Here is a 57671-nt window from a genome sequence, read left to right on the forward strand (position 1 = left end):
AACGGTCATCATCACGACGAGAACGATCACCCGGACGAGTGCGTCCGTTCATCAAATCGAAACCTTCAGGCGGCATTGAGCGAGGGTAAACACCATCATTCATACCTAACAAACAGACGGTTTTGAACGGAATAGAACGCATCGGCATCAGGGTACAAAAGTTAACTTGCCCCGCTAAGAAACGCTGACTGATACGCGCACCCGACAGTTTATTATTCAAATACTGATAGATAATGCTTGGCGATAGCTTTTGTTCGTACAAGGCATCATCAAGCTGTTCATTCAGTTGCGAAAGCGCGTCGCGAATCGACTTAAGCACCACCTCACCTTCCAGCTCAACCGCAAAGAAATCATCAATTATTTGCAGCAAGGTTTCACGCCACATATCGATTGATTGTGTTTCAGTCAGACGCTGGCGGTAATGGGCAATACGATCGATAAAGTGCGCTAATTTACCCGCAAGTTCGGCGTTAATACCCTGAACTTCGTTATAAGCGGCAATTGGAAAGTGTTCAGTTTCAAACAAGCCCGCAGAGTCCGACATCGCATAACCCAATAACATGCGCTGAATACCAAATAGCCAGGTATTTTGCTCGGTTGCAGGTAGATCAAATTCCGTTGCGGTAGAAGAGTCGACACCCCAACGGATGCCCGCTTCTTCAACCCACTGCTTGGCTTGCTCGAATTGAAACTCATCAATACCAAAGCGCGCCATCATTGCAGGGATTTCTAACAACTCTAATAACTCAGACGCTAAACAACGCGTATTCGGTAGCGCGACCAGCTGCATGAAGGCGGTTAAAATTGGGCTTTCTTGATCAGCGGTTCTATCTGAGATCGAGTAAGGGATATAGCGCTCACCCGGGGCATTACCAAATACTGCCTGAATCGCTGGGCTATAAGCATTAATGTCAGATACCATTACGATGATATCGCGCGGTTTCAGTGTCGGGTCAGCATCAAACATTGCCAACAGCTGATCATGAAGGACTTCAACCTCGCGCATAGGGCTGTGACACGCGTGCACGGTCAGAGAGCGATCGCCCAGTTCAACCACCTGTTTATGGTGGCTGGAATCTAAGATGTGGTCGTCTTGATGTTCTTCTAACTGGAGAATATCGGCTTGCAGTTGATGAAGGAGGCTGTCTCTCTCAACATCAATGAAAAACTCGTGCTCTTCACTGTCTGACTGAGATAACAAGAACAGGTTATCTCTGCCTAATTTACCCATAGACGCCAGCAAGCTATTACCGACAGCTTGGCTGGTGTGTAGTTCGTCTTCAACGTTGGCTTCAATGCCATCTTTCAATGGTGAGGCTTCGCCTTCAAGCTGAGGTAAACCATCAATCAAAGCAAACTGTTTACGACGCTGCGCTTCAACTCTTGCCAAATATTTACGATCGCGAATTTCGCCCCAGTAATGTTGGCAAGGGTTAGTAAACATCAAGTGCACATCAATCTGCTCACCAAGTGCTTTCAATGCATCCATGTAGCGAGGAGGCAGCGAAGAAATACCAAACACAAATAAGCGCTTAGGTAGATGCTGCAGTTGGCCTTGTTGCTTGGCTAGCGCTTCAATGAAGTCGTGATACAAGTTGCCACGGTGGTATTTTGATTGGCCTTGAGACAGGGTTTGCTCATAGAGTGCTTGCCACAAAATCGGTTGCCAAGGGTGCTCTTGTTGTCCCCCATCATCGATAAGTTCTGCAACGGGCTCTCCCGCTTCCCACATCGCCATCCATTCAGGTCTATACACCAAGTAGCCATCGAATATATCGGCAATTTTCTCCGCCAATTGGTACAACTTCGAATCATCTTCGTCGTTTTCAAGATAGCGCTGTAAAGGAAGAAAATCAGGGTGATCAAGCTTAGCGGGTAGCAAACTCATCAGCTTCCACGTCATCGCTTCTTTGTTAAAAGCACTGCGTTTAGGAACATCAGGAAGCACTTGGGTAAACATATCCCAAATGAAGGTTGCTGGAAGTGGGAAATCGATATTTGCTGCTACGCCAAACTCTTTGGCGAGTTCCATCTTAAGCCATTGAGACATACCTGGGCTCTGAACCAAGATCTGCTCTTTTTCGAAGGGATTGGCTAAAGAATCACTTTTAATTAAGTGAACGAGAAGGATTTTTAAAGTATCAACTTTATTGGAATGGTAAACAGTAAACAAAGTGCACTCACGCTAATCTTGCCACAATATACTGCCAGATTAGCATAAGTGCCGAGTTTGGATGAGGAATATAAGCTTATGAAATACTGAAAACTTAAGCTCCGTTTATCTTTTGAACTATTGCCCTTTACAACCTACCTGCTACCGCACTTAAAACACGATGAGGTTTGTAGTTAATACAATAGCGAACGGCGACATAACCGACGACTAAAGTTGCCACGATCAGTTCAAGATACGCTAGGCCGAACACTTGGTTGATGTAATGCGCTTCAATACCTTGAGTTTGCATCCACGCTGCCAATTTAAACAGTGCCGTTGCACCAATCACAATAGGGAAGGTAAATGCGGCATAGCCTGGGCTAAACGGTAGACGAAGTAGTTTGAAGAACGCTGCGTAAATGATGAACGTCATTAGCACTGCAATACCAAACAACATACCAATGATAACTGGCGATGGATCTGCTGAAACCGTTAGGTATCCTGCTAGAGATAGGCTTGCAGGTGCAGCCATAATCGCAATGGTTGGTTTCGCTGCGTCAGGCACTTCGTGAGAGAAGATCAGACGGTAAACCATTATTGGTAGCATTACTGCGTAAACCAATAAGCCGAATACCAAGGTCGCGTTCGCTACAGGCTCTAAAACAGGATTACCAGAGAAAGAAACGTCTGCCACGATAATACCAATTGGTGGCACAAACCAGCTTGGTACCATATGGTGAATCTCAAACTGTTTTGCTCTGTGGTACAAAAAGCTCACTAGAAACACGACGTGCAAAGCTACAGATGCCAGCCACATCGCTTCTTGTAAGAATTGAGAGATTGGCGCCAAAGACGCTGACACTACCATGCATCCCATCGCAAATGTTGGTACCACACTGCCGACAACAGGGTGAGCAAGATCTTCACGCAATAGGTGACCATGAATCAAAAATTTCACAGCTAAAACAAGAAGCAATACCGCCGCAATACCTGCACTGATCCACTGCACTAAGCCTGGAGTGTGCAAAATACCTTGTGCGACTAAAACGCCATCCCAGCACCAGCCTAAACTTGCGATTGCTAGTGCTAACCCTGCCATGGGTGTTGGAGCTCCTGTTAATCTATATTTAATGCGTTGAATCATGTCAGCCTCTCTTAAACTTAATTCACTAAACTTGTGAACTCATCAGCTTGTTGAAGCCATAATACGCTTGCGATTCGTTAAACAATATCCAATTATATATAACAAGTGTTCATTTATACTGAACAAGAATTTCCACTAGCAGCGTAAAACTAGGAATCTGATGGCTAATATTTCAATAAAACAGCTCAAAGTGTTTGTCACCATTACCCAGCATTCGACGCTTACCGCCGCATCAGAAGCGCTGTTTTTGTCTAAAGCTGCGGTCAGCATGGCACTAGGCGAAATGGAGAAACAACTCGGCCACTCTCTATTTGACCGGGTCAACAACCGATTGATTCTCAACCAAGAAGGACATAAGTTGCTCCCATTGGCGGATGAGATATTACATCGTGCTGCTGGTATTGATGTTTTGTTCCGTGATGACCAGCCATTAAGTGGCAATCTCAAGGTTGGCGCGAGTGACACGATTGGTAATCAGGTCGCCCCCTTTATTCTGTCAGGCTTTCGCGAACGAACTCAGCATCAAGACCAGAGCTTGTTCATTTCAAACAGTGCGCTGATCTGCCAAAAGTTGGTGGATTATGAACTGGATATCGCGCTAATTGAAGGAAAAACACTCCACCCTGAGTTGATATCAAGCCAGTTCAGTAACGATGAGATGTGTATTATTGTTAGTAATCAACATCCTCTCGTTTCAAAAGAAAAAGTGACTTTAAGCGATTTGGAAGATAGTCACTGGATTCTACGAGAATCAGGCTCAGGGACCCGCGAGTTTTTCCTTCGTGCCGTCGCGCCTCGCATCGAACATTGGTATGAATCCTTTGAACTCAACACTACTGAAGCGATCATCAATTCGGTTTCGGCCAATCTTGGGTTCGCGTGTTTATCACGACTGGCGGCGCAACGCGCGATTGACTCAGGCCGAGTGAAAGCGCTTGATGTGCCACTCGACATGAAACGACGTTTCTGGATGCTGGTACACAAAGACAAATACCAGAGCCCACTGCTGAAATCTTTCATGAGTTATTGTGAAGACTGGACTACACATCAAGATTGAGGCCGCATTGTTAGGGCTCCAACTGGACTTTTAACATCAAAAACTGTATAAAAAGCCAGTAAATTTTATCAAACTTAGAGGATTAACCATGGCTGTTATCGTCAAGTACGTGGTCGAACGCAACGGAGAAGAGAAAATGACTTTTACCTCTAAAGCCGAAGCTGACGCATACGACAAAATGCTGGATATGGCTGATGAGCTTTTTGAACTGTTAGGCAAAAGCGATTTAGTTGAAGATGAAGGCAAGCAAGAAGAACTTGCAATGTACCTAGCGAAGAACAAAGAAGAAGTTCTTTACGCATTAGGTGCTAAGCGTAAACCAGCTCCGAAAAAAGCTAAGAAGCTTGAAGCTGTTGAAGACGCAGAAGAAGATGCAGCATAACTAGCTGATCGCTTTCTAAAAAACGTCAATGAGGCCTCGAATTAGAGTTCGTTATTGGCGTTTTTTGATTTGAGAAACTCGCAATACTGCACGACCAAAACTCTACACCTATCACTAAAACCAAACAGCCAGTCTTCCGTTGGCTGTTTTTCATTCACACTTGCTCTACTATCTATTTCTAATAATTATTTGTATCTAAGATTAAATACACCAACCATTGGTATTTAACTGCATATTTTCAAAGGAATAATATGAAAGAGCTCATCATTCATACCATTACCGTGTTCATGGGCTTTTTCGCCATTATGAACCCTATCGCTAATACGCCAATCTTTCTTGGACTAACCAGTGACAATGACAGGGAAACGGTCAAATCCATCGCCTTCCGTTCAGTGTTTATCGCATTCGTCATCGTCACTACTTTTGCGCTCTCTGGCAAACTGATCTTTGACCTGTTTGGTATCACACTGTACGCACTGCGCATCACGGGCGGCATTCTGGTCTTTTTGATTGGCTTTCACATGCTACAAGGCGACTCAACACACGCCAAAGCAAAAGAGAAGGTCAATTCAGACGCGCAGCAAGATGCAGCATTGAGTATCGCAGTATCACCTTTAGCCATGCCAATACTGGCAGGCCCCGGCACCATAGCCACCGCGATGAACTTTGCCAGCACAGAAGGAATTTACGAGACCATAATCACCATCGTCGCGTTTGGTCTACTGTGTACCTTAACCTACATATTATTTGTATTCGGCGAACGCTTCGTGAAAGCCGTAGGGCCAAGCGCATTGAACGTGATTACTCGAATGATGGGGTTAATACTCGCAGTTATCGGTATACAAATGTTGATTGAAGGGATTGAACAGGCTTATAAGGCGCTGTTTATCTAGCGTTTGATTTCACTAAATTTTATAAAAAAATAGCCAGCGATTCGCTGGCTATTTCTTTATTGCTTAATTGAAAATCAGTTCGCAGGGCAACCTTTCACGTCTACGCCATTGCTCATATAGATTAGGTCGCCATCCGCGGGGGCGTAATTTGCAGCGGTTACATTCGGATTCTTGACAAAAAACTCTCGCAGTACGGAGGCGTCTGTCATTTGAGTCGATTCAACATCAATTACAGGATAATCATCACCACCAGCCGCGCTGAAACTGATCACAGAGAAGGTGTAAGTATCTGCCAAGTCAAAACCTTTGCCATTGATATCTCGAATGGTTACATCACCCAAGTCACAGTCAACGGTTAAACTAATGTTGTCGAGTTGAGCGTAAGCGCCTGAACCCGCAGTCATCGTCGCAACCACATCTAAATACGCTTTCACCTCAGCCCCTGTCATCGTTGCTTTGGTCACGAAGTTTCCGAAAGGTTGCACCGTCAACACATCGCGATACGTCACCTCTCCCTTTGCAATTGAATCACGTACACCACCGGAATTCATCACACCAAAGTCAGCATTCACTAAGTCATAAGTGCGGTATGCTTCCCCTAACAAGTGCCCAAGATTAGTTTGCTCAGTTCGAACCACATTACGATCACCTTCAAGCTTCGCATCTGTGTTCGAGATAACCTCATCAAGCAACTCTTGTCCTTGCTGTTGATATGCAGAAAGCGTCGCAATCACAGTTGAATCAGGTTCAATTTCAGCTTGGATAAACTGATAATCACCATTTTCATCCTTCTCTTTTAAGTTCACCGGAACCAGATCGTATTTCGCTAAATGTAATTTACCGTCATAGAATTCAAAGTCAGCTCGACCTACATACTTACCCCACTCATGAGCTTGCATGATGTAGGTACCATTTTGCTGATCCGGTTTACAATCATCGCCAGGGTTGAAATCAGCATATTCATTGCTTTCCATACAAACTGGATTTTGAGAGTGCCCTCCGATAATGGCATCCAACTGACCTTCTTCTAGAGATCGAGCAAGCAACACATCGCCAGGCGCTTCGCTGCCGTGTTGACCATCTGCGTAGTGCCCCATATGAGTGGTAGCAAAAATCAGATCAACCGTTTCATTTTCCTCGATTTCTTGTATGGCTTTTTTGATTTCGACTTGTGGATCGGCAAAGTGGATCGTCGCGACATTATCAGGGTTAACAAGTTTTGCTGTATCTTTGGTCGTTAAGCCAATAACTGCAATTTTTAACCCATTAATGGTGAATACTTTATATGGAGAGAAAAGGCGTTCATCAGTAACTGTGTCTCCATCTTTTATATAAATATTCGCCGCTAGCATAGGGAAGTCAGCCAGCTCAGCCTGCATGTCTAGTACATCTAAGCTGTTGTCGAATTCATGGTTGCCTAATGCCATCGCATCGTAACCAAGAAGGTTCATACCAACAAAATCAGGGACGGCATCCTGCATATCAGACTCAGGCACACCGGTATTAATATCACCGCCAGACAATAGGATCGTTTCACCACCATTTTGAGTAACTTCTTCACGAATACTATCAATCAGCGTCTTACGAGCCGCCATCCCATACTCACCCTTACTATTCTCCCAAAAACGACCATGGTTATCGTTAGTATGCAAAACCGTAAATTTGGTACAAGAATCCGCGGTATCACATGTCACCGTGATATCGTCACTATCCGAGCCACAACCAACCATCGCCATGCCGATAGAGAGCACCAGTAAAGACTTAGTAAAATTCATAGAAGATCCTTTATTCATCGTTTTAATGTCGTTATTGCAGGCAATATACTAATATTTTTTTAAGTTTTAGTGATTTTCATCTTAGTTAGTTGGTTGAAAGTTTGAGTATTTACTCAGATTGTAAGCACAAACGATAAATCAACAGAACTCGATTAATTTTCATAATAAACATATATTTATGAAGGAAGTGTGACTAATCCTATTGATACTGATAACAAAGAGATCACTTAACATAAGTATCAGATATGGAATAGAGGTTGTTACGTGCAACTAAAGTGAGTGCGACTCGTTAAGCTATTAGGTTAGTATCCGGATAATAAAAACTATCGCTAAAAAGACAAGCAGTATCATTTTACAGACTTTATCCCAATGCGGCCTTTCATAACGAGGGCGCTCTCTTTATGATGAACGCAATTAAATTAACTTTGCTAACGGCAGCGCTTGTTATTCGAACCGCTGTTATTGAATAGCAAAATCAAGACTCAACACATGGAGATTCAACATGGCTTACTTTTCACTAGCCTTCGGTACGGCAACCAAAAATCGCGACAATAAAATCATTGAAGCGTTCTTCCCTAACCCACTTCTAAACCCAAGCGATGCTCTTGTAGCAGCTGTTGGTGAGGTTGCAGGTTACACTGAAGGCAACCAAGCTATCGAAATCTCTGCTGCACAAAGCGCAGAACTAGCGAAAGCATTCGCAGCAAACGACGATGCAGCAAACGCATCTTTTGCAGAAAAAGCAGCAGCATCTGAGCAACCACTTGTTCTTGTTGTTCTTGCGGCTGACGAGAAGCCAGCATCAGTTGCTGAAGGCTTCCTTAAGCTACAACTTATCTCTAACCGCCTAGTACAACCACACGGTACAGTACTGGACGGCATCTTCGGTCTACTGCACAACATCGCATGGACTAACGAAGGCCCTATCGATCTTCCAGAGCTTGCTGAGCGTCAAATCGAAGCTCGCCTTGCTGGTCGCGCTCTGTCTGTAGATTGCGTAGACAAGTTCCCTAAAATGGTGGATTACGTGGTACCAACAGGTATTCGTATTGCTGACACTTCTCGTGTTCGTCTTGGCGCACATGTGGGTGAAGGTACAACGGTTATGCACGAAGGTTTCATCAACTTCAATGCGGGTACAACTGGCGTAAGCATGGTTGAAGGTCGTATCTCTGCAGGTGTTGTTGTGGGTAACGGTTCAGACATCGGCGGTGGCGCTTCTATCATGGGTACGCTATCTGGTGGCGGTACTATGGTTATCTCTATCGGCGAAAACTGCCTACTAGGCGCAAACGCGGGTCTTGGCTTCCCAATGGGTGACCGTTGTACGGTTGAGTCTGGTCTTTACGTAACTGCGGGTACTAAGGTTCGTATGCTAGATAAAGAAGGCAACGAAGTAGAAATCATTAAAGCTCGCGACCTAGCTGGTGTTTCTGATCTTCTGTTCCGTCGTAACTCGATCACCGGTCAAATCGAATGTCTAGCGAACAAGTCTGCTGTTGAACTGAACAGCGAGCTACACAGCAACAACTAATCTAAATGCTAGATGCATTTTGTTATAAATCAGAAAGCCGCTGGGGTTAAATCCAGCGGCTTTTCTTTTATCAAAATGTCCGCTAAAAGCGCAGTAAACAATAAAAAGCGCAGATCTTTCGATCTGCGCTTTTAACTTTTGCTTAATCCAATCTAGATTAACGCGGCATGTAGGTAAGTGATTAATTAACCCACATTCTTACGTGCGTTTTGGAACATACGCATCCAAGCACCATTCTCGCCCCAACCTTCTGGAGACCAAGAGTTAGCAACCGTACGGAATACACGCTCTGGGTGAGGCATCATGATAGTCACGCGGCCGTCCGTCGTTGTTAGACCTGTGATAGCGTTTGGCGAACCATTCGGGTTGTTCGGATATTGCTGCGTTTGGTTACCGTTGTTATCAACGTAACGTAGAGCAACTGTACCTGAGCTCTCAATCGCGTTTAGGTGGTCGTTGTCACGTACTTCTACACGGCCTTCACCGTGAGAAACTGCGATTGGCATACGAGAACCTTCCATGCCGTTGAAGAATACAGAATCAGACTTCTGAACCTCAACTAGGCTGAAACGAGCTTCAAAACGCTCTGATTCGTTGCGAACGAAACGTGGCCAGTACTCAGCACCCGGGATAAGTTCACGTAGGTTAGACAGCATCTGACAACCGTTACACACACCTAGAGAGAAGGTATCTTCACGCTTGAAGAAGTTTTCAAATTGGTCACGCGTAGAGTCGTTAAACAGAACCGACTTAGCCCAACCTTCACCAGCGCCTAGTACGTCACCGTAAGAGAAGCCGCCACATGCCACAAGACCGTTGTACTCTTCTAGAACCGCTTGACCCGTTAGGATGTCACTCATGTGAATATCAGTTGCTTCGAAGCCTGCACGGTCGAATGCTGCTGCCATTTCAACGTGAGAGTTAACACCCTGCTCACGTAGAATCGCCATCTTAGGCTTAGCGCCCTTATTTATCATAGGAGCATTGATGAATGGCGCTGCTATGTCTTCATTTACGTCGAAGCTCAGTTTCACGTTTAGACCCGGATCTGAGTTGTCTTTCTTCGCTTCGTGCTCTTGGTCGGCACATGCTGGGTTGTCACGTAGACCTTGCATCTTGTGCGTTGTCTCAGCCCAGATAGTACGTAGTTCAGTACGGTTACGTTCAATTACTACAGACTCGCCAGACTTAATCACTAGCTCATCAGATGCTTCAACGCTGCCGATTACGTGCGAGCACGCTTCTAGACCGTTTGCTGCAAGTGTAGAAAGAACCGCGTCTAGGTCATCGTTGCGAACTTGGATTACCGCACCTAGTTCTTCGTTGAATAGTGCCGCAAGCGTATCTTCGCCTAGCGCTGCAATATCAGCATTAACACCACAGTGACCTGCGAACGCCATCTCTGCAAGAGTAACGAATAGACCACCGTCGCCTTTGTCGTGGTAAGCGACAACTTGGTCGTTAGCAACCAGAGCTTGAACACCTTCGTAGAAACCTTTTAGCTGTGCTGCGTTGTCTACGTCTGCTGGTTTATCACCAAGCTGCTTGTATACCTGTGCAAGTGCTGTCGCACCCATACGGTTCTTGCCGTTACCTAGGTCGATAAGAACTAGGCTTGTATTACCTTTGTCAGTGCGCAATTGAGGAGTGATTGTCTTACGAACATCTTCAACACGTGCGAACGCAGTGATAACAAGAGATAGCGGAGACGTTACTTCTTTCTGCTCGCCGTTCTCTTCCCACTTAGTCTTCATCGACATTGAGTCTTTACCCACTGGGATAGTTAGACCCAATGCTGGACATAGTTCTTCACCAACCGCTTTAACCGCTTCGTAAAGACCTGCATCTTCACCTGGGTGACCTGCTGGAGACATCCAGTTAGCCGATAGTTTAATGTGTTTGATATCGCCGATGTTGGTCGCTGCGATGTTAGTAATTGCTTCACCAACCGCTAGACGAGCCGATGCACCGAAGTCTAGAAGTGCCACTGGTGTACGCTCACCAAGAGACATTGCCTCACCGTGGTAAGAGTCGTAACTTGCTGCTGTTACAGCACAGTTAGCAACAGGAACCTGCCATGGGCCAACCATTTGGTCACGAGCAACAAGGCCAGTTACCGAGCGGTCACCGATAGTGATAAGGAATGTTTTCTCAGCGACTGTTGGCAAACGAAGAACACGGTCAACCGCTTCGTTCATCTCGATACCAGAGCGGTCAATCGCAGGGTTGTTCGCTTTTAGCGTCTTAGCGTCACGGTGCATCTTAGGTGTTTTACCTAATAAGATGTCCATTGGCATGTCGATTGGCGTGTTGTCGAAGTGTGAATCTTCAAGTTTAAGCTCACGCTCTTCCGTTGCTTTACCAACGACTGCGTAAGGTGCACGCTCACGCTTACAAATCGCGTCGAATGTTGCCATGTCTTTATCAGCAACCGCCATTACGTAACGCTCTTGAGATTCGTTACACCAGATCTCAAGTGGGCTCATGCCCGGCTCATCGTTTGGTACGTCACGTAGGTTAAAGATGCCGCCACGCTCGCCATCATCTACTAGCTCAGGAAGTGCGTTCGAGATACCGCCTGCGCCCACATCATGGATAAATGCGATTGGGTTCGCATCACCAAGCTGCCAACAACGGTCGATCACTTCCTGACAACGACGTTCCATTTCTGGGTTTTCACGTTGTACAGAAGCGAAGTCTAAGTCTTCAGAAGAAGAACCCGAATCCATTGAAGATGCTGCACCGCCACCAAGGCCAATGTTCATTGCAGGACCGCCAAGAACGATTAGGCTGGCTCCTACTGGGATCTCTTTCTTCTGAACATGATCATCACGAATGTTACCTAAACCACCAGCCAGCATGATTGGCTTGTGGTAACCACGTACTTCTTCACCTGCGTGAGAGTTAACTTTCTCTTCGTAAGTACGGAAGTAACCAAGTAGGTTTGGACGACCAAATTCGTTGTTGAATGCCGCGCCACCAAGAGGTCCTTCAAGCATGATATCCAATGCAGTAACGATACGGCTTGGCTTACCAAAATCAGTTTCCCAAGGTTGAACGAAGTTCGGGATCTTAAGGTTAGATACAGAGAACGCAACCAGACCCGCTTTTGGCTTACCACCAATACCAGTAGCGCCTTCATCACGGATTTCACCGCCTGAACCTGTTGATGCGCCCGGCCATGGAGAGATTGCCGTTGGGTGGTTGTGTGTTTCAACTTTCATCAAGATGTGTGTTTTCTCTTGGTGATAGTTGTACTGACGAGTTTCTGGATCTGGGAAGAAACGGCCGACTTCAGAACCTGTCATTACCGCTGCGTTATCTTTATAAGCAGACAGAACGTGTTCTGGTGTCGTTTCAAAGGTGTTCTTAATCATCTTGAACAATGATTTTTCTTGCTTAACGCCATCGATAGTCCAATCAGCATTAAAGATCTTGTGACGACAGTGCTCTGAGTTCGCTTGTGCAAACATCATTAGCTCGATGTCAGTCGGGTTACGACCTAGCTTTTCAGTGAAGCTTTCAAGAAGGTAATCAATCTCGTCTTCTGCAAGTGCAAGACCTAGGGTAACGTTTGCTTCTTCAAGCGCTTTACGTCCACCTGCTAATAGCTCAACTTCCATATATGGAGCAGGCTCAGCAACCGTGAACAGTGCCGCTGCAGATTCGAAGTCAGTGAAAACCACTTCCATCATACGATCGTGCAGAATTGCTTTCAGCTCAACAAGTTGAAGTTCAGAAAGTTCAGCAGAGGTTTCAATGTAGAAAGCTGTACCGCGCTCTAGACGTGACACTTTAGCCAGTCCGCAGTTGTGTGCGATATCTGTTGATTTTGAAGACCAAGGCGAGATAGTGCCCGGGCGTGGCGTTGCAAGCAGCAGTAAACCTTCAGGTTCATGCTCTTCAATCGTTGGACCGTAAGTCAGTAGCTTTTCTAGCTTCTCAACTTCAGACTCATCTAGGTCTGCCGTTAAATCAGCAAAGTGGGCAAACTCAGCGTAAATACCTGTTACAGGTAAGCTTAATTCACGACAAAGCTCTAAAAGCTTGTTAATACGAAACTCAGATAGAGCTGGGGAGCCACGCAAAATTCTCATGTGCTTAGGTCTCTTATGCAGTTGATTAAGGTAGTATTGGAATAAATTCAGTGGGTTACAGGTACAACCTAACTGTTTTCTTCGAAGCTATTCCTGAGAGTATTTCCCGAAGGTTGCCAAACCTATGCCGATCCCACCTCTTCAATGCGAGCGCATTATAAAGCATTTCTTTTTGTGACGTAACACCAAAAGCAACCGTTTGCGTTATTTTTTTTATCTTTCTGTGTAAATGGTACTTTTGCTGCATTTATCACCACTTTTACATCAGTTTAATTAAAGCTGCTTTGCCAGCCTTGCGTGGTTTGGTATAAAGGGGCTTCCACTTTTCGAGATTTCATTTTGATGCCTAAATTTACGCTCACCTTTTCGTCTAAATTCCTTCTGCTCGCTATTGCCCTGTTTGGACTGACAGGGTGCCAGATTGAATCTGAACCTAAAAGTGTCCTTGAGCAGATACGAGATCGCGGCGTTCTTCGTGTCGGAACCCTCAATAACCAACTCTCTTATTACATTGGTCCGGATGGCCCTGCTGGCTTAGATTACGAGTTAGCTCGTGAGTTTGCACAAGAGCTTGGTGTAAGGCTTGAGGTTAAACCCGCTTACCGCTTATCCGGCCTATTCCCTGCTTTAAAGAAAGGTGAAATCGATCTCATCGCAACCGGATTAACACAAAACAATAACCTGACACGTGCGTATCGCGCTGCACCTGCTTATTACTATGTAAGCCAGCAAGTCGTTTACAAGAAAGGTCAATGGAGGCCAAGAAACCTCGAACAACTGATTTCGTTTGAAAACGAACGTCAGGCTGAATTTGTAAACGCACAAACTCAATTGGAAGAAACACCCTCCAGTGACACATTAACTCCAGCTTTGGTGGTAGTGAAAGACTCACACTTCGAACCAACACTCAAGCAACTGCAGAACATACACGATGACTTTATCTACGACGCGGTCGACAATGCAGACATCAATGACCTGCTAAAAGAAGTATCGACAGGCGAACGTTTATTTACGGTGGCAGACTCTATCGAGCTATCACTGGCACAACGTTTGTACCCAGACGTCGCATTAGCTTTTGAGCTAACAGAAGACCAACCAATCTCTTGGTATTTACAGAGATCTGAAGATGAAAGTCTTTATGCTTTACTGATCGAGTTCTTCGGCCACCTAAAGCAATCTGGTGAATTGGCTTCACTGGAAGAGAAATACATCGGCCACATTGGTACCTTTGACTACGTTGATACTCGTGCCTTTATCCGCGCGTTAGATAGCAAACTACCAAAATGGTCACCACTGTTTCAGAAATACTCGAAAGAATTTGACTGGCGCTTAATTGCTGCTTTGGCATACCAAGAGTCACATTGGAACCCTGTCGCACGCTCACCGACGGGTGTTCGCGGTATGATGATGCTGACACTGCCTACAGCGAAAAGTGTTGGTGTGACTAACCGTCTCGACCCTAAGCAATCGGTACAGGGCGGAGTCGAATACCTGCGTCGTATCGTAAACCGGGTCCCAGACTCCATTGACCAACACGAGAAAATCTGGTTTGCCCTTGCATCCTATAATGTAGGTTACGGGCATATGATGGATGCACGTCGCTTAACCAAAGCGCAAGGTGGCGATCCTGATGCTTGGGGGGATGTAAAAGATAGGTTACCTCTATTACGACAGAAGAAATACTATAGACATACTCGTTACGGGTACGCCCGCGGTGATGAAGCAAAAAATTACGTTGAAAACATTCGCCGTTATTACCAAAGTATTATCGGCCATGTAAATAAGCGGCATAAAGAACAAGAAGCGAGTCTTGAAGGTTTGGTCGTGATCCCGCCTTTAGAGATCTCAGGCTCTGAATCAGCCATCAATGCTGCTCAGTCGGTAATTAATAGTTCTGCTTCCCCATAGTAAAATCTAAAAGAGCAATGCCATTTAGCCTTGCTCTTTTTTATTACCCTATTTTATGGCTTCGCGCTAACGGAGTAGGATAGGCAAAGTGAGGCTTAGAGGCAGCGTGTCATATTGCAGTAACAATCGAACTTTATAACGGCACACCATAATCAATATTACGGATTGTCTCATCAAGACGTCGAATGTTGAGTAGAATGTCTCTCGAAGCAAATTCGAACATGGTAGAACGAATAACACTATAATTAAACATTGCTCCAAACTACAAGTCAGACGACAAATAGGAAATCGTTAAAATGATAAAGAACAAACTGAAACCGAAGCGCCTTGATAAGACCGTTGCTGCAAACCGTCGTAAGCGTATGCTTTCAAATAATAAGAAAAAGATCATTTGGCGCAACCGTGCTTTCATGCAAATGATTGCCGAGTAAGTTTACTTTGGCACTTTCGCATAGAAAGTGCCTATTTTTAACGTCTCATAAGCGCGGAATGATCTATTCAGACTGTTAACTTTTATCTGCCTTTTCGCCCAGCTCTTCATCTAATCGCTGTCGTTTTCTTTGCTCTTTGATCTCTTTTCGACGACGCTTGAAAAATGCCTGCAATTGCTCACGACACTCTGATTCTAGCAAGCCGTGTTCAACATCGGCATAGTGGTAAGACGCTTGGCTTTTAAATAGGTTTAACACTGTACCCGCCGCACCAGCTTTCAAGTCAGGCGCACCAAACACAATGCGTTTTACACGACTATGTAACAGGGCTCCGGCGCACATAGGACATGGCTCTAGCGTGACGTATAAAGTGGTATCAAGTAAGCGATAGTTTTCCAAAGCTTGCCCCGCTTTACGCAAGGTTTCAATTTCTGCGTGTGCCGTGGCATCGTGGCTACCAATCGAGCGGTTCCATCCTTCAGAGATAATCTCATCATCTTTTACCAAAACGGCACCCACGGGAACCTCTCCCTCACTCTCAGCTTGCTTAGCCACCTCAATGGCACGTCGCATAAAAATTTCATCTTGAGGGCTGAATTGATAGTCTGACAAAGGGAACTCCAGAAAAACAAAGAAATAGGAACAAAAAAGGTATGCAATAAAGCATACCTAATCTTAGCGAAAGTGGACAATATCGTGAAATAAAGTGACTAACGAGGTTCTAATTGAAGTGACTAAAAATAGAGTTCGGTTATCTGAGAATACCGTGCTATTTAAGTTAGCTCTTAGTCTTATACTCAGTATAAGGAATACTAAACACGGAATAAAAATAGCCATTAGCTCATTAAAGCTGCCCTAATAAATATAGAACATAGGAAAATAATCAGTAAAAAGCCCGCTTGTTCGGTGCGAGCTTAACATTTATTAGTGCTGCTTAATATAACTTAGTGGGGCCTTACATTGTGTAAGTGTAAGGTGCTTGGATACCTAGTGGGATACCAAGCGCCCAGTAAGCTAGCAAGAAGATAGACCAACCAATTGCCATCGCGATAGAGTATGGCATCATCATAGAGGCTAGTGAACCAATGCCTGACCCCTTCACATAACGCTGCATGTAAACAACAACTAATGGGAAGAACACCATCATCGGAGAAATGATATTGGAAACTGAGTCACCAACACGGTACGCCGCTTGCGTCAGCTCTGGAGAGATGCCGACAGCCATTAGCATTGGAACCATAATAGGACCAATCAGCGCCCACTTAGCAGAAGCTGAACCGACTAATAAATTAACAAATGCGGTTAGTAAAATCATACCAATAATCGTCACTTGTCCTGGTAGGTTCATCGCTTGCAATAACTGAGCACCGGATAGCGCCAGTAATGTACCCAAGTTAGATTGAGAGAAAGCGACTAGGAACTGAGCAATGAAGAAAGCCATCACCATAAAGCTGCCCATGCTTGCCATAGTTGCAGACATCGATTTAATGATGTCGTCGCTAGCTTTAAAAGTACCAACAATACGACCGTAAACCACCCCTGGAATAATAAACAGGATAAAGATAAGCGGTACAATAGACTTCATAATTGGCGCATTAAAAGAAGTGATTTCCCCCGCAGGAGAACGCAAAGGCGAGGTCTCAGGAACTAAAGCAGCAATCAAAGCAACAATACCAACGACCATTGCCCAACCCGCACGCGAGAAAGCCTTACTTTCAATTTCGGTAAATGACCCCATATCCGGTGCTTCTTCTGCATCTTCATCGATAGCAGTTTTAGCAAGACGTGGTGAAATAATCTTATCCGTTACATACCAACCAATACTTACAATTAATAGGGAAGATAAACCTGTAAAAAAGATATTAGAAAGAGGGTTTACTATGTAATCTGGATCAAGAATTTGCGCAGCTTCTTGTGTAAAGCCCGCCAAAAGAGGATCGATACCTGATGGCAAGAAGTTTGCCGCAAAGCCACCTGATACACCAGCAAACGCTGCTGCAATACCCGCCAGAGGGTGGCGACCCGCGGCGTGGAAAATAATACCACCAAGAGGGATAACCAGTACGTAACCAGCATCGGCAGCTGTGTGAGACACAATAGCTACCAAGATCAGCATCGGCGTTAATAGCTTAGCAGGAGTCACGTTCAGCATCTTTTTCAGACCAGTATTAATAAAGCCTGAAGCTTCAGCAACACCAACACCTAACATAGCAACCAGCACGATTCCAAGAGGTGCAAACCCGGTAAAGTTAGTCACCATATTAGCTAAAAAGCTCGCAAAGGACTCACCTGTTAATAAGTTCGAAACGACAATGGCTTCACCAGATACAGGGTGAATCAAATCGAAAGTAAAACGTGAGAATACTGCAGATAACACCCAGACTAAAATAAGTCCCCAAAAAAAGAGTAGGGCTGGATCTGGGATTTTGTTACCGGCACGTTCAATGAAGTTTAGAAAGCGGTCCATCCCACTGATCTTATCAGTCGGCGGTGCTTTTTTTACGGCTTGGTTACTCATGGTAACTCCATATGTGATGTTGTTTGTTTAGGGCTTATATAAATTTTAATCAAGGCCTATTGGCACAGCACATATTCTATTTAAATCGCCATTAAAAAGCACAAGGTTCCACCTTATTTTACATAAATGGAGACATATTTTGCAAAATTACTATTAGGTAGCAACAATATAAAAACACAAAACACACCATCCCGTATACATAACTTTAACCAGGGCGCAAATAACACCCTAAAAATTAAAATCATCAGTAAAAAGTTGGTAGAAACTGATATACAGATATTGTTTATTTAAAAGGTCAGTCAAACTCACTGTATTTAGAAATCATTGTATCTAAAGTTATGGATTGATCTTCTCCAAACCTATCTTGCCACGAACTGGTCATCTGGATAGTTTTCAACGCCCCAGATAAACGACTCGTCACTGTCCAATCAAGTTGATACTTAACATGGGTGTGATCCTCACCATCGACGATATCAGTAATAAAATCGGTAGGGGTAATACTTGACAAAGCTGCAGATGCTCCGCGAGTTCTAAACCCTTCCAATTTATTTTCAGCTAAGTGCAAAGCCTCAACACTTTGAATAGCAAAATCAGATTTTTGCTCCACATACGTTTGTAGTTTAATAAGTCCAAGAGCTCCTACTCCTATCAATAAAAAAGAAATGAGTACTTCGATTAAGTTGAAGCCTTTTTGTCTACAAATCATTCCATGAACCTTTTTGCCACTTAACCTTTAAGCTGTTATTTGGAACAGACCCGGAATCAAAGGTTAAACTTAATGAAACACCAAAAACGGTTAAGCCTCCAGGTGTATCAAAAACATAACCTCCTTTAGGCTTAAATGCACCACGAGAGAAGAATGTTAGTTTCTTTTTTTGGGCTACCGTTAACTCAGCTGTAGAGAGGTTGTTATACGTGGAGACATCACTTGTCCAACGCGAGCTTAAATTCGCACCGTTTGGAATCGTAGAGGTGAATAACTGATATATAATACCAGGGAAGTCATTGGCCCCATTTACACTAAGAATCCCGTCTTCGACAACTAACACCTTCGATGATGCACCAATTGAAGTTGTATTCAGCAAGTTACCACTTTCAAGATCACAGTCACCTTCAACCCAAACATTATCGTTGATAGAGTAAGCATTCTTGATTCTATCTTGGCAGCTATCACTTCCCGAAGATCCTGAGGTTACAGTCCCTTGTACAATCTCATACTCTGCTTTTATTGAATCAATATTACTTCTTGTATCTCCAAAAAAACTTTCAAATGGGTCAAGACTAGGATCATAAACAAAGTCATTTTCAACTAATTTATCTGCACCTCTGTGAGTTATATCGCTCCCGACAACAGTTAGGTCGTAATCCGACTTACTATGCTTCACACAATTACTATCACCTGATATGCACATATAATCCGATGCCTCTGTGTCTGTTTGGTACGCACTGTCACAAATAACACCTGCAGGGTTCAAGGTTTTAAATGAACCATTCATGATAAACCCACTCGCATACCGAACAGATACACATTGATCATCCCCTTCAACATCGGGAACAAATTCATTCGCACCGATCAATTTAAGATCAGATCGAGCCTGAATAGCTCCAGTTGAGCGAGAAGATATATCTATGTTTTTTTTCAATGAACTGTAACCACTCATTGATGTCAACGTATATATCGTTTCACCAACAGTCTGAGGGGAAATAGATATTGAAGATAAATCACATAAACTATAAGCCTGATTTACTGGATGAATAGAACGATCATATTTAATTTCTGTAATCGCACATTCTAAACCTCCTTCTGCCTTCCAATGCTGCTTACGAGCTTCCACTTCATTTTGAGCTCTCTTTATTTGGTAGAAAACCGAACGGTAGCTACCGAATGTGAGCATTAAAGCAGAGACCAGTAACACGCTTGTCACCAATAGAACAACCGCGCCTTGTTGATTTTTATTCATCCCCAATTCCTATTTTTTACAACCACACTTGATGAATAACTTACTGAAGTGTCCCCAACCAACTCCGCTGAGATCGCAATGGTTGTAATACCGGAACTAACCCCTTGAGTGCCTATACTTGATTGACTAACATCGAAGTTAATCACTCGGATTTGATTCGGTTCAAAAATAGAAGAACAACCACTCGTGGCTGCAGACACTGTTTTTACAGTGGTAGAAGGACTGTCACAGACTTTTACTACACCTGAATCAAATACAAACGCAACATTTCTCACCTCAGATTGATATGTATAAGCGTATGCGACCGTTTTTGAGTCCGGAGATATGTATACTATATTTGTGGCATCAGATAATTTTAGAGATATCCCAGCTCCTCCATCATAGCCAGCTCGCTGAAGATCTTCTTTAAAGTACTGGAGAGCACCAGAAACTTGCTGTAGTAATAGCAACTCCTTACTTTTCTCTGATGCTATATTTTGTCCTGATATAAAGACTGAACCGACACTTCCAATAACAATAACGCCTAAGATAGAAGAGATCATAAATTCAATTAAAGTCGCACCACATTGTCGCCTTCTAACTACAGGCTTGATAACCATAAAAGTCTCCCCCAACACCACAAATCCTCATCCGCCCAGAAGCTCTATACGTGATTAATTTCAATGGCTTTGAATTAATATCAAATAAAAAGCTTCCATCTTTAGCCCTTCCATTGATTCCACTGAATTTTATTTGTTCTGAGCTATAGTTAACGGTGACATCAACATTACGGAACGCCCCACCCTCCATCGTTAATATTGCAGTACCTGTATTAGGAACATTAAATTCAGTTAGCTCTACTTTCCAGTCACCAGTATCACTTGAGTTACCATTCATCAGAAAGTGCGCCCAAAGGTCTGTATTTCTCATCACAGCTTCAGATTTCGCTTGCATCATAAAACCGTTCAATTCACTTGCTAGCCTTTGCATCTTAATGGTCTGAGAGACAGAACTAAAACTTGGCGCAGCAACTGCCAGTAATATTGAGAGCACTGAAATGGTTATAAGTAGCTCTAAGAAGGTAAACCCGCGAGACATTTCCCAAATTCCTATGTAAACCGATACGTAACCGTATTTAATCTTGCACAGATGCTATCACCAGAGAAAAATGGGCAGAATAATAAAAGGGAACTACTCGTGATGATTCGAAAAAATAAATGCAACAACAACAACTTAAGTATTAAAGGAATGACATTGATCGAATTATTGTTGACTGTCATCATCATAGGGATACTAGGTGCAATAGCGTATCCAAGTTATACCAATCATGTGATAAAGGCGCATCGAGTCACAGCAATGGCTGATATGACAAAGATACAGTTGGAAATAGAGACGCTGTACACGGGAAACTACGCGTCGGCAGCGGCGGGTATTATTTCTAGAGGGACATGTTTATTTTGTGATACCGATACTAGCCGATACACGCTAGCGGTTTCGGCCAGCAGCACCACCTATTCGATTCAGGCTGAACCACATTCACCACAAACAAACGATGACTGCTTAGATTCGACGACCGATATTTTGGAACTACACCACTCAGGTATCTCGGAGCCAGAAACATGTTGGAAGTAACGAATTAAACCATCAAATAATTCGAGAACGTACCTCCAAAAAATCAGCTATTTATTCTCTGATCTACAGATGCAAAAAAGCCTGCTACATAAGCAGGCTTCCTAATTTTATCAACAACCCTATTAGTTGGCTTAACCAGTTACCAAGTAATTAATTGATTACTTAGTTAGGTCATCGAAGAAGTTTTTAACGCCACTGAAGAAACCTTCAGATTTTGGTTTGTGCTTGCTTGCCGCTTCGCCACCACATGTTTCTTCGAATTCACGCAGTAACTCTTTTTGGCGAGAGCTTAGCTTAACAGGGGTTTCAACTACTAGCTTAACAATTAGGTCACCCACACCGCCGCCACGAACGCCTTTCACGCCTTTACCACGCATACGGAACATACGGCCCGTTTGTGTTTCTTCTGGCACTTTAAGGTTAACACGGCCATCTAATGTAGGGACTTCAACATCTCCGCCTAGAGCAGCCATAGAGAAACTAACTGGAACTTCACAGTAAAGGTTGTTGCCGTCACGCTCAAAGATATTGTGCTCTTTTACGTGAACTTGTACGTACAGGTCGCCAGCTGGAGCGCCTTGCTCTCCCGCTTCGCCTTCGCCAGACAGACGAATACGATCGCCAGTATCAACGCCTGCAGGGATCTTAACGTTAAGTGTTTTCGTCTTCTGCTTACGGCCTTGACCGTGACATGAATTACATGGATCTTTGATGATCTTGCCTTTACCATTACAAGTAGGACAAGTCTGTTGAACTGCAAAGAAACCTTGACGCATTTGTACTTGGCCATGGCCATGACAAGTGCCACATGTTTGTGCAGAAGAGCCCGCTTTAGCGCCGCTACCGTCACAAGTATCACATTCAACCAGTGTCGGTACTTCGATTTCTTTAGAAATACCACGAACCGCCTCTTCTAGAGAAAGCTCCATGTTGTAACGTAAATCAGAACCACGTTGTGCACGTGCTTGACCGCCACCACGGCGACCGCCGCCAAAGATATCACCAAATACATCACCGAAAATATCGCCGAAGTCACCTTGGCCACCGCCACCGAAACCACCGCCGCCGCCCATACCGCCTTGTTCAAAAGCAGCGTGGCCGTATTGATCATAAGCGGCTTTCTTTTGAGGGTCGGTCAGGATTTCGTACGCTACTTTTACTTCTTTAAACTTATCTGGTGCGGCAGCGTCACCTTGGTTACGGTCCGGGTGGAATTTCATCGCTAAGCGTTTGTAAGCTTTTTTAATATCGCGCTCTGATGCATCGCGGCTTACGCCTAATACTTCGTAAAAATCACGTTTTGACATGTTCTAGGTCACCAAAATAATTGCTACTACCGAATGTTCACTTCAGTAGTCTGTGTATCAATCTAGATAAAAGTTCTGTCGGCTTAAGAACCGAATAAAGCTATTATCTAGATCGACAAGTCTAAACACAAATTTACGGGCGTGAGAGTTACCTCTGACGCCCGTATTAATAAGTCTTCGAGACAAATTTCTAAGCAGATAGCTTGATTTCTAGGAGGGAGCGCGGAGCCTACGCTAGTAGGTGAGCACTTCCGACAACGAAATCAGGCCACTCTGCGACGAAATTATTTTTTGTCGTCTTTAACTTCTTCAAACTCTGCGTCTACCACATCGTCATCTTGCTTAGGTTGCTCACCCGCTTCAGCGCCAGCTTGTTGTGCTTGAGCTTGCTGTTGAGCAATTTCCATTAGCTTCTGAGCTGCTTGCATAAGTTCTTGAACTTTAGCGTCGATAGCTTCTTTGTCGTTACCAGACTTAACTTCTTCTAGTGCCGTTATAGCTGCTTCGATCTTCTCTTTCTCTTCAGCAGGTAGAGCTTCACCAGCTTCTTCTACTTGCTTACGAGTACCATGAATCATTTGGTCAGCTTGGTTACGTGCAGTTACTAGCTCTTCGAACTTTTTGTCCGCTTCTTTGTTAGCTTCTGCTTCTTGTACCATTGCTTCGATCTCTTCATCAGACAAACCACCTGATGCTTGGATTGTGATCTTCTGCTCTTTACCTGTTGCTTTATCTTTAGCAGATACGTTCAGGATACCATCAGCATCTAGGTCGAATGTTACTTCGATTTGTGGCATGCCACGAGGTGCTGGTTGGATACCTTCTAGGTTGAACTGACCAAGAGACTTGTTGTAAGTCGCTTGCTTACGCTCACCTTGAAGAACGTGGATAGTTACTGCGTTTTGGTTGTCTTCAGCTGTAGAGAACACTTGATCCGCTTTAGTAGGGATAGTTGTGTTTTTCTCGATAAGCTTAGTCATCACGCCGCCCATCGTTTCGATACCGAAAGATAGAGGAGTAACGTCTAGTAGGAGAACGTCTTTAACGTCACCAGCTAGTACACCACCTTGAACAGCAGCACCCATTGCAACAGCTTCGTCAGGGTTCACGTCTTTACGTGGCTCTTTACCGAAGAATTCAGTTACTTTAGCTTGAACCATAGGCATACGAGTTTGACCACCAACTAGGATAACGTCAGTGATTTCGCCTACAGATAGGTCAGCATCTGCTAGAGCTACTTTTAGTGGCTCAAGAGAACGTTGAACTAGGTCTTCAACTAGAGACTCAAGCTTCGCACGAGTCACTTTGATGTTCATGTGTTTAGGACCAGTCGCATCAGCAGTAACGTAAGGTAGGTTTACGTCAGTTTGAGTCGTAGAAGAAAGCTCGATTTTCGCTTTTTCTGCTGCTTCTTTAACTCGCTGCATTGCTAGTGGATCAGTTTTAAGGTTGATACCTTGTTCTTTTTTGAACTCATCGACTAGGTAGTTGATCATGCGGTTATCGAAATCTTCACCACCAAGGTGAGTGTCACCGTTAGTTGAAAGAACTTCGAAAGTCTTCTCGCCTTCTACTTCATCGATTTCGATGATAGATATATCGAATGTACCACCACCAAGGTCGTATACAGCGATAGTGCGATCACCACCTTTCTTGTCTAAGCCATAAGCTAGAGCAGCAGCAGTTGGTTCGTTGATGATACGTTTAACATCTAGACCAGCGATACGGCCAGCATCTTTAGTTGCTTGACGCTGAGCATCGTTGAAATAAGCAGGAACAGTAACAACTGCGCCAGTTACTTCTTCGCCTAGGAAGTCTTCAGCTGTTTTCTTCATTTTCTTAAGAACTTCAGCAGATACTTGAGGAGCCGCCATTTTTTGGCCTTGCGCTTCAACCCATGCATCACCGTTGTCTGCCTTAATAATGCTGAAAGGCATGATTTCGATATCACGTTGAACTTCTTCATCTTCAAAACGACGACCGATTAGACGCTTGATAGCGAACAGTGTGTTTTGAGGGTTAGTAACAGCTTGACGTTTCGCAGGTTGACCAACTAGCGTTTCGCCTTCTGTGTATGCGATTACTGATGCTGTTGTGCGTTCGCCTTCAGCATTTTCAATTACGCGTGGTTTGTCGCCGTCAAGAACAGCAACACAAGAGTTAGTAGTACCTAAATCAATACCAATGATTTTACCCATCAGGCCATCTCCGAATATATATTATTTAGTTTTTGCTATACCCACATATGTGGGGGGTGATAATCAGGGATTCAACCCCAAGACACAAAATTAAAGTGCAAATGTAATTTGCTTTCGTATGCCCAATAGATAAGGGCTCACGACACCTTTTCAAGGGTAAAAAGATATTTTTTTAAATTTATTTTGCTAAAAAAGGATGATTCGGCACGAATACCTATCATTACTGAGCTTATAACTTCCACAACTAGGTTTATCAGCCGCCGATCCACTCTTCTATAGAAAGAGCTTGTTTCTGTTTCTGTTTCTGTTTCTGTTTCTGTTTCTGTAAGCAGACTAGTTAAAAAGCTTTTCATCAACTCAACCTGCCCTAGTTTCTATTCAACCAAAGCGATAAAATATGGTTAACCTCTCACCCAATAAAAACGGAGCCATTTGGGCTCCGTTTATCTATTCAGGCTTTCTATTCAAGTTTCATCGATAGAACAAATAGCCTCTGATTATACTTCTGCTTTCTGTAATTCGGCTTCTTCGTTAACTTCTGCGCCGATTTCACCTTCAGACTTAGCAACGATAGTGTTAACCGCAGTATCACCGACCACGTTAGAAGAAGTACAGAACATGTCATTAATACGGTCAACAGCAGCAATGATAGCAAGACCTTCTGGTGGTAAACCTAGTTGGTGCAATAGAACACCTACCATTACAACACCACCACCTGGAACACCACCAGCACCGATAGACAGTAGCAGGATTGTTAGACCAAGAGTAAAGATGTCAGCAGTGTTGATTGGTTGACCGAATGCGTTTGCGACGAACATTGTCGCTAGTGCGATGTAGATAGATACACCAGACATATTCATTGTTGCACCTAGTGGAACACCGAAACCAGCTACTGATTTAGATACACCAAGCTTTTCAGTTAGGGTGCGCATTGTTACAGGAATCGTCGCATTCGAACTTGCCGTCGATAGTGAGAAAAGGATTTGCTCACGGATTGCACGTAGGAATTGCTTAGGTGTAATACCTGTCGCTAGGCCAACCATCATTGGGTAGAAGAAGAAAATCCAAAACACTAACATTGCAACTACTAGTGCAACATACCCAGCGACCGACATCAGGGTATTAGCATCAAGCGTTGCGCCCAGTTGAATCATCAGTGCAAATACACCAAATGGAGCCAGGCTCATGACGAGGCCGATAAGTTTCATCATGATTTCGTTAGCCATCTTGAACGTTTTTATCGCTGGACCGCCACGTGAATCAAGAGCTTGAATAGCAAGACCTGTCAAAATTGCCATGAAAATGATTTGTAGCATGTCACCACTTGCAAACGCTTCTACAGGGTTACTAGGAACGATATTCACAACGAGAGAGAAGATATCTGGCGTTTCAGTTGTTGTTAATTGAACTGTCTCAGAGATCGTTCCAGCTAGATCTGCGCCAGCACCCGGTTGGAAAATAAGACCAACGGTTAGGGCAGCAGAGATCGCGATGATGGTGTTGATAATGTAAAGAGCAAAAGTTTTACCACCTAGGCGACCGAAAGAACGAATATCTTTCAATTCAACAATGCCACACACGATAGAAACATATACCAGTGGAACAACCAATAGTTTGATCAAAGAGACAAACATACCACCAGCACCTTCTGCTAACCCAAGCAGATAAGTATCAAATATCGTAATACCGCTAAATAAGTACTGAATAGCAGTACCAATAAGTAGTCCTGCAAACAAGCCTACAAAAATCTTACTTGAGAGCGATTTATCCATCGTTCTTCTCCAGTCTGTTGTGTTTAAAATTTGTACTTTTATAGTTATATATGCGACTCAAATCGCTATATTGCAGTGGATTTTACATACAAAGATAACAATTAAAAGCACTTATTCACAAAAAATTTACAAATGTGACATCAAAACATTCCATCAATAACAATCAGTTTCATAACATAAAACTCTAAATGCCTGATCTGGATAAAATAAAGAGAACGACGTTATCAATACGTTTTTGATTACTATTTACGAGGACTCCAAGTTACAAGCATAAAAAAAGAGAGGCATATGCCTCTCTTTTCATTTCACATTAACCAGTGAATTATTTTGCAGTCGCTATTTACTCAGTAAGTGTGCCAGTCAATCACTTGACTACGTACTACTTTAATTATTTAGCAACCATAACCATCGCAGGGCGAACTACTCGACCGTTCAGCTCGTAGCCTTTTTGCATCACGAGCATAACTGTGTTTGATTCGTGATCTGGGCTGTCTTGAATAGACATCGCTTGGTGGAACTCAGGGTTGAACACTTCACCTTCAGGGTTAATCTCTCTGAGACCAAACTTAGCAACAGTATCAACAAATGTTTTGTGCGTAAGCTCAACACCTTCAAGGATTGGCTTAACCGCTTCATTCTCTGTATCACCAGCTTGAATTGCGCGCTCTAGGTTATCGATAACAGGAAGTAGACCTTCAGCAAACTTGTTCAAAGCAAATTTACGAGCTTTATCAATTTCTTGCTCGCTGCGGCGACGCATGTTTTCAACTTCAGCTTTTGCGCGAAGAACAGAATCTTGCTGTTCTTTCACTTTAGATTCGCTAGATAGCAACGCTGCTTCTAGTTGAGCAATTTTTGCTTCCTGCTCGTCAACAGCACCTTCATTAAGCTCAGCTTCTTCAACTTTCTCTGCTTCAGCAATGATCTGATCTAGCTCTTCTTCGGTTACTTTGTTTTCTTCGTTGCTCATGATATCTCCAGAATTCGTTTTCAATGCAAGTGACGGGCATGTTTGCGCCTCAAATTGATATAAAACACTCGCATAGACGTTCAACTTGCCTTTATTATGGGGATGAAGAATTTTGATTCAAGCCTAATTCGTTTGGAAACCGTATGAAAAAGCCATTTGAAGTCATCGCCATTATAGGTAAACCTCGAGATCAACAAGCAATTCAGACCCATAAAGAACTCTACCAATGGTTGAGTTCCGAGGGTTATCAAGTGTTTGTCGATGACAGACTCGCCAGTATTTTAGATGATATCCCAAAAAAACATTTTTCTAGCCTAATTGAATTAGGAAAGCGTGCCGATCTAGCGATTGTCGTCGGTGGTGATGGAAACATGCTCGGAGCAGCCAGGATCTTGTCACGTTTTGACATTTCGGTGATTGGTGTTAACCGAGGTAACCTTGGATTTCTAACCGATCTCAATCCTGAAAACTTCCAGAGTGCACTTACCGATGTACTCAAAGGAGAGTTCATGGAAGAAGAGCGCTTCTTACTTGAAACTGAAATTCACCGTCACGGCCAAATAAAAAGTCACAACGCCGCACTTAACGAAGCGGTACTTCACCCCGGTCAGGTTGCACATATGATCGAGTTTGAAGTATATATCGACGACAGCTTTGCCTTCTCACAGCGTTCTGATGGTTTGATCGTATCAACGCCAACAGGTTCTACCGCTTATTCGCTTTCTGGCGGCGGTCCTATTTTGTCATCAAGTTTGAATGCCATTTCCTTGGTCCCAATGTTTCCACATACGCTTTCAAGCCGGCCACTTGTCGTTGATGGTAAGCGCCGCATCAAGCTGATCGTATCGCCTGATAACCGCGGCACTCAAGAAGTGAGCTGCGATGGTCAAATCTCGCTACCGGTTTCCCCTGGCGATGAAATTCACATTTACCAAAGCCCAAATGTGCTCAAGCTAATCCACCCGAAAGACTACAACTACTATCATGTCCTACGTAATAAACTAGGCTGGTCGAGTAAGTTGTTTTAACTAAACGGCTCTAGCAATAACCGAAAATTTTAAAGGCTGACGACATTCGTCAGCCTTTTTTATCACCCATAGAAAGCCCGTCGGCCCTAGCTTCTCGTCAATTTCTTATACTGTCACTCCCAAGAGGGAGGAACGACTGAGTTGGGAATTTATAGCGGTTTCAGTGATCTACAGACAAGTTCAATTCTGAGAGCTATCGCAAAAAATTTTCACCTGTCGACTTTACTGTATAAAGAAACAGTATATACTGACCTTATATACAGTATTGTTCAGTTATACAGGTAAATAAAAATGCTGGCTCATTTAAGTGTTAATAATTTCGCTATTGTTAAGTCTTTACAGCTAGAACTTTCTAAAGGCATGACAACAATCACCGGGGAGACTGGTGCGGGTAAATCTATCGCTATCGATGCTTTAGGCTTGTGCCTTGGAGGAAGATCAGATGCAGGAATGGTAAGACAAGGTGAAGAAAAAACCGAAGTCAGTGCCGCTTTTTTACTTGAGAACAATATGCATGCAACTCGCTGGTTAGAAGACAACGAACTACTTGATGGCAGTGAGTGCATCCTGCGCAGAACCATATCAAAAGAAGGTCGTTCTCGTGCATTCATCAACGGTAGCCCTGTCCCTCTTTCGCAATTGAAATCGCTCGGGCAGCTGTTGATCAACATTCATGGCCAACACGCGCACCACCAGCTAATGAAAAGTGACTACCAAATGGCTATGCTTGATCAATACGCAGGCCACTTAAACCTATTGAAATCGACACGTAATGCTTACCAAGCATGGCGACAAGCGGATAACCACTTAAAAGAGTTGCGTGAAAATAACCAGCAAAACCAAGCTCAAAAACAACTTCTTGAATACCAAATCAAAGAGTTAAATGAGCTGTCTATTGGGGAGGAAGAATATGAAGACCTCGAACAAGAGCATAAGCGCCTCTCCAATAGCGGAGAATTGGCCTCAACCTGCCAGCAGGCTATCGAGCTTATTTACGAAGGCGAAGAAGTTAATGCGCTTAGTATTCTGCAATCGGCCAATCACTCCTTAATTCAGCTAGCTGAGCTAGATGAAAGATTGGCCGAGTTACCGAACTTGCTTTCTGAAGCGATTATTCAGATCGAAGAGACCAACAACGAGTTAAGAACATACCTAGACAGCATTGATGTTGATCCCGGTCGTATGGCTTACGTTGAAGAGCGTTTCTCAAAGGTGATGTCGATGTCTCGTAAACACCACGTGTTACCTGAAGAGCTTTATAAGCACCATCAAGACTTACTACAACAAGTTGAAGCGCTTGATTGCTCTGATGAAAAATTGGAAGAACTGGCAAACGAGGTAGAAAACCAATACCAATCGTTCGTTGCTAAATCAGAAAAGCTTCATAAATCTCGAACTCGTTACGCAAAAGAGCTCAACAAGCTGATCACGCAAAGCATGCACGAACTGAGCATGGAAAAAGCGCAGTTTGCCATTGAAGTGAACAACACCAACACACACCCTTCTCCATTGGGTATGGATAACGTGACCTTCATTGTTTCGACCAACCCAGGCCAACCAATGCAGCCGATTGCGAAAGTGGCCTCTGGTGGTGAGTTATCACGAATTTCATTAGCGATTCAGGTGATCACAGCGCAAAAAGTGGACACACCAAGCCTGATTTTCGATGAAGTCGATGTAGGTATCAGTGGACCAACCGCTGCGGTTGTCGGAAAAATGCTACGTAAGCTAGGCGAGTCTACGCAAGTGATGTGTGTGACGCACTTACCTCAAGTAGCCGGTTGCGGTCACCAACAACTTTTTGTAGCGAAGAACACGAAATCAGGTAAAACCGAGACTCAAATGCACACGCTTGATGAGCAACAACGCGTTTCAGAGCTTGCTCGACTGCTTGGTGGCAGCCAGATTACCGAATCGACGCTTGCCAACGCAAAAGAGTTATTAATCGCAGCTTAGGTTACATATTCAGCAACTTTCTGATAATTTACCGAAAAATCTTGGCAATTTTGCAACTTAATTCAAAATTGCCAGTCATAACAAGCTCAAAGCGCAAGGAGCTTTTTACTTCTTGCTGGAGCTTGTTTATTATCAGGCAGTATTTTAGCGAAGAAAGATCTCAAACTATGCGAATTAAAAAGTGGTTAGTTGCAGTTCCACTTGCACTAACAATGTTGACCGGTTGCTCTCTACTAGAGAAGTTGGTTTATCGAATTGACATCAATCAGGGTAACTATGTTGAACAGGAAGCTGTCGACCAGCTGAAGTTTGGCATGACAAAAACACAAGTTCGTTACGTTATGGGCTCACCAATGCTTATCGAAAACGGCTACCCAGATACGTGGTACTACATTTACCATCACACAAAAGGCCATGAAGACTCGATTCAGAAAAATCTCGTTGTTAACTTTGATGCGACTGGCACCTTAGTAACGATAAATGGTGATTTTGAAGCTAGTGATGAGTTCTTCGAAAGCCTTCGCTAGCTTTCTGGTCCAGCCGATAAAGCTATCAGTCGACAAAGCAAAGAATCGCGAAAGCCTGCTCACATGAGCAGGTTTTTTTATATCCACTAACAAGTCAACCTTAATCACCTAACCAGCAGATACAAAAAAAGCTCGCCGATGCGAGCTCTCTTCTCATTCAGATTCGTTGAGCATTTTTATTTTTTGGCAGCCGCTTTTGCTTGTTCAGCACGCTTACGGCGAATCTCTTTCGGATCAGCCAATAGTGCTCGATAGATTTCGATACGATCCTTATCACGAACCGTTGCATCTAACTTAACGTTGCGGCTGAATACGCCAACCTTGTTTTTCGCTAAGTCGATCTCTGGATACAGTTCCAAAACACCAGACTGTGCGATGATCTCTTCAACGGTCGCGTTCTTGTTCACAACTAAGGTAAACACACGCTGTTCGTGAGGAAGCGCAAACACGACTTCTACGTGGATCATATCTGATTCAATAGTCATGGTTTAGTACACCTGTTTCGCTCGTTGAGTAAAAGCGCTGACCATATTGCTCGTTAGTTCATTAAAAACCTTACCAAATGCCATTTCAATCATTCGACTAGAAAATTCAAACTCTAACTTAAGCTCAACCTTACAAGCTTGCTCGTCGAGCGGAGTAAAATACCAACCACCCTGCAGCTTTTTAAATGGACCGTCCACCAGCTCCATCAAGATCTCAGCACCATCCGCTAAACGGTTAGAGGTAGTAAATGTTTTGCTGATACCAGCTTTAGAGACATCAACTGAAGCCACCATAGTTGAATCTGAAGATTCGATCACACGTGAACCAGAACACCCTGGCAAAAACTCGTGATAACGAGCAACATCATTGACCAAGCTGAACATCTGGTCGGCACTAAAAGACACTAATGCTGAACGAGTAACCTTTGGCATATAGACTCCTGTTAAAGACAGCGTTACATTAACACAAACTGCAATTTTAATTGTATTGGGCCAGAGCGCAAATAAAAAGGATTCCCCATCTAGGGCTCAATCCGTATAATGAGGCCATTATGGCAAAGAATAAATCAAAATCAAAAGCTGGTAGCAATACCATTGCGCTTAACAAGAAAGCTCGCCACGAATATTTCATCGATGATGAGATAGAAGCGGGGCTTGAGCTACAAGGTTGGGAAGTAAAGTCCCTACGTGAAGGCAAAACCAATATCGCAGAAAGCTACGTTTACATCCGAGATGGCGAAGCATTCATCAGTGGTATGACGATCACTCCGCTTACTCAAGCGAGCACTCATATCGTGGCGAACCCAACACGTATCCGTAAACTCCTTATGTCGAGAAAAGAACTCGACAACCTTATCGGTCGTATTAACCGTGAAGGCATGACACTTGTCGCAACCGCACTTTACTGGTCTCGCTCTTGGGCGAAGATTAAAGTTGGCGTAGCGAAAGGTAAGAAGCTGCATGATAAACGTACTGATATGAAAGAAAAAGATTGGGCGAGAGACAAAGCACGAATTATGAAGAGTAATTTGCGTTAATTTTAAGCACTTAAACGCACAGCGCTAGACAGGTTAAGCTTTTCTGGTACTATACAAATAACACTTGGGGCTGATTTAGGATTCGACAGGAATTTTGAAGTCTGAGGTGCATGCCGTGGGGCGGTTGGCCACGTTAAAAGCCGCAAAAAAATAGTCGCAAACGACGAAAACTACGCACTAGCAGCTTAATAACCTGCTCAGAGCTCTCTTACCCTAGCTTCCGCTCGTAAGACGGGGAATAATAAGAGATCAAACCCAAACTAGCTAGCGTGGCTTCTCCCACCTGAGAGGAAAAGCGCGAATTATAATTCAGGTTAGCCTTTAACTAGCGTGTCGGTTCGCAGGTTGCTGGTGAAATTAAAGATCGACTAAGCATGTAGTACCAATGATGAATGATTTTTGGACGCGGGTTCAACTCCCGCCAGCTCCACCAAACGTTTGGAAAGGGCCAACTCGAAAGAGTTGGCCCTTTTTGTTTGTCTGAAGATCACAAAGTAGGACGCGTTCAACGACCAAGCCACTAGCAAGTCACACGTAAAATCAGACACTCAATAAAAAGCCACACATCCCAATACTGAAATGTGTGGCTGTTTAAAGCTGTTCTATTACGAACTTAGATAAGTTTAATCCATATCACCTAGCACATAATCTTCATCGCTGCTGACTACTGCGCCGTGCTTTAAGAAGTTCTTACCTAGGATCATGCTGTATTCAAAGCGAGAGCGATCTTGAAGGTTTACCCTCACCTCTTTCTCTAGGCCACCTAACTTAACCTTCATTTCAACGACAGGGCGAATGTTCACCTTCTCACCTTTCTTGGCTTTGATGCGCATGACCTCAATCACTGGCTTAGTGAAGTCTTGCTTATCGCCTTGGTTGTTTTGATAGGTAAAGCTCACTATGTCTTGGCCATCTTTCTTAAATCGTTTGATGTTAACTGCATTCATTGAGCTCACATCCGCACCAGTGTCGAGCTTAGCCGGGAACTTCATGCCGTTAACTTCAACGACTTCGATGTGCCCTACTTTAAATAGTGGCTCAGCTTTCAGAAGGTAATCAGAACGTGTATTAACGTAAACGCCCTCTTTCGCCATCTTCTTACCTAAAATAAAGTACGCTTCTTTCTCATTTGTATTGAGCACGTCGATAGCAAACTCTTGCGTACGCACGTTTCCAGACACCACAAACTCACCGCTGACAACCGGACGAGTATCATCACCGACTTTAAGCTTCTTAATAATTGGCTTGGTCACCTTCTGCTTCTCACCATTTACATCGGTAAGATAAAATTCAACGGAAGCATCTTTGCCTTTACCAGTCATCTCAAAGCTGTCGACCTTCAACAAAGGCGTGTTGACAGTAAATGAAGCAATAGCTTTCATATGGAAACCATCTAATGTGATATCTTCTTCCGGTGAGATAATCAGTGGCTCAGTCTTCTTCGCTACCTCGCTAAAATTATCAGATCCTTCAGAGAGAATATTTTCAGCGTTGGTATCAATCATGAAAAGTTCGCTAGCGGTGCTTGTACCAAATCTCAACTGTGACTCGCTACTCGCGCGGTCACGTAGGTACACCAGAACGTCTTTGGTTGTGTTTTCATCGAGTTGAACAGGCACATACACCAAAGGTCTCTTCTTACCGCTCACGCTTAACATACGAACCAACGGCAATGTCATCTCTTTCTGCTTGCCATCGTTATCGAACATATCAAACGTCACTTCACTGTTCTTCTTATCTACATCGATATCTTTTGCGTGAAGAATACTGTAGCGATTTTTTAATGAGAAGGTCGCGTTCATCGCCATTCCGGAGATAGACACCACTTCTTTACGGCCAACAACCGTCGCGTTTTCCTGCTCTTGCAAATAGTCGTAACCAGCAAACACTAAAGCGTTGTCAGCAAGGAAGGTTTTACCAATCAGCACTGGCGCAGAGAAGTGACTTCTGTCGGTCAGGTTAACGTCTGTTTTTAGCTCTTGGTCTGCAATGGTAAGCGACATTTTTACGGTAGGGCGAAGTAAAGGCGTGCTGCTGGTTCGGCTTCGTATCATGCTGACACGTTCTAAAGGCGCTTCGATTAATACCATGTCACCCGTACGTGGGTTTTGAACCTTGAAAGAGACCACAGCCTCATATTTCGCAAAGGTACTGCCTTCCCAGTCATTGTAGTCAACATCACTATTGTTCAACACATCTTCGGATAGCGCCGCCATCAACTCTTTGTCTTTGAGGTTTTGGTAGTCGGAATTAGAGCTCTTCACATGAATGTCTTCAGCATGCATAGAAGTGGTTTCTGCACCAGTATCAATTTTACCAATGAAAGGAACGTCTTTAAGCACTTGAACACTAGAGAGGTACACATTCTCTGTACGGCCTAGTACCGCTTTGCCATCGAGTTCGTAAGTCGGGTTTTGAGTGGTGTGTGAAGTGTCTGTAGCCAAAGAATATTGTGAAAAAAGTAGCGTACTTAGAAGAGTTAGAGCCAAAGATATCTTTTTCATTAGTTGGTCCGTTGTGATCAGTTCACTAATAATACTAGTGATTGAGCAAAGAGTTCCCCCACCAGTAATGGTTCTCACATAACGTTAACGCTATGAGTTTTTCAATGACAAACCGATGACTTTGCGCTGCATTCGCTTATCGATTATTGACTAATGGATACCCAATAACCTGTTCAATACGTGGTGTTCTATTGAAAAAATGAATACAAAAAAGGCCAACGACGAGCGCTGACCTTAGCTATTAAAAACACACATGAAGCGAGTTTAACTTGCTAAAAAACAAACGGTTTTAGATAAACATAGCACTAAAAGTCCCGACTGTTTTCTTTGCACAGATAGCGCGAGCTTTTTCTACGTTCTCATCTTTATTTTTGAGATAGCACTGTCGATAAGATTCGACGTAGCGCTCAAATAACACCTTGGCTTCAGGTTGGGGTTTAGAAAGCAGTTGGTTAACGAACTTTCTTGAGCCGACCTCAAAATGCTGAGTATCGATTGGGCTGTTCCAATCCCCTCCCCAGATCATAAACCCGTGATGGGCAAACAGCTCCACCACATCTTCAGCCATACCGCGGCGTTCTATTTCATCACGCGCACGAAAGCGAGTACGGTTCACATAGCTTGTTGCAGATTGTGAAGGCTTTACCGTGATTTTTCCGTTGCTATCGAACTCTAAGAAAGGGTTTTGAACTGGGTTGATGTCTATCGCCACACCATAAGCATGCTTCGACCAACCTCCTCCGCCGGTAATAGGACGAGCGTTAAACGCACTGCTGTTGTTCGCGTCCATCGAGGCGTTATCGTCACCTCTGAATTCACGCATAAGGCGAGCAGAATGAAGAGGAAAATTACGCTGTTTAAGCTCTGAAAAGATTTGTTCAACAGCAGGTGCAACCACATCAAGCACGATCATATTGCCCTGTTGCGTTTCCCCCTTGAAATTAATGAAATCGAAATCCACTTTGAATAGTCGCTCACAACCAACGGGCGCACCACGACTCAAGACATTGTTCTTTTTCATCATGTCGCATTGCCATTGAGATATAGGGGCAACTTGGGCATAACTCGCAGCACTGAGCACAGTGGCCAGCCAGCCGACAATAAAACGTTTCATATCAAAGACTCAAAAATAGCAAGAGTGAAAGTAGCAGAGTTGGAAAATAACATATTAAGCCAAGTTGAGCGCACGCTTTGTTAGCGCGTTTTGTCCCAATAGACAATCTCTCGAACCCGTCCGTTCTGGTCGATATCAGCTTCTTCACCAACATCAGAAGGCTCTGGTAAGGTCGATAATTGCGGAGCGTAATAGGCAACTAACATCAATACAAATGCATCATAGATATCGTCTATCGCCACGTCTTTACGCTTGGTGTTTGAAATGGCCAACGCCAAGCCTTCACACCATTGAGGAGCAAGTTTCTGAATAATAGAAAGCCGTTCCTCTTTGCCCTCTTGAGTTCGTTTGGAAAACGTCAGCGGTTCGCCTTTCAAAGCTGCAAACACCACCTCAGGATGTGATTCCCTGATAGAAAGGCTTGAGTGAGATTCAATGAGCTCATCAAGCTCGCGGATCTTCGGAACAATCCCCCAAGTCTGTTTAGAAAACTTCTTATCAAGCTGATCCACATTGGCACAGCACGCCGCAATGTAATCGGTTTGATAAACCGCCTCTCGGCACGGTACTGGAAACACCGAAGAGCCCCGTTTGCTGGTAAGGAAACGTCTTGCTGCTTTGTCGCATAATCTATCTGGAGTGAGCGAATCGCTAAAGCCAATAGGCATGTCGATTAACGCTGTTGCTTTCGTAAGATCATCAACCAGCTCATCGAGCGTGTTTACCACTTTAAACGTAGGTGGCTCATTGCCAGTGGCAATCCAAGCGATCCAACCCGCCTTGCAGCCATCAATTCCGATGTATTCCATTATGTTCTCGATGATTAGTTTATTGAGGACTATTTTGGACAACTAGCCCACTTAATGATCAGTGCCACTCACTAATCAACAGTCTGCTTTTTACACCACGTACTTGTAAACCCATTGCTTCAAACACCTCTTCGAAGTCTCGACAGTGGAGTGGAATATTGGGTAAAGAAAGTGCCGCTTCAGAAAAGAACTGCTGTTCAAAATAAGTGGAATCGATGAGGACATATGTGTTATTGGAGTAAGGAAACTAACACCATAGTAATAGTGGCCCTACCGGATTACTAGTGGCGCATATAAGTTCAGCCACCTCCATCAACATTCATCGTTAGTAGCTGTTTTATATCAATATATATCAATCGAGCCATTCCAGTGAGAAACACCTAACATCAAACTCCATAGAAAAGTGAAACAAACAAGGTGCAAGCTGACGTGCGAACAGAGATAATTGTTTGAAGATGATTAACTCGCCTCAAGCGCCTAGCTGATAAAGACTAATGAACACATACTCGCACATAGATACCCCATTCAACCTGCGCCACACCTGCTGGTTTTGTGGTGAACCTTCCAGTAACCTTGTTGAATTTCCTAAGACAGCGCAGGGTGTTGCCAAGATTGGCCATTCACCAATAGCGCTGCCGGCTTGTAATGAGTGCGCGGGTGTTAGGTATGCAAAAGATCTGACTTCGATTTGGGCGGTGCGCGATCAGATAAAACACGCACTCATCGATAAATACGCTAAGCACTTAGGCATAGGTGAGAACTGGACGGAGCAAGAGCTGATTGATTCTGATTTCTCGGGTTCGACGCTCGGTGGGTTTGGGCGCAGTGCTTGGAAGATGTATCAAATCGCCAAGCAACGCGTCGATTATAAAGGCTGGCCTTTGTCGGTTGATGACATCCCACTTGAGGTCTACGACGAAACCAGTGGCTTTGAGTTTGACGGTACTCGCTATGCTTCAATCAATTCATGTATCGATTATTTCACCAAGGCTTCGGGCGTAGACAAAGAGCTGCTATCGCAACTTGTCGACATAGTTTCAACAGACCGTTTTAGCTACGCACTGCGAATCGCCAAGCTGAACAAGAATGTCTCTAATACCAAACGCTCAGAGATCATCGAAGAAATTTTGCAGCAAGAGTCCGAACAAGAAGAGATACAGCTTGAACAAGCCAATTCACTGTTCAACCCAAATGTCGAAGAGGTCAGCATTTCAGGTTCGACGGCTCCGGTGTTCGCTATTCAATGGGCAATGATGAATAACGTGAAAGATTTAGCCCACCTTTGTGCTCTCGAAGATGAGTATTTTGACTATTTCGAGCACCTCGGCGGCCCTGCAGCTTTCATGTCCTATAACGGCCTACAACTCTATTTAGAGTCGCGTCAATATCCGGAATGGGTAGAAAAGTCGGATCCAAATAAACAGTATTGGTGATCATCAGCCATTACTGGTGAACACGTGTAAGCTCGATAACTGTGTCAAACACCCATTGTTAGTCATTGTTTTATATAAAGATCTAAAAACAGAACCCTATAACAGTTAATTGTTGCAATTCGGTTAAATAGAGTGAAAACTTCAAGCATCTAAAACTATTTAATCACTGCAATTTTGCGGTGAGTAAGGAGTGAATTGTGCTTGCTGTTCTTCGTATTATTTTGGCTACGGTGTTTATTATTTTCACCACTCTATGTGCTTTTGTTTACTGCTTGTTTAGCCCCAAGAACCCCAAGCATGTGTACGTTTTCTGTCGCTGGTTCAACCAACTCCAAAAGATCATCGGTGTAAAACTGGTGCAGCGCGGCCTAGACAATGCCCCAACACCAGAAAACAGCGTCTACATCTCTAACCATCAAAGCATATTGGACTTTGTGACCGACCCTGGAATGTTAAGGCCTCGCACGGTGACATTGGGCAAGCGCGATTTGTTGTACGTTCCTTTCTTTGGTCTGCTGTATTGGATCACCGGTAACATCATGATTAACCGCGAAGACAAGTCCAAAGCACGCGATACCATCAAGCAAGTGACGGAAGCGATTCATCAGAGAGATCTGTCTGTTTGGGTTTACCCTGAAGGAACCCGTAGTAAAGGGCGTGGATTATTGCCATTCAAAACAGGCGCTTTCCGAATGGCGATTGAAGCTGGTGTGCCTATCACCCCAATGTGTACCAGCACCACACACAATAAGATCGACTTGAATCGAGCCAATAATGGCATTGTGATCACCGAGATGCTTGAACCTATCGATGTTACTGAATACAAGCTCAGTGATGCTAAAGCGCTTGCCAATCGCTGTCATGCATTGATGGCTGAGAAAATAGCTCAGCTAGATGAAGAAGTGGCGCATTTAGAAACACAAACTAATCCAGATCTGGATTCAGATAGCTCTTATACACGCTAGCCCTTTGTAGGTTGACGGCCCAATATTGACTCACGATCAGATTGCTCACATAGGTCAATAACCTTCCGCTATTACCCCGCACTTTGCTTGTTTATTTTAATCATTATTTATGCACTTAGTCAAACAAAAGCAAAAGCAATCAGTTGCATTTAAGGTTAAATAAAACGATTTACGAACTAGCACTAAGCGTTAACAAATGCCTCCTGTAACTTGCTTTATGTCACAAGAATTCTATTGCATAGTTAAATAATTTAACACTTACATTACAAGTGAAGTATTGTGTTGTTCGAAAAACAATCATAAGTAAAACTAACAGGGAAAATACTCATGCAGTCATTCGTTGATTTTTTGAATGGAATAATCTGGAGTCCAGTACTTATCTACCTATGTTTAGGTGCTGGTTTGTTCTACTCCATCATGACTCGATTTGTACAAATCCGTCACTTCTTTGAAATGTGGCGCTTGTTACTTTCGGGTAAAAGTTCAACCAAAGGTATCTCATCTTTCCAAGCTCTAGCTGTTTCGCTATCTGGCCGTGTAGGTACAGGTAACATTGCAGGTGTTGCTGCTGCTATCGGTTTCGGTGGCCCAGGTGCGGTATTCTGGATGTGGGTTGTAGCCTTCTTTGGCGCCGCGACTGCTTTCGCAGAATCTACGTTAGCGCAAATCTATAAAGAAGAAGACGAAGGCCAGTTCCGTGGTGGCCCGGCTTACTACATCGAAAAAGCGATGGGTCAGAAATGGTACGCATGGATCTTTGCAATCGCGACTATTTTTGCTTGTGGTATTTTACTTCCAGGTGTTCAGTCAAACAGTATCGGTAACGCTGTAGAAGCTGCATTTGGTTCAGGTGCTATGATCGAAACAGCTGTCGGTACATTCAGTTTCGCTAAAATTTTCACTGGTACTGTTGTCGCTATCATTCTTGGCTTCATCATCTTCGGTGGTGTTAAACGTATTGCGAACTTCACGCAGATCGTTGTCCCATTCATGGCATTGGCTTACATCATCATCGCGTTCGTTATCATCCTACTGAACATCGGCCAAGTTCCGGTTGTTTTCTCTATGATAGTTAGTGATGCATTCACACCTATGGCGGGCTTCGGTGCTGCAATTGGTTGGGGTGTTAAGCGTGGTGTTTACTCAAACGAAGCGGGTCAAGGTACTGGTCCTCACGCGGCTGCGGCGGCAAGTGTTGATCACCCGGCTCAGCAAGGTCTGGTTCAATCCTTCTCTATCTACATCGATACACTTCTAGTCTGTTCTGCAACCGCGTTTATGATCATCATCACTGGTGCTTACAACGTTCACGGCGGTGCAGAAGGTGTATTCCTTGTTCAGAACTTAGCAGCCAACATTGGTGCGAATGGTCCTGTATTTACACAGCTTGCAATTGAAAGTGCTCTACCAGGGGTTGGTAAGCCGTTCATCGCATTTGCTCTGTTCTTCTTCGCATTTACAACGATTCTTGCTTACTACTACATCGCAGAAACGAACATTGCTTACTTACGTCGTACCATCAAAATCCCTGGCATGATGTTCGTACTTAAGCTTGTTCTTATCACTGCGGTTTTCTATGGCACAGTTAAAACAGCGAACCTTGCATGGGCAATGGGTGATGTAGGTGTTGGCTTGATGGCATGGTTAAACATCGTCGGTATTCTGATTATCTTCTTCATGTCTAAGCCTGCGCTTAAAGCACTGGCTGATTACGAAGAGCAACAGAAACAAGGCGTCACTGAGTACACGTTCAACCCTGTGAAACTAGGTATTAAAGGGGCGACTTACTGGGAAGAGAAGTACAAGCGTAAAACAGGTAAGTCTCCTGAAGCTGAAGCTGCAGACACTAAACCTGTAGAGCAACCTTCAGCTTAAGCTTGTGCCTTAACAAATGGATTGCTTTAGCAAATAGCTCGCTTTAACTCGCGCTATTAATAACGCATAAAAAAGGGGTTAGCCATTTCGGCTAACCCCTTTTGTTTTATTCATAACCAATAAACGGCTTATAACAAACTAACTGTTCCCGAGTTAGAGTATTAAGCAGCGATTTCTTGTGTTGCCAGTTGAGGTGCTTTCTTCTCACCGATAGGCAGAACTGTGCGGCCGTATTCGTTGTTGATTACTTGTGCCATTGCAAAGTAGATAGCTGAAGCGCCACAGAAGATACCTTCAAAACCAGCGATAGTGCCGATGAGTTCGCTACCAGTGAAATCACGAGCTGCAAGTAGGAAGAACAAGATAGTTAGTGAACCGAATACTACTTGCTTCGCTACTGGGTAGCATAGAGAACCGATGAACATGAAGCCAGTGAAGATGCCCCATAGAAGTAGGTACCAACCCATGAATGCAGCAGGGCTTGCTGGTAGGCCCATGTAAGGCATTACGATCAAACCAACTAGAGATAACCAAAATAGGCCATATGAAGTAAATGCAGTCGTACCGAACGTATCACCACGTTTGAAACACATAGTGCCCACGATAACTTGGCTCAAACCACCGTAAAAAATACCCATTGCAAGAATCATAGAATCGATTGGGAAAAAACCTGCGTTATGGATATTAAGAAGAATAGTGGTCATACCGAAACCCATTAAGCCTAATGGCGCTGGGTTAGCTAGTTTGGTCGACATTACGAATTTACCTTATTAAAGTGGTTAATTAAAAAAAAACGATAAAAATTATCATAAAATTTTAATCTATAAACCGTACGACTAGGTAATCCAGTTATCGAAAACTAAGATTGTACAAATGATCTTATGGAGAATTGATTTTATAGTGAACATATTGATTCATTGAAATTATCAATTAATAGGCTCTCTATCGCGCTTGTTTGTTTAGGTACGAGTAAACGAGATTCGGGATGCGGAGAAGATGTTTAGACTGAAGTAAGTGAGATGCAGGTTATAAAATGAAGAACAATAGATAGAGAGCAAGCTTTTCGTTACTCGTTTACTCGCATCCCGTATCTATTCATTAAACCTCATCCCTCGTTTGTAATCTTAAATTACGCTTGTTGTATTTTAGAATCAGAGACTTGAGGTTGAACTTCTGAAGAAGCGTTTTTACTCGCATCACGCTTGGCTAGCAGTGTCACCACAAGCAACTGAACAACAAGAGCACCCAACACAACCAGTGCACTTCCCGTAAAGCCTGCCACTACAAAACTAATCAGAGCAATAGAACCGTTCATCAACGCATAAGGAAGCTGTGTCTTAAAGTGTTCAAACTGATCACACCCTGCCCCTGTTGAAGAAAGAATCGTTGTTTCAGAGATCGGTGAGCAATGGTCACCAAACAAACCACCAGACAACACTGCGCCAATTGCGACGAGTAGTGGTGCATCAATCGCAATCGCGGTTGGAATAACCAATGGCATCATTATCGCGAAGGTTCCCCACGACGAACCGGTAGCAAATGAAATAATGGCCGACAACAAAAAAGCGACCGCAGGCACTAGCCAATAAGGGAAACCACTCTGTGCTTGCTCGGCAATATAAGCCGCTGCACCCAACTCTTTACCGACTGTACTTAACGCCCAAGCCAATACCAAAATGATCGCCACGGGCATCATGTTTCCCATACCTTTTAAGTACACTGAAACACCATCAGATAGCTTTCTTACTCCGTAGTAAGCCATGAGTGAAATCAAGGTGATCGCGGCAAAGAAGTAAGCCGATGATAAAGCTGCTCTGAACGATGAACCCGCGACCTTTTGGAACGGGAAGCCTTGTGGAACCAACATGGCACACAACACCACCAGCATCACTAACAATGGTGCCCAGACAAAAGATGCTGTTGCATTTTTATGCGAGAACGGATTTAGTGATTCGTTATTCACGCCAGAGTTAATTCCCGCTTGGCACTCGCGCTCAGCTTTTGCCATTGGCCCAAAGTCTAAACCTTTAACGGACACGAGCGGAACGATGAAAACCGCGAGGAATGCGTAGAACTGAAAAGGAATTGCACCGATGAACGCATCCCAATCGGACATGTTGACATTCAACGCCGTAAACTCTTTTTGGATCAGGCTCATGATGTAAACGCCCCACCCAATGAAAGGAATAAGGATGGCAACTGGCGACGAGGTTGAGTCGATAATGAATGCTAGCTTCTGTCTAGAAAGTTTCAGTTTATCGAAAAGGGGACGAAAAACAGGGCCAACGATTAAAGGGGTGCCTAAGTCAGAGAAAAATATAACGATTCCACCCAACCATGCTGACAATTGAGCTTGGCATTTATTGCTTACCCACTGAGTCACTCGCTTTGCAAACGCAACGCCACCACCTGACTTCTCCATCAGAGCAACAAAGCCACCGATGAACACCAACAGCATGATCACACCAGCGTTGTAGCTGTCAGTAAGTTGGGGGACTAAGTAACCTTTGACCATGGTACCAAACGTATCAAGCGGATTGAGTTCGCTAAACATGCCAGTCAGCATCGCAACACCACTTAGCACGCCAGCAAAAAGGCCAATCACCACATTCCTTGTCGCCAACGACAACACCAAAGTAATCACAATGGGGATGAGTGACGTGATATCTGTCTGTTCCATAGGTACACCTTACCCTAAAATAAAAGAATAAATATAAATTAAATTTGAATATAAATTCACAAGGAGTATTTGTACAGAACTTTATTTCCTAACAGAGTAATTAGCCTTCACATAGGGATTAGGTCGCTAAAATAGCTTGGAAGAATTCATGTCGCTAATCGTTTTTAGACTTGAATTTCTAACCTCATTGATCGCTTCGCTGATTTGTGGTGATCATTCGGAAGAAGCGGAAACAGACCTAGCAACGTCTTATTATAAGTAGATAAGCTGAATATATATCGGTCACAGAAGATCGTTAATCAAAGGTCAGTCACCAGAGTCAAACAGAAAAGAAAAAGCGCTAGGGGGATCTAGCGCTTTAAGACCAACTAAGTCCGTTTAGCCTGGTAGAGTTTTTATCTATACCTATCAGATATAAACCATTTTTTATACTTCGGTAAATCAAAAAGCCTATTATCTACGACTGCTTTGAGTCGTAATCTAAGTATAGTCGGATTGTGAAAAATGGAAGGAATTATTTCGTTTATTTTTGTAATAGCAAATGAGCCTAAAGTAGAAAACCAGTCCAAATGAACTAACCTTTAATCATGATAGGAAATCTTGATGAGGGGTACCATGGATTCAGAGACGACAACCGCATAACCCACTCCTCACAAAGAACAATCAAACTTATTGTTGTCTTTACTTCATAAGTTTAGAAGAAACAAACTGATTTTATATTATGTTGGGTTCACGGCTCCGGTAACGCTAATTGTTAATTATTTTGTGCCTCATGAAGTTCGGTACAATATATACACCTACTTAGAGATCTTAGCTACAGTCAGCTACTTCACCTTGGGAGATTAGCCACTTCAATGACCAAGACTTATACCTCCCTTTAATGCAAAGGTTAGACATGCAAAGCGCAGATCTCACTGAACGCGGCATAATTGTCTTTGTGGGCATTAAGTACCCAAGATGCGCTTTGGCACTTAATAGTGCTACCTGCTCAGAAAGAACTCATCATCAATCATTCGTCAGCAATAACAATTTCAACCGCTTGGGTGATTACTTTTCTTAAGTGAGTGTGCTTATCGTCTAATTCTTTTCCCTTACGGTAAACAAGCTGGATATCGAAATCTGGGACATCTATCGGCGGAGCGATTGCTATCAGTGAGCTATCAACATCAGGGGCATTTCTAGCGACTAATTTAGGCACAATACACAATAGCTTTCTTCCACTAATCAATCGCTTTACTGTTAAAAAGTTACTCGATGCAATTGCCACTTTTCTTGTGTAACCCAATTCGTCCAACTTGGTATCAACCGCCGTTTTTAGCGATCCGTTAGAAGACACTAAAGCGTGCTCCACAGAAACAAATGATTGCAGTGATATAGGCTGTTCAACATCCAAAACAGATTCATCTAGCAAGCAGACATGTTGCTCGGTGTAGAGAAGTTCAGTGCCATACAATTTAGGTGCTTCACCAAAACAGCCTATCGCAATATCTAGCTTAGCCTCTTCAAACACCTGCTGATAATTGGTTCGATTAACGTTAAAAAATGCGACTTGAGAGCGTGGCGAAGCTTGCTTAATAAAATCGAAGATCATTGGACCGAACATCTGTTCCGCGTAATCGGTAAGCCCTATTTTCCAGCTGCCTTTATAACTATCAACTTCGAACCTTTTAGACAACAGAACCTCAGATTGAATAGTCTTAAGCAACGCATCGACGGTGCTTGATAATTCAATGGCTCGCTCAGTCGCTTCCATCCTACTTCCAACACGTTCAAACAAAGGGTCATCAAACAGCTTTCGTAATCTTTGTAGACTATGACTCATTGCAGACTGGCTAACGTAACAACGCTCCGCAGCCTTGCTTACACTGCTGGTTTTATGCAATGCCTGCAGTGCAATCAGCAGGTTAAGGTCAATACCTTTCCAGTTAAAATCAGCCATACATCCAAACCCATTTCATTAATAATTATAATTAAAATAATTAATTTGAATCATAATTCAACTGCACCTAAATTACGCTAAACCTTTATCTGGAATCGATCATGCTTTCAATTTTTAAAACTTTTTTCTTGCTTGGCTGGATTAGCTTTGGTGGACCAGCGGCACATATTGGCTACTTCCGTAACACCTTTGTTGAGAAACTGAATTGGTTATCTGACGAAGAGTATGGGCAAATTGTTGCTCTCAGCCAGTTTCTACCCGGCCCAGGTTCAAGCCAAGTTGGCTTTGCGGTTGGCTACAAGAAAGGTGGCTTGACTGGTGCTATTGCCGCCTTTGTCGGCTTCACATCCCCATCTGTCATCCTGATGCTGATATTGGCTTTAGTGAGCAATCAGTTATTGGAAGCGCCACTGTTCAATTCAATCATTCACGGTTTGAAATTACTTGCGGTTGTGGTTGTGGCTGATGCAACGTTTGGCATGTATAAGAACTTTTGCCAATCGAAGGTAGCGACTGCCTTATGTGTGATTACTGCTATCGTGCTACTGTTGGTTCCAGGGATCTGGCCTCAAGTTTTAGTGCTTCTATTTGCAGCGACCGTCGGCAGTAAGTTCTTAACCTCGCAAAAGCTAAGGACGGTTCCATCGACACACAAAATATCCATAACACCGCTCGTTATTTTCGTCGCCCTATTAGTTTGCCTTCCTCTGTTCAGCGCATACTCTCAGGGCATTGAAGTGTTTGGCCAGTTCTACCAAGCAGGCAGTTTGGTATTCGGTGGCGGTCACGTAGTTCTTCCTTTACTACAAAATGGTATTGGCGATCAACTATCGCAAGATGCATTCTTAACCGGCTATGCCGCGGCACAAGCGGTCCCAGGACCAATGTTTACATTAGCCACTTACCTAGGTTATGTATTAATGCCATCAGCGCCAATTACAGGCGCACTGCTAGCAACGATTGCCGTATTCTTACCTGGCTTTTTATTGCTACTGGGCGTACTGAAGAACTGGCAAGCAATTGCGAGTAAACCTATGGTGGCGGGTGCACTTTCGGGGGTAAATGCGGCCGTTGTTGGTTTGCTGCTTGCGGCTCTATATCAGCCCATTTTCACTAGTGCGGTGAGCAGCGGCTTAGACTTCGCTCTGATCATTGTTGGTATTTGGTTATTGAAATCAGTCAAACTATCTATCGTTGGTCTAGTCGGGGCATTCATGTTGTTTGGTTTTATTACTGGATTATAGTTGTTATCTTGTAAGCGTAAGATGTCAACCAATGACTTCTTACGCTCATCATATTCATCAATAAAACGATCTAAATACTCAAGCTATTCCTGAACTTCATTCAAGTTTGTTCTCATGAATACACTTTATTCAGTTGGTTTGTTATCCCCTACTTTTAATATAGAGAGTACTCTCATCTCTCGCCTGCCACGTGATACATTGTCGAGTATCAAACCGCAAAAAAAAGACATCACCGCAATTAACGCAATAGAGCTAGACAAAATCGCAGTGGGCACCCTTTCGACTAGCCCGGTATCAACAAAATCTAAAATAACAGGAATCCCCAAGCTCAATGAGATGACACAAAGCAACATAGACAATACACCAAAGAAAAACATCGGCTTTACATCCCTCAATAAAAACAAGATAAAGTTTAGGATCTTGAGACCATCACTCAGTGTATTGAGTTTGCTGGTTGTACCTTCAGGCCTTGAGTGATACTGAGTCGATACTTCTTTAATGGACATATTATGATGTAGTGCATGCACGGTAAGTTCTGTTTCTATTTGGAAACCATCGCTGAAGATAGGTGCAGTTTTAACAAATCGATGGCTCATTATTCGATAACCAGAAAACACATCATTCAACTGAGCATTGAATGCTAAATTAATCAGTGATGAAAACATCTTATTCCCCAAAATATGCCCTTTTGGGTAGGCCATTGAAGTTCGTTCTCGGCTTCCAATAATCATATCAAGCTTTTCAGTCTTCAATTGCTCGATCAACGCTGGACATACTGACGCATCGTAAGTGTCATCACCATCAGCCATCACATAGATATCAGCGTCGATATCAGAGAACATCCGCCTCACAACCTCCCCTTTACCTTGGCGAGGCTCATGTCGCACAATCGCCCCGGCTTGTAACGCCTCGTTTACCGTATTGTCGGTTGAGTTATTGTCGTAAACATAAACGGATGCATGAGGCAAGGCTTGTTGAAAAGACGTAACCGTTTCGCCAATGGCTCCAGCTTCGTTATAGCATGGGAGTAATATTGCAACTTTCTGTTTATTCATGCTCACTCCTTACTTTAAAAACTCGGTAGCCATCCTCAATACCATCGTATGTAACGTCTAGCCAAGCCGGAATGTTATCCCCATGAAGTCTCCGAATTAAAGAGTCATCACTTCCAGACTCCTTGAGGAGAGACAAATGAGAGTCATTACCGATCAATATATAATCAACCTTTTTATCTATTATTTTGTTTCTTGCCAGAAGCATGTCCTCCTCTAACATGACTTCAATTAAAAATTGGTTACCTATAATATTTCGATGATAAGGAGCTGCAATAATACGGTTATTCGTCTTTGCCAATACGGGAGCCCCAGTTTCTATCCCTGAGAGAATGGTTTTCGAACTTATATCCTTATTTTTTAACACGCTATAGATATTCAGCGATTCTTCCTCTTCATCAAGAGTAGTTGTAATCCCCTCTGTTGGCGACAATGTAAGAATGACAACCGCTACTGCTAACGGTGCACCAGAAAAAATAACGGTAGCTTTTATGATTGAGGAACGAATGTAATCGGCTAACTGAAGAACAACATACGCTTGGAGAGGGGCCGCTAACACAAAACACAACCTCATGACCCTAATCTGCCAAAAAATCGCAAGGGCTAGGTTAAACATAAAGATAAGATACAAAATTGTGCAGTGGTCATTTTTGTACTTAAAAAGTGGGTATAAAGTGGCAGGAATAACAAGTAATGCGTAATTTTCTATAGAGAAAAAACCGTGACTCGTAATATACCTTGCGATCGATTTAGCTTCGGCAACTTGATCAAGCCAATACAGCTTTAGTATCGGAGGGTAATCAATAAACAAAGCACTAGTGAGTGAGGGGTAAAGAATAACAACCGGAAGTAAACACATTAAACCGAGAATAACAAACAATGAAAACCTTTGAATGAAGCTTTTTCTCTGATTAGTCAATCGGTTGTAAACATTGACAAACACCCAACCACTAACAAAAAGAATGATGAGAATAAATGAGATTTCATCATATTTAAAAACAAAAAACTCATCATAAGGTCTATTCAATAAAAGTGCACAAGCGACCAAAAACGTACAGGTAGCGTATAACTTAGATACATAACCAAACCACTCTCGGCAAAAAAAACAGCAATACACTGTATAAAAAATAAAGAAAACCATAAATAACAATATATTATCCATCCCAGTCCATAAAGATAGAGACAGGAAAAAAGATTGAATATAGACACGCCATGATTGTTTAAGATCGATAAGCTTGATAGGTGTTATAGATAAAAAGAGAGAAGCTAAAATAAGTTGAATATTATGATGGTCAATAGCACCAGGCAAGAAATGAATAATTGTAGGGGAAGATACAGAAAACATCATACTTATAAATCGATACTTTCTCCCAAAGTAATGCTCGCATAAGTAAAAGCATGCCAACACATATAGCAATAAATAAAACAATGGAACAACAGAGATTGAAATAGCATAAGCAAGATTATCATCAACCAGAAATAACAGTGGAAAAGCCACTAACGATAACATTAAGTCAGGAAATCGTGACCAATGAATAATAAGACCATCATCAGCGTTAAAGTCAGTCATTGGCTCCAGATACCAACGACCAGTTGTCATCCATTCCTGAAACTGAACAAAACGCATATAGTCGTCATTGTCATTCAGGTTAAGAGCTGAAACACTCTCCCATTTATTAAAAAATATGACAGTGGCACAAACTAGCCAAAAAACAGAAATTACAATGATATCTCTATTGAAGCTTTCACTTTTAGGCAATATGAATATCCTTTTCATTAAGCCAAAATCAAACCATTATTGTTCCATTTCTCTCACTTCAGCTAGTGCTCTATTCAGGTTCTCGTTGGCTACCTTGTAGTAAGAAGGTTTCTTATCGATGGCTTGTTGTAAATAAGGAACAGCTTCAGCAGGTTTTCCTTGCAGGATTAAAAAGTACCCCACATTATTCAACGCCTCCGACACTTCCATATGCCTCATAAATACATTGGTTGCCTTTTTTATGTCTCCTGATGCAAGGTAAATCAGCGCAAGGTTGTTCTGAGCTTTTTCATTGTTTGGCTCTATCTCCAAAGCTGAGCGAGTATATTGATACGCTTCCTTGTAGTTACCATACATGTAGTGGGAGTAACCCATATTCAACAAAGCTTTGACTGAGCTTTTGTCTATCGTCAGTGATTTTTTAAAGTACTCTTGTGCGATCTGATGCTTTCCGTCAACATCTTCCAACACACCAATTCCCATATAAGCCAATGCTGGAGACATACTGTCTACCTTCAAACTCGCCACTTCACTTTGACTCAACGCTTGGTAGTTTTGGATAGTTTCACTGCTTTTTAAACGAACTTGATCTGCATTAATCGCTTTAAAAAAATAGCTTCGACCTTCATCTGTACGGCGTTGCTTTGTATACAAAACACCTAATTGCTCCAATACGTCAGTATGCGCAGGATTAAAATCTAACGCTGCTAGGTAAGCCTTCTCGGCCAACGCATAATTGCCTCTAGTTGAATGAATTTGGCCGATAGTAAACAGAGTTTTGTCATGGAACTCTTTTTCTGGGAAAGACAGAGAACGTATATATTCATACAAAGCCAAATCAATATTGTTATCTCGCAGGGCAACATCACCGCGCATGATTGCTTCTTTCTCACTGACTGGTGGAGCGTCACTGGTTAAAGTGTCAATTGGCTTACCCGAATACAGCTCGGCGTCAAATTGATTCGTTGGTTCATCTGAGGAAGCACAACCAAGCAGCAATAACGGTAACAGTAATAAAATAGACTTGTTATAAAACATCATAAACTTGCTCCAGGCGCACTTAATGCGTCCATTACGATCAGTAGTCCAGGACCAAGTGCAACAATGAAAAAACAAGGCCAAATAAATATCAGCATTGGGAATAGCATCTTGGTCGGTATTTTCGCTGCTATTTCTTCAGCAGCTTGCTGACGTTTATCTCGAAAATCTTCCGTATAATCACGAAGCGTTTGCGCTAAACTTCCCCCCATGCGTGAAGCATGTGAAAGCAGAGAAACTAGGCCTTCTAGTTCGACCAAACCTGTGCGTTCGATGAACTGCCTAAGAGCATCGGGCATCGTGACACCAGCTTGTATTTTGGCAAAAACCGTTTCCAATTCATCGGCCAATTCTGGCTGAGAAACATAGAGCTCCGAAGCCACTCTCCCAAGAGCGGCATTGAAGCCAAGTCCGGATTCAGTACAAACAACCAGAAGGTCAAGCGCATCAGGAACACCGTTTCTAATTTTCTTTTGACGTTCTTTTTGTAATTTGCTCAACATAATATTAGGAGTAAATGTGCCGAGAAATACGCAAGTCATAATTAATAAGGTATTATAACTACCACCTAATGATAGGTAATAAACCATAAAAGCAGCCACAATACCCATCAAGCTAGACAAAACTTTCAACGCATAGAAAACAGATAACGCACTTTTCTCATGGAACCCGGCATGCATTAATTTTTCGGAGTAAGTTTCATTGTCCCTTTTATTCCCTTTACCAATAAAAGGGCTAAGTGATTCTAACGTATTGGAGAAATCATACTGCTTTCTAGCGTTAGAATTTCCCTCTGCTGATATTTGTTTAAGTTTCTTATCTAAAGGAGATCGAGCACCTAACAACAGAAAACCAATGGTCAATGTGAACAAAACAGTCGTAAATAAAATCATCGCATAAATAACCATCTGAGAGCTTATTCCGAACTCTGCTAACGCCTGCTTCCAAACTTCGATATTTAGTAGTTCCATAGGTTAAATCTCTATACTAATGATTTTTTTAATCCATAACGAACCGATCGCTAAAAGTACAATACCGACGCTTACCATCGAAATACCACGCGGATCTTTATAAAGTGGATCAATATATTCGGGACTAGCTAACTTCAACGCAAAAAACAAACCAAACGGTGATAACGTTAAAATCCATGCGGATAAGCGACTTTCGGCTGAAAGGGTTTTTATTTTCCTTTCTAACTTAAAACGAGATCTTAGTACTTCTGATACTTTTTGGAGATTCTCGGATAGATTCCCCCCAGTTTCTTTCTGTAACATCACCGCACTAGAAAAAGCCAACATTGAGACTGTGGGCACACGTTCGGCCATTTGTAAAATAGCCAAACGTAAATCATAGCCGTAATTAAGTAAGTTATAGGTATTTTTAAATTCGATGCCAATAGGATCAGGCAACTCTTCTCCAACTTCATTAAATGACTGAACTAATGGTTGTCCAGCTTGTAATGCTCGTCGGATAATATCTAATGCTTCTGGAAGCTGCTCTTCAAATCGAGCCATTCTGGAAGTCACTCTGTTTTGAACAAATAAATACGCGATAACCCACACAGAGATAAATGCCGTAACACTAATGAACCAAGCTTGATTAGTCACTAGAGACAGTAATGAAAGCAATGCACCGCAAAGAAAAACAATAAGCAAGAACCGACTTAACGATATTTTCATACCAGCAAGCTCCAACATTTTCTTCAAATCAGCAAAGAAAGGGACAATTATTAGCCTACGGTCTACTGGTGAAAGGTCTTTGTTATAATGCTCTTTTAATAATGATAAGCTCTCATCATCAATATTACGTTGTGTCTCTTTCAATCGACGAGACAGCTCCCGGTGCTTCACTTTTTTACCCGCAGCGGGTAACAACAAAGCCTGCGAGATAAAAAGTACAGCTATAAATAATAGGGCTAATGAAACAGTTACATTATTCATAATCCCTCCTTAACTGTGAGTCTCTGTAAATAGCTCAAAGGGTAGGTTAAGACCACGTTTGACTAACTGGTCATGGTACTGAGGCACAACCCCCGTAGCCGTGTAATAACCTATGATATTGCCATCTTCATCAATTCCTTGACGTTGAAAACGGAAAATTTCCGACATAGTAATGACCTCGCCTTCCATACCGTTTATCTCTTGAATGCTCACCATGCGGCGCTTACCATCTTCTTGCCGCTCCATTTGAACAACTAGGTGGATAGCTGAAGCGATTTGAGCCCTTAAATTTTTAGTTGAAATATTCCAGCCCGCCATGGAAAACATATTCTCAACACGGCTCAAAGCATCGCGGGGAGTATTCGCGTGTATGGTGGCCAATGAACCATCATGACCCGTATTCATCGCCGCTAGCATGTCAACGGCTTCGCTACCACGTACCTCACCAACCACAATTCGATCAGGTCGCATACGTAAGGTGTTTTTAACCAATTCGCGCTGGCTTATTTCTCCCTTTCCTTCTAAGTTGGCAGGGCGAGTTTCCAGGCGAATAACGTGTGGTTGTTGAAGTTGTAATTCAGCCGAATCTTCTATAGTAATAATTCGTTGATCACGAGGAATGAAACCAGAAAAAATATTGAGTGTTGTCGTTTTTCCTGAGCCTGTTCCTCCAGATATGAGTATATTTAGCTCACCTTTAACTGCAGCTTCCACAAATTTAGCCATCTGCGGAGAAACCGAGTCATATTCCAGTAGGTTACTCATAGTTAAGCGATCAACAGCAAAACGACGAATAGAAACAGAAGGGCCATCTAGAGCTAAGGGAGGAATAATAGCGTTCACCCGAGAGCCATCAAGCAATCTAGCATCCACCATAGGTGATGATTCATCTATACGTCGACCGACTTGACTTACAATTCGATCAATAATATTTCTAAGGTGGCGATCATCAAGGAAAGTATAAGGCGTTTTTTCAAGCTTACCTCTGCGTTCTACATAAACACTTTTAGGACCGTTGACCAATATGTCTGACACTGTTTGATCAGCCAACAACGGCTCTAATGGACCAAGGCCAAAGACCTCATCTTCAATCTGCTTAATCACCCTTTTTCGACCTTCAGCACTTAGTGCATGATTGCGGTCGTCAGACATCAATTGCACGATAGCTTCGTGTAAATCAACTTTAGCCCGTTCTTTTTCTAAGCTCGATAGCAAACCGAGATCCAAAGTTTCAAGAAGCTGCTTATGGAAAAAATGCTTAATAGAGAGCTCATGTTCTAATACTTTGCGAGCTTCATTAACCGTTTTTTCTTTCTCTTCATTAACGTCTACTTTCTGAGTATTATTCGATATCTCTACACTTTGTAAACGCTCAACCGTATTAGCACCTTCGGACTCATGCGAAATCTGTTCTGCTTTTTGTTCAAACTCTGGGTTTATATTTTTTCGTTTAAAGAACATCACAATCCCTCGTGTTTACTTTTCATCAATGCATCATGAAAACAACTTTTTCAACCACCCTTTTTCTTCGTGCTCTAGCGGTGAAAGAACATGAGATAAGTCAATAATAGAGCGAGTAATAGAGCTTTTCTTTCGAGATTGAACAAATGGCTGCCCCAAATTAGTACTCTCTAATGTAACCTTAAAATCATTAGGTATAAGGTGTATGTCATGATCACCTACCGCTTGTTCAATGTCTTTTAGCTTAATTGAATGTCGTTTCTCGTAACGATTTAGGATCACCTCTATCACATCACTTTGTAACCCATATTCAAACTTCAAAGACTTGATTAAGCGACTTGTGTTTTTTACTGAAACCAAGCTTTGTTGCGAAACCAAAAGTACTTTGGTGGCTGGTGATATCGCTGATGCAAACACATGATCTAAGCCTCTTGAAAGATCAATGATCACATAAGGGTAGAAGCGACGTAAGATAGGAAGCAATCGGCCTATTTTCTGAGCCTGTTCATAATCATCAGCATTGTTTTCATGCTTAAAGCTTAGGACATGTAAGCCAGACTCGTGCTTATTTACTAAAGATCCTAGAGATATCTCATCGAGATCATTGGAGCTGTTAATAGCATCAGAGATACTGTAAGTTGGAGTGATATTTAAATAATCCGGGATAACTCCAAACTGAAGATCAATATCTAGTAAAAGTACCTCTCCAGCGTGATGACTTGCCACTTCAATCGCAGTATTTAAAGCAAGCGTCGTCGCCCCCATTCCGCCTTTGGTATTCAAAAACAAGATAAACTCACCGTAATTGGAGTTTTCAAGCTTTTCCGATGCCGTTTTCTTTAATAATGGAAGTAAGTCAGAAAGAGTAACGGTATTAGGTAAAAAATCTGATGCTCCTAAACGTAATGCAATCTTTATTGAACCACTGTCACTTTCATCTCCGAGCACCACTAAAGATAGCTCTTTATCTTCTAACGATAAATCATACCCTTGAAGCTCGACCATCTTTTGAGCCCAGCTACCACTGGCTTCTACGAAAATGAGCTCCGGAACATCAACACCTTTTAAATACTCCTCATTCATACCAGCTAAAGAAAATGATGTAATACTGACATTTCTGCATTTCTTGAGCTCTTGATTCACATGCGATTTAAAGCTTTCACTGTTATGAATTACCCACACTTTAAGATTCGTTTTTAAACGCGTAATATCATTCTCATTAGGCGTTATCTTTATAGCCTCCCCCATACATCTAACTCCTGTATTAAATGATCTATGGACACCTGTTCTTTACTGGAGAATCAGCTCTTACCACACCCAAACTTTCGGCTGGAAGTATTGTTTCAAACGCAGGGGCAGCAAGAAATCCACTCTCTCCTAGAAAGCTTAGGTTACTGATTAACTGAATGCCATAACCAGTAGCTCTAGCTCGTACAAATTTTATAGAGTCAAAATTAGCTTCAAAATCAGAAGCGATCTCTCCTCCATTTGCATCCAAATAAGCCACTTCTAGGTTCGCACTAGTAAACCCAATAAGCGGTAAGTCATCAACAACCATTCCCGCTATATTATCTTTGTCGAGCACATAACATACCGTCGCTAATCGAGCAGCCTTTCTCGCTCCTTCACTCACCATTTGCAGCGAAAATACATAAGCCCCTAACGATAAAATAAGAAAAATCAAGAGAAACATGAACGACGAGACTATAGTGAACTCAATAATGGCAAGCCCTTTGGTACGCCCGTTAAGCCTTTTCATCACAATACCCTCATCACCGAAGTTGCACTTAATGGAATGGCGAAATTCTCCGTAGAGAAGGGAATAGACAAGAAGTTTGGAACGTAATCATACGTCACACTCACCTGCACATAATCACCACTACCAATAGAGTCAGGATCAGGATCAACCGTCACATCTGAGGTTGTCAGCGTAGATAAAATAGCCGTCCCTACGCTACTCTGACCATAAACCACCACATTTTTAATCTCTGAAATCGGTGCGATCTTGCCTCCTATGGTGCCGTACACTTCACTAACTGCATAGCGAGCACCATTTTGCACAGACTTAGAGAGCACATTGTGTTGGATCAGAATATTGCCCAGTTCAAGAACCAGAACCAAAAAGAACAACAATACAGGGGTCACGAGCACCATCTCTACGGCAGCAAAACCACGTTGGTGTCTATTAGATAAAATCATCATCACGACTCCCCACTATCGGGGTCCTTATACAGAACAATCTTATAAGTCCCTTCCGTTGTCGACGTTGTACTACCAGAGCCACCAGCAACACTGCAAGAGTGGATAAACTCACCAAAGACGGCTGGTGTACCTGAGTTATTGGTTGGCGCCCTTTGCAGCAGGAAAAAACAACCAATTTTATTCACGGTAAAGTCGGTTGCACCGCCACTTTTACCTGAGCAATCCACCATAGGTATAGGTAAAATTCTTCGCCAAGCAACACCATTAGCAGCACAACCCGCCCCATTGCTCGCAATACAAGCGTTCGTGTCTATCTTATATTGAGTAAAGTCATAGCTATCATCAAAATCTATTTCTCCAGTACTCGCATCAATTGTGATCTCATCTGCGGGCTCAGTAGTGACATAATCCGAAGGATAATCAGATGCAGACAAGCCACCGCCATAATCTCCAAAACGAGTATTCAAACCATCACCTGTCGGGCCAACCGTGCCACCAGGTTTAGTCGTTATATCGTCACCAATTGCAACAGGGTAATTGTAGTTGCCACCCAGACCTTCTTTGACGGTCTTACCACCGGAACCGAAATCCAACAGGTGATAGTTACCGTTGCCCATCTCCGATAGATTTTTGTCTCCCACCTTCAAGGCATGAACCGTCCCTACTTCATAACCAAACACACTGGTTATGACTTCTCCGGTTTCATCATGGTAGCCATCTTCCGGATCAATATCGTTATCCGAAGTGCCATCGCCAATACATACACCAATAGGCACGACGTTATTGACAACTTTTTGACCTGAACTTGGCCCCGCAACAGCGCTCGCAGACACCTCTTTATCTAAACCAAACAATTGAATAAAAAACTCATCCATCTCTAGTGCATCCACACGAACACGTACATACACATCAT

The 57671-nt window shown here is 43.0% G+C and carries 46 protein-coding genes, 1 other RNA gene and 1 pseudogene (2 of these 48 cut by a window edge); 16 read left to right on the forward strand and 32 right to left on the reverse strand.

The window, feature by feature from the left end:
* Together recC and ACED48_RS03830 are read right to left on the reverse strand one after the other, a co-directional pair.
* Positions 1-2173: the 5' portion of an exodeoxyribonuclease V subunit gamma gene (gene recC / locus ACED48_RS03825; RefSeq protein ID WP_029627035.1), read on the reverse strand. 1304 nt of this gene lie to the left of the window's left edge; 2173 of the gene's 3477 nt are visible here — the first part of the coding sequence; its start codon is at positions 2171-2173; its stop codon lies off the left edge, out of view.
* 127 nt (positions 2174-2300) lie between these two features.
* Positions 2301-3251, reverse strand: a complete 951-nt coding sequence (locus ACED48_RS03830; RefSeq protein ID WP_017056750.1) for a TDT family transporter — start codon at positions 3249-3251, stop codon at positions 2301-2303.
* A 205-nt stretch (positions 3252-3456) separates the two neighbouring features.
* On the opposite strand from ACED48_RS03830, the gene ACED48_RS03835 reads away from it, so the two are divergent.
* From ACED48_RS03835 to ACED48_RS03845, 3 genes are all read left to right on the forward strand, one after another.
* A complete protein-coding gene (locus ACED48_RS03835) occupies positions 3457-4353 on the forward strand; it encodes a LysR family transcriptional regulator (protein WP_017056749.1) in 897 nt (298 codons plus the stop codon).
* 88 nt (positions 4354-4441) lie between these two features.
* On the forward strand, positions 4442-4735 hold the full coding sequence (locus ACED48_RS03840; RefSeq protein ID WP_008223840.1) for a YebG family protein: 294 nt from the start codon (positions 4442-4444) through the stop codon (positions 4733-4735).
* A 251-nt stretch (positions 4736-4986) separates the two neighbouring features.
* Positions 4987-5628 carry a MarC family protein gene (locus ACED48_RS03845; RefSeq protein ID WP_017056748.1) on the forward strand — a complete coding sequence of 214 codons (642 nt, stop codon included), beginning with the start codon at positions 4987-4989 and terminating at the stop codon, positions 5626-5628.
* A gap of 74 nt (positions 5629-5702) precedes the next feature.
* Here the strand turns inward: ACED48_RS03845 and ushA are convergent, their stop codons facing one another.
* Positions 5703-7403: a bifunctional UDP-sugar hydrolase/5'-nucleotidase UshA gene (gene ushA, locus ACED48_RS03850; RefSeq protein ID WP_017056747.1), complete on the reverse strand. Its 1701-nt coding sequence runs from the start codon at positions 7401-7403 to the stop codon at positions 5703-5705.
* 502 nt (positions 7404-7905) lie between these two features.
* Here ushA and dapD point away from each other — a divergent pair.
* Complete coding sequence (gene dapD / locus ACED48_RS03855; RefSeq protein ID WP_017056746.1) at positions 7906-8937, forward strand: 2,3,4,5-tetrahydropyridine-2,6-dicarboxylate N-succinyltransferase; 1032 nt, start codon at positions 7906-7908, stop codon at positions 8935-8937.
* Positions 8938-9122: 185 nt separating this feature from the next.
* Here the strand turns inward: dapD and purL are convergent, their stop codons facing one another.
* Positions 9123-13034, reverse strand: coding sequence for a phosphoribosylformylglycinamidine synthase (gene purL, locus ACED48_RS03860; RefSeq protein ID WP_017056745.1), 3912 nt, complete (start codon positions 13032-13034; stop codon positions 9123-9125).
* A 342-nt stretch (positions 13035-13376) separates the two neighbouring features.
* On the opposite strand from purL, the gene mltF reads away from it, so the two are divergent.
* Positions 13377-14942 carry a membrane-bound lytic murein transglycosylase MltF gene (mltF, locus tag ACED48_RS03865; RefSeq protein ID WP_017056743.1) on the forward strand — a complete coding sequence of 522 codons (1566 nt, stop codon included), beginning with the start codon at positions 13377-13379 and terminating at the stop codon, positions 14940-14942.
* Positions 14943-15238: 296 nt separating this feature from the next.
* The gene (locus ACED48_RS03870; protein WP_017056742.1) at positions 15239-15373 is read left to right on the forward strand and encodes a hypothetical protein; all 135 of its coding nucleotides are present in this window, start codon (positions 15239-15241) and stop codon (positions 15371-15373) included.
* A 75-nt stretch (positions 15374-15448) separates the two neighbouring features.
* Here the strand turns inward: ACED48_RS03870 and tadA are convergent.
* The 6 genes and pseudogenes from tadA to ACED48_RS03900 form a co-directional block, all read right to left on the reverse strand.
* Positions 15449-16040, reverse strand: a pseudogene (gene tadA, locus ACED48_RS03875) (tRNA adenosine(34) deaminase TadA).
* A 288-nt stretch (positions 16041-16328) separates the two neighbouring features.
* The gene (locus ACED48_RS03880) at positions 16329-17891 is read right to left on the reverse strand and encodes an AbgT family transporter (RefSeq protein WP_017056740.1); all 1563 of its coding nucleotides are present in this window, start codon (positions 17889-17891) and stop codon (positions 16329-16331) included.
* Between the two features lie 295 nt (positions 17892-18186).
* Positions 18187-18597 carry a prepilin-type N-terminal cleavage/methylation domain-containing protein gene (locus ACED48_RS03885; RefSeq protein ID WP_017056739.1) on the reverse strand — a complete coding sequence of 137 codons (411 nt, stop codon included), beginning with the start codon at positions 18595-18597 and terminating at the stop codon, positions 18187-18189.
* Positions 18587-19852: a hypothetical protein gene (locus ACED48_RS03890; protein ID WP_017056738.1), complete on the reverse strand. Its 1266-nt coding sequence runs from the start codon at positions 19850-19852 to the stop codon at positions 18587-18589. Before ACED48_RS03890 ends, ACED48_RS03885 begins: the two co-directional genes overlap by 11 nt.
* Positions 19849-20451: a PilW family protein gene (locus ACED48_RS03895; protein WP_017056737.1), complete on the reverse strand. Its 603-nt coding sequence runs from the start codon at positions 20449-20451 to the stop codon at positions 19849-19851. Before ACED48_RS03895 ends, ACED48_RS03890 begins: the two co-directional genes overlap by 4 nt.
* Entirely contained in the window at positions 20429-20929 is a 501-nt protein-coding gene (locus ACED48_RS03900) for a GspH/FimT family pseudopilin (RefSeq protein ID WP_017056736.1), read from the reverse strand. The genes ACED48_RS03895 and ACED48_RS03900 overlap by 23 nt, the downstream gene beginning before the upstream one ends.
* 102 nt (positions 20930-21031) lie before the next feature.
* On the opposite strand from ACED48_RS03900, the gene ACED48_RS03905 reads away from it, so the two are divergent.
* A complete protein-coding gene (locus ACED48_RS03905) occupies positions 21032-21463 on the forward strand; it encodes a type IV pilin protein (protein WP_017056735.1) in 432 nt (143 codons plus the stop codon).
* Between the two features lie 158 nt (positions 21464-21621).
* Here the strand turns inward: ACED48_RS03905 and dnaJ are convergent, their stop codons facing one another.
* The 4 genes from dnaJ to grpE form a co-directional block, all read right to left on the reverse strand.
* A complete protein-coding gene (gene dnaJ, locus ACED48_RS03910) occupies positions 21622-22770 on the reverse strand; it encodes a molecular chaperone DnaJ (RefSeq protein ID WP_017056734.1) in 1149 nt (382 codons plus the stop codon).
* Positions 22771-23054: 284 nt separating this feature from the next.
* A complete protein-coding gene (gene dnaK, locus ACED48_RS03915; protein ID WP_017056733.1) occupies positions 23055-24968 on the reverse strand; it encodes a molecular chaperone DnaK in 1914 nt (637 codons plus the stop codon).
* Between the two features lie 497 nt (positions 24969-25465).
* Positions 25466-26740 carry a dicarboxylate/amino acid:cation symporter gene (locus ACED48_RS03920; RefSeq protein ID WP_017056732.1) on the reverse strand — a complete coding sequence of 425 codons (1275 nt, stop codon included), beginning with the start codon at positions 26738-26740 and terminating at the stop codon, positions 25466-25468.
* 388 nt (positions 26741-27128) lie between these two features.
* On the reverse strand, positions 27129-27710 hold the full coding sequence (gene grpE / locus ACED48_RS03925; protein WP_017056731.1) for a nucleotide exchange factor GrpE: 582 nt from the start codon (positions 27708-27710) through the stop codon (positions 27129-27131).
* A 143-nt stretch (positions 27711-27853) separates the two neighbouring features.
* On the opposite strand from grpE, the gene nadK reads away from it, so the two are divergent.
* From nadK to bamE, 3 genes are all read left to right on the forward strand, one after another.
* Entirely contained in the window at positions 27854-28738 is an 885-nt protein-coding gene (gene nadK / locus ACED48_RS03930) for an NAD(+) kinase (protein WP_017056730.1), read from the forward strand.
* 291 nt (positions 28739-29029) lie between these two features.
* Positions 29030-30694 (forward strand): DNA repair protein RecN, encoded by a 1665-nt coding sequence (gene recN, locus ACED48_RS03935; protein WP_017056729.1) that lies wholly within the window; start codon positions 29030-29032, stop codon positions 30692-30694.
* A gap of 167 nt (positions 30695-30861) precedes the next feature.
* The gene (gene bamE, locus ACED48_RS03940; protein WP_010438918.1) at positions 30862-31221 is read left to right on the forward strand and encodes an outer membrane protein assembly factor BamE; all 360 of its coding nucleotides are present in this window, start codon (positions 30862-30864) and stop codon (positions 31219-31221) included.
* Positions 31222-31397: 176 nt separating this feature from the next.
* Here the strand turns inward: bamE and ACED48_RS03945 are convergent, their stop codons facing one another.
* A complete protein-coding gene (locus tag ACED48_RS03945; RefSeq protein WP_017056728.1) occupies positions 31398-31706 on the reverse strand; it encodes an RnfH family protein in 309 nt (102 codons plus the stop codon).
* Between the two features lie 3 nt (positions 31707-31709).
* Complete coding sequence (locus ACED48_RS03950; protein ID WP_004735157.1) at positions 31710-32138, reverse strand: SRPBCC family protein; 429 nt, start codon at positions 32136-32138, stop codon at positions 31710-31712.
* Positions 32139-32257: 119 nt separating this feature from the next.
* Between ACED48_RS03950 and smpB the strand changes: the two genes are divergently transcribed.
* Positions 32258-32743 (forward strand): SsrA-binding protein SmpB, encoded by a 486-nt coding sequence (gene smpB / locus ACED48_RS03955; protein ID WP_004735156.1) that lies wholly within the window; start codon positions 32258-32260, stop codon positions 32741-32743.
* A 66-nt stretch (positions 32744-32809) separates the two neighbouring features.
* Positions 32810-33176: a transfer-messenger RNA gene (ssrA, locus tag ACED48_RS03960) on the forward strand.
* A gap of 190 nt (positions 33177-33366) precedes the next feature.
* Here the strand turns inward: ssrA and ACED48_RS03965 are convergent.
* The 3 genes from ACED48_RS03965 to ACED48_RS03975 form a co-directional block, all read right to left on the reverse strand.
* Entirely contained in the window at positions 33367-35247 is a 1881-nt protein-coding gene (locus ACED48_RS03965; protein ID WP_017056727.1) for a RimK/LysX family protein, read from the reverse strand.
* Positions 35248-35536: 289 nt separating this feature from the next.
* Positions 35537-36361 (reverse strand): M15 family metallopeptidase, encoded by an 825-nt coding sequence (locus ACED48_RS03970; RefSeq protein WP_017056726.1) that lies wholly within the window; start codon positions 36359-36361, stop codon positions 35537-35539.
* A gap of 80 nt (positions 36362-36441) precedes the next feature.
* Positions 36442-37170 carry a DUF429 domain-containing protein gene (locus ACED48_RS03975; protein WP_017056725.1) on the reverse strand — a complete coding sequence of 243 codons (729 nt, stop codon included), beginning with the start codon at positions 37168-37170 and terminating at the stop codon, positions 36442-36444.
* Positions 37171-37664: 494 nt separating this feature from the next.
* Here ACED48_RS03975 and ACED48_RS03980 point away from each other — a divergent pair, with 494 nt between their 5' ends.
* From ACED48_RS03980 to ACED48_RS03990, 3 genes are all read left to right on the forward strand, one after another.
* On the forward strand, positions 37665-38603 hold the full coding sequence (locus ACED48_RS03980; protein ID WP_017056724.1) for a hypothetical protein: 939 nt from the start codon (positions 37665-37667) through the stop codon (positions 38601-38603).
* 197 nt (positions 38604-38800) lie between these two features.
* Complete coding sequence (locus ACED48_RS03985) at positions 38801-39568, forward strand: 1-acylglycerol-3-phosphate O-acyltransferase (RefSeq protein WP_017056723.1); 768 nt, start codon at positions 38801-38803, stop codon at positions 39566-39568.
* Between the two features lie 327 nt (positions 39569-39895).
* Positions 39896-41443, forward strand: a complete 1548-nt coding sequence (locus tag ACED48_RS03990) for a sodium:alanine symporter family protein (RefSeq protein WP_017056722.1) — start codon at positions 39896-39898, stop codon at positions 41441-41443.
* A 161-nt stretch (positions 41444-41604) separates the two neighbouring features.
* On the opposite strand, the gene ACED48_RS03995 is transcribed toward ACED48_RS03990, so the two are convergent.
* From ACED48_RS03995 to ACED48_RS04005, 3 genes are all read right to left on the reverse strand, one after another.
* A complete protein-coding gene (locus ACED48_RS03995) occupies positions 41605-42198 on the reverse strand; it encodes a GPR1/FUN34/YaaH family transporter (protein ID WP_017056721.1) in 594 nt (197 codons plus the stop codon).
* A gap of 374 nt (positions 42199-42572) precedes the next feature.
* The gene (locus ACED48_RS04000; RefSeq protein WP_017056720.1) at positions 42573-44123 is read right to left on the reverse strand and encodes a Na+/H+ antiporter NhaC family protein; all 1551 of its coding nucleotides are present in this window, start codon (positions 44121-44123) and stop codon (positions 42573-42575) included.
* A 1009-nt stretch (positions 44124-45132) separates the two neighbouring features.
* Positions 45133-46062 (reverse strand): LysR family transcriptional regulator, encoded by a 930-nt coding sequence (locus tag ACED48_RS04005; RefSeq protein ID WP_017056718.1) that lies wholly within the window; start codon positions 46060-46062, stop codon positions 45133-45135.
* A gap of 101 nt (positions 46063-46163) precedes the next feature.
* Between ACED48_RS04005 and chrA the strand changes: the two genes are divergently transcribed.
* Complete coding sequence (chrA, locus tag ACED48_RS04010) at positions 46164-47306, forward strand: chromate efflux transporter (RefSeq protein ID WP_017056717.1); 1143 nt, start codon at positions 46164-46166, stop codon at positions 47304-47306.
* Positions 47307-47431: 125 nt separating this feature from the next.
* Here chrA and ACED48_RS04015 read toward each other — a convergent pair whose 3' ends face one another.
* The 10 genes in view from ACED48_RS04015 to ACED48_RS04060 are tightly spaced (at most 33 nt apart) and all read right to left on the reverse strand, a layout consistent with a single transcriptional unit that may run on beyond the window.
* Positions 47432-48361, reverse strand: a complete 930-nt coding sequence (locus ACED48_RS04015) for a glycosyltransferase family 2 protein (RefSeq protein WP_017056716.1) — start codon at positions 48359-48361, stop codon at positions 47432-47434.
* On the reverse strand, positions 48354-50135 hold the full coding sequence (locus ACED48_RS04020; RefSeq protein WP_017056715.1) for a hypothetical protein: 1782 nt from the start codon (positions 50133-50135) through the stop codon (positions 48354-48356). Before ACED48_RS04020 ends, ACED48_RS04015 begins: the two co-directional genes overlap by 8 nt.
* An 18-nt stretch (positions 50136-50153) precedes the next feature.
* Positions 50154-51158: a lipopolysaccharide assembly protein LapB gene (locus ACED48_RS04025; RefSeq protein ID WP_017056714.1), complete on the reverse strand. Its 1005-nt coding sequence runs from the start codon at positions 51156-51158 to the stop codon at positions 50154-50156.
* Positions 51155-52126, reverse strand: coding sequence for a type II secretion system F family protein (locus tag ACED48_RS04030; RefSeq protein WP_017056713.1), 972 nt, complete (start codon positions 52124-52126; stop codon positions 51155-51157). Before ACED48_RS04030 ends, ACED48_RS04025 begins: the two co-directional genes overlap by 4 nt.
* A gap of 3 nt (positions 52127-52129) precedes the next feature.
* Positions 52130-53095, reverse strand: a complete 966-nt coding sequence (locus tag ACED48_RS04035) for a type II secretion system F family protein (protein ID WP_017056712.1) — start codon at positions 53093-53095, stop codon at positions 52130-52132.
* A gap of 9 nt (positions 53096-53104) precedes the next feature.
* Positions 53105-54556: a CpaF family protein gene (locus ACED48_RS04040; protein WP_017056711.1), complete on the reverse strand. Its 1452-nt coding sequence runs from the start codon at positions 54554-54556 to the stop codon at positions 53105-53107.
* 33 nt (positions 54557-54589) lie between these two features.
* Positions 54590-55804 (reverse strand): AAA family ATPase, encoded by a 1215-nt coding sequence (locus ACED48_RS04045; RefSeq protein WP_017056710.1) that lies wholly within the window; start codon positions 55802-55804, stop codon positions 54590-54592.
* Positions 55805-55829: 25 nt separating this feature from the next.
* Positions 55830-56315 (reverse strand): TadE/TadG family type IV pilus assembly protein, encoded by a 486-nt coding sequence (locus tag ACED48_RS04050; RefSeq protein ID WP_017056709.1) that lies wholly within the window; start codon positions 56313-56315, stop codon positions 55830-55832.
* A complete protein-coding gene (locus tag ACED48_RS04055; protein ID WP_029627029.1) occupies positions 56315-56755 on the reverse strand; it encodes a TadE/TadG family type IV pilus assembly protein in 441 nt (146 codons plus the stop codon). Before ACED48_RS04055 ends, ACED48_RS04050 begins: the two co-directional genes overlap by 1 nt.
* Before the next feature lie 2 nt (positions 56756-56757).
* On the reverse strand, positions 56758-57671 hold the 3' portion of the coding sequence (locus ACED48_RS04060; RefSeq protein WP_017056707.1) for a TadE/TadG family type IV pilus assembly protein. It continues 355 nt past the right edge of the window; the window shows 914 of its 1269 coding nt (coding positions 356-1269); its start codon lies off the right edge, out of view; its stop codon occupies positions 56758-56760.

The organism is Vibrio sp. 5S239 (genome assembly GCF_041439575.1).
Classification (GTDB): Bacteria; Pseudomonadota; Gammaproteobacteria; order Enterobacterales; family Vibrionaceae; genus Vibrio; species Vibrio kanaloae.

Bases quoted from the DNA above. Each gene is read 5' to 3' on its own strand.
- ACED48_RS03830 (WP_017056750.1), bottom strand. From the start codon at position 3,251: ATGGCAGGGTTAGCACTAGCAATCGCAAGTTTAGGCTGGTGCTGGGAT.
- ACED48_RS03835 (WP_017056749.1), top strand. From the start codon at position 3,457: ATGGCTAATATTTCAATAAAACAGCTCAAAGTGTTTGTCACCATTACC.
- ACED48_RS03840 (WP_008223840.1), top strand. From the start codon at position 4,442: ATGGCTGTTATCGTCAAGTACGTGGTCGAACGCAACGGAGAAGAGAAA.
- ACED48_RS03845 (WP_017056748.1), top strand. From the start codon at position 4,987: ATGAAAGAGCTCATCATTCATACCATTACCGTGTTCATGGGCTTTTTC.
- ushA (WP_017056747.1), bottom strand. From the start codon at position 7,403: ATGAATTTTACTAAGTCTTTACTGGTGCTCTCTATCGGCATGGCGATG.
- dapD (WP_017056746.1), top strand. From the start codon at position 7,906: ATGGCTTACTTTTCACTAGCCTTCGGTACGGCAACCAAAAATCGCGAC.
- purL (WP_017056745.1), bottom strand. From the start codon at position 13,034: ATGAGAATTTTGCGTGGCTCCCCAGCTCTATCTGAGTTTCGTATTAAC.
- mltF (WP_017056743.1), top strand. From the start codon at position 13,377: ATGCCTAAATTTACGCTCACCTTTTCGTCTAAATTCCTTCTGCTCGCT.
- ACED48_RS03870 (WP_017056742.1), top strand. From the start codon at position 15,239: ATGATAAAGAACAAACTGAAACCGAAGCGCCTTGATAAGACCGTTGCT.
- ACED48_RS03880 (WP_017056740.1), bottom strand. From the start codon at position 17,891: ATGAGTAACCAAGCCGTAAAAAAAGCACCGCCGACTGATAAGATCAGT.
- ACED48_RS03885 (WP_017056739.1), bottom strand. From the start codon at position 18,597: ATGATTTGTAGACAAAAAGGCTTCAACTTAATCGAAGTACTCATTTCT.
- ACED48_RS03890 (WP_017056738.1), bottom strand. From the start codon at position 19,852: ATGAATAAAAATCAACAAGGCGCGGTTGTTCTATTGGTGACAAGCGTG.
- ACED48_RS03895 (WP_017056737.1), bottom strand. From the start codon at position 20,451: ATGGTTATCAAGCCTGTAGTTAGAAGGCGACAATGTGGTGCGACTTTA.
- ACED48_RS03900 (WP_017056736.1), bottom strand. From the start codon at position 20,929: ATGTCTCGCGGGTTTACCTTCTTAGAGCTACTTATAACCATTTCAGTG.
- ACED48_RS03905 (WP_017056735.1), top strand. From the start codon at position 21,032: ATGATTCGAAAAAATAAATGCAACAACAACAACTTAAGTATTAAAGGA.
- dnaJ (WP_017056734.1), bottom strand. From the start codon at position 22,770: ATGTCAAAACGTGATTTTTACGAAGTATTAGGCGTAAGCCGCGATGCA.
- dnaK (WP_017056733.1), bottom strand. From the start codon at position 24,968: ATGGGTAAAATCATTGGTATTGATTTAGGTACTACTAACTCTTGTGTT.
- ACED48_RS03920 (WP_017056732.1), bottom strand. From the start codon at position 26,740: ATGGATAAATCGCTCTCAAGTAAGATTTTTGTAGGCTTGTTTGCAGGA.
- grpE (WP_017056731.1), bottom strand. From the start codon at position 27,710: ATGAGCAACGAAGAAAACAAAGTAACCGAAGAAGAGCTAGATCAGATC.
- nadK (WP_017056730.1), top strand. From the start codon at position 27,854: ATGAAAAAGCCATTTGAAGTCATCGCCATTATAGGTAAACCTCGAGAT.
- recN (WP_017056729.1), top strand. From the start codon at position 29,030: ATGCTGGCTCATTTAAGTGTTAATAATTTCGCTATTGTTAAGTCTTTA.
- bamE (WP_010438918.1), top strand. From the start codon at position 30,862: ATGCGAATTAAAAAGTGGTTAGTTGCAGTTCCACTTGCACTAACAATG.
- ACED48_RS03945 (WP_017056728.1), bottom strand. From the start codon at position 31,706: ATGACTATTGAATCAGATATGATCCACGTAGAAGTCGTGTTTGCGCTT.
- ACED48_RS03950 (WP_004735157.1), bottom strand. From the start codon at position 32,138: ATGCCAAAGGTTACTCGTTCAGCATTAGTGTCTTTTAGTGCCGACCAG.
- smpB (WP_004735156.1), top strand. From the start codon at position 32,258: ATGGCAAAGAATAAATCAAAATCAAAAGCTGGTAGCAATACCATTGCG.
- ACED48_RS03965 (WP_017056727.1), bottom strand. From the start codon at position 35,247: ATGAAAAAGATATCTTTGGCTCTAACTCTTCTAAGTACGCTACTTTTT.
- ACED48_RS03970 (WP_017056726.1), bottom strand. From the start codon at position 36,361: ATGAAACGTTTTATTGTCGGCTGGCTGGCCACTGTGCTCAGTGCTGCG.
- ACED48_RS03975 (WP_017056725.1), bottom strand. From the start codon at position 37,170: ATGGAATACATCGGAATTGATGGCTGCAAGGCGGGTTGGATCGCTTGG.
- ACED48_RS03980 (WP_017056724.1), top strand. From the start codon at position 37,665: ATGAACACATACTCGCACATAGATACCCCATTCAACCTGCGCCACACC.
- ACED48_RS03990 (WP_017056722.1), top strand. From the start codon at position 39,896: ATGCAGTCATTCGTTGATTTTTTGAATGGAATAATCTGGAGTCCAGTA.
- ACED48_RS03995 (WP_017056721.1), bottom strand. From the start codon at position 42,198: ATGTCGACCAAACTAGCTAACCCAGCGCCATTAGGCTTAATGGGTTTC.
- ACED48_RS04000 (WP_017056720.1), bottom strand. From the start codon at position 44,123: ATGGAACAGACAGATATCACGTCACTCATCCCCATTGTGATTACTTTG.
- ACED48_RS04005 (WP_017056718.1), bottom strand. From the start codon at position 46,062: ATGGCTGATTTTAACTGGAAAGGTATTGACCTTAACCTGCTGATTGCA.
- chrA (WP_017056717.1), top strand. From the start codon at position 46,164: ATGCTTTCAATTTTTAAAACTTTTTTCTTGCTTGGCTGGATTAGCTTT.
- ACED48_RS04015 (WP_017056716.1), bottom strand. From the start codon at position 48,361: ATGAATAAACAGAAAGTTGCAATATTACTCCCATGCTATAACGAAGCT.
- ACED48_RS04020 (WP_017056715.1), bottom strand. From the start codon at position 50,135: ATGAAAAGGATATTCATATTGCCTAAAAGTGAAAGCTTCAATAGAGAT.
- ACED48_RS04025 (WP_017056714.1), bottom strand. From the start codon at position 51,158: ATGATGTTTTATAACAAGTCTATTTTATTACTGTTACCGTTATTGCTG.
- ACED48_RS04030 (WP_017056713.1), bottom strand. From the start codon at position 52,126: ATGGAACTACTAAATATCGAAGTTTGGAAGCAGGCGTTAGCAGAGTTC.
- ACED48_RS04035 (WP_017056712.1), bottom strand. From the start codon at position 53,095: ATGAATAATGTAACTGTTTCATTAGCCCTATTATTTATAGCTGTACTT.
- ACED48_RS04040 (WP_017056711.1), bottom strand. From the start codon at position 54,556: ATGTTCTTTAAACGAAAAAATATAAACCCAGAGTTTGAACAAAAAGCA.
- ACED48_RS04045 (WP_017056710.1), bottom strand. From the start codon at position 55,804: ATGGGGGAGGCTATAAAGATAACGCCTAATGAGAATGATATTACGCGT.
- ACED48_RS04050 (WP_017056709.1), bottom strand. From the start codon at position 56,315: ATGAAAAGGCTTAACGGGCGTACCAAAGGGCTTGCCATTATTGAGTTC.
- ACED48_RS04055 (WP_029627029.1), bottom strand. From the start codon at position 56,755: ATGATTTTATCTAATAGACACCAACGTGGTTTTGCTGCCGTAGAGATG.